The 57107-nt window shown below is 35.7% G+C and carries 67 protein-coding genes and 1 riboswitch (2 of these 68 running past the window's edge); of the genes, 26 read left to right on the forward strand and 41 right to left on the reverse strand.

What is annotated here, in order from left to right; translation table 11 throughout:
• Window positions 1-487: the 5' portion of a LysE family translocator gene (locus tag T323_RS0103350; protein ID WP_026672014.1), read on the reverse strand. Its footprint begins 143 nt before the window's first position; the window shows 487 of its 630 coding nt (coding positions 1-487); it begins with the start codon at window positions 485-487; the stop codon falls past the left edge of the window.
• 176 nt (window positions 488-663) lie between these two features.
• Window positions 664-1050 carry a VOC family protein gene (locus T323_RS0103355; protein WP_026672015.1) on the reverse strand — a complete coding sequence of 129 codons (387 nt, stop codon included), beginning with the start codon at window positions 1048-1050 and terminating at the stop codon, window positions 664-666.
• Between the two features lie 113 nt (window positions 1051-1163).
• Here T323_RS0103355 and T323_RS0103360 point away from each other — a divergent pair, with 113 nt between their 5' ends.
• Window positions 1164-1667 carry a hypothetical protein gene (locus T323_RS0103360; protein WP_026672016.1) on the forward strand — a complete coding sequence of 168 codons (504 nt, stop codon included), beginning with the start codon at window positions 1164-1166 and terminating at the stop codon, window positions 1665-1667.
• A 23-nt stretch (window positions 1668-1690) separates the two neighbouring features.
• Here T323_RS0103360 and T323_RS0103365 read toward each other — a convergent pair whose 3' ends face one another.
• The 4 genes from T323_RS0103365 to T323_RS0103380 all read right to left on the reverse strand — a co-directional run bounded on the left by T323_RS0103365 (window position 1691) and on the right by T323_RS0103380 (window position 5582).
• Window positions 1691-3730 (reverse strand): molybdopterin oxidoreductase family protein, encoded by a 2040-nt coding sequence (locus tag T323_RS0103365; RefSeq protein ID WP_026672017.1) that lies wholly within the window; start codon window positions 3728-3730, stop codon window positions 1691-1693.
• Between the two features lie 103 nt (window positions 3731-3833).
• Complete coding sequence (locus tag T323_RS0103370; protein ID WP_026672018.1) at window positions 3834-4130, reverse strand: hypothetical protein; 297 nt, start codon at window positions 4128-4130, stop codon at window positions 3834-3836.
• 56 nt (window positions 4131-4186) lie between these two features.
• Complete coding sequence (locus T323_RS0103375; protein ID WP_026672019.1) at window positions 4187-4435, reverse strand: HPr family phosphocarrier protein; 249 nt, start codon at window positions 4433-4435, stop codon at window positions 4187-4189.
• A 391-nt stretch (window positions 4436-4826) separates the two neighbouring features.
• Entirely contained in the window at window positions 4827-5582 is a 756-nt protein-coding gene (locus T323_RS0103380) for an exodeoxyribonuclease III (protein WP_026672020.1), read from the reverse strand.
• 150 nt (window positions 5583-5732) lie between these two features.
• On the opposite strand from T323_RS0103380, the gene T323_RS0103385 reads away from it, so the two are divergent.
• From T323_RS0103385 to T323_RS0103395, 3 genes are all read left to right on the forward strand, one after another.
• Window positions 5733-6662, forward strand: a complete 930-nt coding sequence (locus tag T323_RS0103385) for a 3'-5' exonuclease (RefSeq protein WP_026672021.1) — start codon at window positions 5733-5735, stop codon at window positions 6660-6662.
• A gap of 33 nt (window positions 6663-6695) precedes the next feature.
• Complete coding sequence (locus T323_RS0103390; protein ID WP_026672022.1) at window positions 6696-7640, forward strand: alpha/beta hydrolase; 945 nt, start codon at window positions 6696-6698, stop codon at window positions 7638-7640.
• Window positions 7641-7812: 172 nt separating this feature from the next.
• Entirely contained in the window at window positions 7813-8685 is an 873-nt protein-coding gene (locus tag T323_RS0103395; protein ID WP_026672023.1) for a dimethylarginine dimethylaminohydrolase family protein, read from the forward strand.
• A 54-nt stretch (window positions 8686-8739) separates the two neighbouring features.
• On the opposite strand, the gene T323_RS0103400 is transcribed toward T323_RS0103395, so the two are convergent.
• Window positions 8740-9240: a YfiT family bacillithiol transferase gene (locus T323_RS0103400; RefSeq protein ID WP_026672024.1), complete on the reverse strand. Its 501-nt coding sequence runs from the start codon at window positions 9238-9240 to the stop codon at window positions 8740-8742.
• Between the two features lie 124 nt (window positions 9241-9364).
• On the opposite strand from T323_RS0103400, the gene T323_RS0103405 reads away from it, so the two are divergent.
• Complete coding sequence (locus tag T323_RS0103405; RefSeq protein ID WP_026672025.1) at window positions 9365-10405, forward strand: Gfo/Idh/MocA family protein; 1041 nt, start codon at window positions 9365-9367, stop codon at window positions 10403-10405.
• A 218-nt stretch (window positions 10406-10623) separates the two neighbouring features.
• A complete protein-coding gene (gnd, locus tag T323_RS0103410; RefSeq protein ID WP_026672026.1) occupies window positions 10624-12033 on the forward strand; it encodes an NADP-dependent phosphogluconate dehydrogenase in 1410 nt (469 codons plus the stop codon).
• A gap of 343 nt (window positions 12034-12376) precedes the next feature.
• Here the strand turns inward: gnd and T323_RS0103415 are convergent, their stop codons facing one another.
• The 3 genes from T323_RS0103415 to T323_RS0103425 form a co-directional block, all read right to left on the reverse strand.
• Entirely contained in the window at window positions 12377-12997 is a 621-nt protein-coding gene (locus T323_RS0103415) for a cyclase family protein (RefSeq protein WP_026672027.1), read from the reverse strand.
• A complete protein-coding gene (zwf, locus tag T323_RS25850) occupies window positions 12978-14504 on the reverse strand; it encodes a glucose-6-phosphate dehydrogenase (protein ID WP_051556337.1) in 1527 nt (508 codons plus the stop codon). The genes T323_RS0103415 and zwf overlap by 20 nt, the downstream gene beginning before the upstream one ends.
• Before the next feature lie 299 nt (window positions 14505-14803).
• Window positions 14804-16555, reverse strand: a complete 1752-nt coding sequence (locus T323_RS0103425; protein WP_026672028.1) for a Rieske (2Fe-2S) protein — start codon at window positions 16553-16555, stop codon at window positions 14804-14806.
• Window positions 16556-16748: 193 nt separating this feature from the next.
• Between T323_RS0103425 and T323_RS25855 the strand changes: the two genes are divergently transcribed.
• Window positions 16749-17381 carry a DsbA family oxidoreductase gene (locus T323_RS25855; RefSeq protein WP_035177500.1) on the forward strand — a complete coding sequence of 211 codons (633 nt, stop codon included), beginning with the start codon at window positions 16749-16751 and terminating at the stop codon, window positions 17379-17381.
• Window positions 17382-17404: 23 nt separating this feature from the next.
• Window positions 17405-17881 carry a DUF456 domain-containing protein gene (locus T323_RS0103435; RefSeq protein ID WP_035177502.1) on the forward strand — a complete coding sequence of 159 codons (477 nt, stop codon included), beginning with the start codon at window positions 17405-17407 and terminating at the stop codon, window positions 17879-17881.
• A gap of 52 nt (window positions 17882-17933) precedes the next feature.
• Here T323_RS0103435 and T323_RS25860 read toward each other — a convergent pair whose 3' ends face one another.
• Window positions 17934-18512, reverse strand: a complete 579-nt coding sequence (locus tag T323_RS25860; RefSeq protein ID WP_245613679.1) for a CAP domain-containing protein — start codon at window positions 18510-18512, stop codon at window positions 17934-17936.
• Window positions 18513-18880: 368 nt separating this feature from the next.
• On the opposite strand from T323_RS25860, the gene T323_RS0103445 reads away from it, so the two are divergent.
• Window positions 18881-19543: an SDR family oxidoreductase gene (locus T323_RS0103445; RefSeq protein ID WP_026672030.1), complete on the forward strand. Its 663-nt coding sequence runs from the start codon at window positions 18881-18883 to the stop codon at window positions 19541-19543.
• 193 nt (window positions 19544-19736) lie between these two features.
• On the opposite strand, the gene T323_RS0103450 is transcribed toward T323_RS0103445, so the two are convergent.
• The 4 genes from T323_RS0103450 to T323_RS0103465 all read right to left on the reverse strand — a co-directional run bounded on the left by T323_RS0103450 (window position 19737) and on the right by T323_RS0103465 (window position 22522).
• Complete coding sequence (locus tag T323_RS0103450) at window positions 19737-20519, reverse strand: aldo/keto reductase (protein ID WP_051556351.1); 783 nt, start codon at window positions 20517-20519, stop codon at window positions 19737-19739.
• Between the two features lie 155 nt (window positions 20520-20674).
• Window positions 20675-20986: a hypothetical protein gene (locus T323_RS0103455; protein WP_051556338.1), complete on the reverse strand. Its 312-nt coding sequence runs from the start codon at window positions 20984-20986 to the stop codon at window positions 20675-20677.
• Window positions 20987-21066: 80 nt separating this feature from the next.
• Window positions 21067-21309 (reverse strand): hypothetical protein, encoded by a 243-nt coding sequence (locus tag T323_RS0103460; protein WP_026672033.1) that lies wholly within the window; start codon window positions 21307-21309, stop codon window positions 21067-21069.
• An 82-nt stretch (window positions 21310-21391) separates the two neighbouring features.
• A complete protein-coding gene (locus T323_RS0103465; protein ID WP_026672034.1) occupies window positions 21392-22522 on the reverse strand; it encodes a M20 family metallopeptidase in 1131 nt (376 codons plus the stop codon).
• 327 nt (window positions 22523-22849) lie between these two features.
• Window positions 22850-22931, forward strand: a riboswitch (cyclic di-GMP riboswitch).
• A gap of 16 nt (window positions 22932-22947) precedes the next feature.
• Between T323_RS0103465 and T323_RS28275 the strand changes: the two genes are divergently transcribed.
• The 3 genes from T323_RS28275 to cbiQ all read left to right on the forward strand — a co-directional run bounded on the left by T323_RS28275 (window position 22948) and on the right by cbiQ (window position 24747).
• Window positions 22948-23100, forward strand: coding sequence for an anti-repressor SinI family protein (locus tag T323_RS28275; protein ID WP_084309064.1), 153 nt, complete (start codon window positions 22948-22950; stop codon window positions 23098-23100).
• Window positions 23101-23374: 274 nt separating this feature from the next.
• Complete coding sequence (locus T323_RS0103475; RefSeq protein ID WP_026672035.1) at window positions 23375-23983, forward strand: CbiM family transporter; 609 nt, start codon at window positions 23375-23377, stop codon at window positions 23981-23983.
• Between the two features lie 29 nt (window positions 23984-24012).
• Window positions 24013-24747: a cobalt ECF transporter T component CbiQ gene (cbiQ, locus tag T323_RS0103480; protein WP_026672036.1), complete on the forward strand. Its 735-nt coding sequence runs from the start codon at window positions 24013-24015 to the stop codon at window positions 24745-24747.
• Between the two features lie 285 nt (window positions 24748-25032).
• Here the strand turns inward: cbiQ and T323_RS0103485 are convergent, their stop codons facing one another.
• Window positions 25033-25392, reverse strand: coding sequence for a LysM peptidoglycan-binding domain-containing protein (locus T323_RS0103485; protein WP_026672037.1), 360 nt, complete (start codon window positions 25390-25392; stop codon window positions 25033-25035).
• A gap of 179 nt (window positions 25393-25571) precedes the next feature.
• Between T323_RS0103485 and T323_RS0103490 the strand changes: the two genes are divergently transcribed.
• The 4 genes from T323_RS0103490 to gerPC all read left to right on the forward strand — a co-directional run bounded on the left by T323_RS0103490 (window position 25572) and on the right by gerPC (window position 26978).
• Entirely contained in the window at window positions 25572-25796 is a 225-nt protein-coding gene (locus T323_RS0103490; RefSeq protein WP_026672038.1) for a spore germination protein, read from the forward strand.
• Between the two features lie 144 nt (window positions 25797-25940).
• On the forward strand, window positions 25941-26162 hold the full coding sequence (locus T323_RS0103495) for a spore germination protein (RefSeq protein WP_026672039.1): 222 nt from the start codon (window positions 25941-25943) through the stop codon (window positions 26160-26162).
• 25 nt (window positions 26163-26187) lie between these two features.
• Entirely contained in the window at window positions 26188-26400 is a 213-nt protein-coding gene (locus T323_RS0103500) for a hypothetical protein (protein ID WP_026672040.1), read from the forward strand.
• Between the two features lie 38 nt (window positions 26401-26438).
• Window positions 26439-26978, forward strand: coding sequence for a spore germination protein GerPC (gene gerPC / locus T323_RS0103505; protein WP_026672041.1), 540 nt, complete (start codon window positions 26439-26441; stop codon window positions 26976-26978).
• On the opposite strand, the gene T323_RS0103510 is transcribed toward gerPC, so the two are convergent.
• From T323_RS0103510 to T323_RS0103520, 3 genes are all read right to left on the reverse strand, one after another.
• Window positions 26973-27803: an ATP-binding cassette domain-containing protein gene (locus T323_RS0103510; RefSeq protein WP_026672042.1), complete on the reverse strand. Its 831-nt coding sequence runs from the start codon at window positions 27801-27803 to the stop codon at window positions 26973-26975. The genes gerPC and T323_RS0103510 overlap by 6 nt on opposite strands.
• Window positions 27804-27855: 52 nt before the next feature.
• Window positions 27856-29010 carry an agmatinase family protein gene (locus T323_RS0103515; RefSeq protein ID WP_084309065.1) on the reverse strand — a complete coding sequence of 385 codons (1155 nt, stop codon included), beginning with the start codon at window positions 29008-29010 and terminating at the stop codon, window positions 27856-27858.
• Window positions 29011-29161: 151 nt separating this feature from the next.
• Window positions 29162-29614, reverse strand: a complete 453-nt coding sequence (locus tag T323_RS0103520; RefSeq protein WP_026672044.1) for an Hsp20/alpha crystallin family protein — start codon at window positions 29612-29614, stop codon at window positions 29162-29164.
• Window positions 29615-29767: 153 nt separating this feature from the next.
• Between T323_RS0103520 and T323_RS0103525 the strand changes: the two genes are divergently transcribed.
• A complete protein-coding gene (locus tag T323_RS0103525) occupies window positions 29768-30196 on the forward strand; it encodes a hypothetical protein (protein WP_026672045.1) in 429 nt (142 codons plus the stop codon).
• An 83-nt stretch (window positions 30197-30279) separates the two neighbouring features.
• Here T323_RS0103525 and T323_RS25865 read toward each other — a convergent pair whose 3' ends face one another.
• The 5 genes from T323_RS25865 to T323_RS0103550 form a co-directional block, all read right to left on the reverse strand.
• A complete protein-coding gene (locus T323_RS25865; protein WP_035177507.1) occupies window positions 30280-30486 on the reverse strand; it encodes a hypothetical protein in 207 nt (68 codons plus the stop codon).
• Window positions 30487-30583: 97 nt separating this feature from the next.
• Window positions 30584-31411 (reverse strand): S16 family serine protease, encoded by an 828-nt coding sequence (locus T323_RS0103535; RefSeq protein WP_169737868.1) that lies wholly within the window; start codon window positions 31409-31411, stop codon window positions 30584-30586.
• 98 nt (window positions 31412-31509) lie between these two features.
• Window positions 31510-32724 carry a PIN domain-containing protein gene (locus tag T323_RS0103540; protein ID WP_026672047.1) on the reverse strand — a complete coding sequence of 405 codons (1215 nt, stop codon included), beginning with the start codon at window positions 32722-32724 and terminating at the stop codon, window positions 31510-31512.
• A gap of 13 nt (window positions 32725-32737) precedes the next feature.
• Window positions 32738-33562: a PIN domain-containing protein gene (locus tag T323_RS0103545; protein WP_245613680.1), complete on the reverse strand. Its 825-nt coding sequence runs from the start codon at window positions 33560-33562 to the stop codon at window positions 32738-32740.
• A gap of 27 nt (window positions 33563-33589) precedes the next feature.
• A complete protein-coding gene (locus tag T323_RS0103550; RefSeq protein WP_026672049.1) occupies window positions 33590-33964 on the reverse strand; it encodes a hypothetical protein in 375 nt (124 codons plus the stop codon).
• Between the two features lie 263 nt (window positions 33965-34227).
• Here T323_RS0103550 and T323_RS25870 point away from each other — a divergent pair, with 263 nt between their 5' ends.
• Complete coding sequence (locus tag T323_RS25870; protein ID WP_051556339.1) at window positions 34228-35241, forward strand: BMP family ABC transporter substrate-binding protein; 1014 nt, start codon at window positions 34228-34230, stop codon at window positions 35239-35241.
• 23 nt (window positions 35242-35264) lie between these two features.
• Window positions 35265-37061 carry an ATP-binding protein gene (locus tag T323_RS0103560; RefSeq protein WP_026672050.1) on the forward strand — a complete coding sequence of 599 codons (1797 nt, stop codon included), beginning with the start codon at window positions 35265-35267 and terminating at the stop codon, window positions 37059-37061.
• Between the two features lie 26 nt (window positions 37062-37087).
• On the opposite strand, the gene T323_RS0103565 is transcribed toward T323_RS0103560, so the two are convergent.
• From T323_RS0103565 to yjjX, 5 genes are all read right to left on the reverse strand, one after another.
• Window positions 37088-37288, reverse strand: a complete 201-nt coding sequence (locus T323_RS0103565) for a DUF2187 family protein (RefSeq protein WP_035177509.1) — start codon at window positions 37286-37288, stop codon at window positions 37088-37090.
• 15 nt (window positions 37289-37303) lie between these two features.
• Window positions 37304-37435 carry a hypothetical protein gene (locus tag T323_RS29490; protein ID WP_281175705.1) on the reverse strand — a complete coding sequence of 44 codons (132 nt, stop codon included), beginning with the start codon at window positions 37433-37435 and terminating at the stop codon, window positions 37304-37306.
• A 103-nt stretch (window positions 37436-37538) separates the two neighbouring features.
• A complete protein-coding gene (locus T323_RS25875) occupies window positions 37539-38609 on the reverse strand; it encodes a Y-family DNA polymerase (protein ID WP_051556341.1) in 1071 nt (356 codons plus the stop codon).
• 25 nt (window positions 38610-38634) lie between these two features.
• Window positions 38635-38892, reverse strand: coding sequence for a YciI family protein (locus T323_RS0103580; protein WP_026672052.1), 258 nt, complete (start codon window positions 38890-38892; stop codon window positions 38635-38637).
• Window positions 38893-38991: 99 nt separating this feature from the next.
• Window positions 38992-39525: an inosine/xanthosine triphosphatase gene (yjjX, locus tag T323_RS0103585; RefSeq protein ID WP_245613675.1), complete on the reverse strand. Its 534-nt coding sequence runs from the start codon at window positions 39523-39525 to the stop codon at window positions 38992-38994.
• Window positions 39526-39596: 71 nt separating this feature from the next.
• On the opposite strand from yjjX, the gene T323_RS0103590 reads away from it, so the two are divergent.
• The 3 genes from T323_RS0103590 to T323_RS0103600 all read left to right on the forward strand — a co-directional run bounded on the left by T323_RS0103590 (window position 39597) and on the right by T323_RS0103600 (window position 43469).
• Window positions 39597-40403: a Cof-type HAD-IIB family hydrolase gene (locus T323_RS0103590; protein ID WP_026672054.1), complete on the forward strand. Its 807-nt coding sequence runs from the start codon at window positions 39597-39599 to the stop codon at window positions 40401-40403.
• Between the two features lie 209 nt (window positions 40404-40612).
• Window positions 40613-42136, forward strand: coding sequence for a gluconokinase (locus tag T323_RS25880; protein ID WP_035177511.1), 1524 nt, complete (start codon window positions 40613-40615; stop codon window positions 42134-42136).
• Complete coding sequence (locus tag T323_RS0103600) at window positions 42129-43469, forward strand: GH1 family beta-glucosidase (protein WP_026672055.1); 1341 nt, start codon at window positions 42129-42131, stop codon at window positions 43467-43469. The genes T323_RS25880 and T323_RS0103600 overlap by 8 nt, the downstream gene beginning before the upstream one ends.
• A gap of 87 nt (window positions 43470-43556) precedes the next feature.
• Here T323_RS0103600 and T323_RS29720 read toward each other — a convergent pair whose 3' ends face one another.
• Window positions 43557-43709: a PDC sensor domain-containing protein gene (locus tag T323_RS29720; RefSeq protein WP_373279320.1), complete on the reverse strand. Its 153-nt coding sequence runs from the start codon at window positions 43707-43709 to the stop codon at window positions 43557-43559.
• Window positions 43697-44959: a methyl-accepting chemotaxis protein gene (locus T323_RS0103605; protein WP_026672056.1), complete on the reverse strand. Its 1263-nt coding sequence runs from the start codon at window positions 44957-44959 to the stop codon at window positions 43697-43699. The genes T323_RS29720 and T323_RS0103605 overlap by 13 nt, the downstream gene beginning before the upstream one ends.
• 171 nt (window positions 44960-45130) lie before the next feature.
• Here T323_RS0103605 and T323_RS0103610 point away from each other — a divergent pair, with 171 nt between their 5' ends.
• Window positions 45131-45358, forward strand: a complete 228-nt coding sequence (locus T323_RS0103610) for a hypothetical protein (protein ID WP_026672057.1) — start codon at window positions 45131-45133, stop codon at window positions 45356-45358.
• A 300-nt stretch (window positions 45359-45658) separates the two neighbouring features.
• Window positions 45659-46219: a hypothetical protein gene (locus T323_RS0103615; RefSeq protein ID WP_026672058.1), complete on the forward strand. Its 561-nt coding sequence runs from the start codon at window positions 45659-45661 to the stop codon at window positions 46217-46219.
• Between the two features lie 126 nt (window positions 46220-46345).
• Here the strand turns inward: T323_RS0103615 and T323_RS0103620 are convergent, their stop codons facing one another.
• Window positions 46346-46783 carry a cupredoxin domain-containing protein gene (locus tag T323_RS0103620; protein WP_026672059.1) on the reverse strand — a complete coding sequence of 146 codons (438 nt, stop codon included), beginning with the start codon at window positions 46781-46783 and terminating at the stop codon, window positions 46346-46348.
• A gap of 173 nt (window positions 46784-46956) precedes the next feature.
• Here T323_RS0103620 and T323_RS0103625 point away from each other — a divergent pair, with 173 nt between their 5' ends.
• Window positions 46957-47214: a DUF2524 family protein gene (locus tag T323_RS0103625; protein WP_026672060.1), complete on the forward strand. Its 258-nt coding sequence runs from the start codon at window positions 46957-46959 to the stop codon at window positions 47212-47214.
• Window positions 47215-47331: 117 nt separating this feature from the next.
• Here T323_RS0103625 and T323_RS0103630 read toward each other — a convergent pair whose 3' ends face one another.
• From T323_RS0103630 to T323_RS0103645, 4 genes are all read right to left on the reverse strand, one after another.
• Window positions 47332-47634: a hypothetical protein gene (locus T323_RS0103630; RefSeq protein ID WP_026672061.1), complete on the reverse strand. Its 303-nt coding sequence runs from the start codon at window positions 47632-47634 to the stop codon at window positions 47332-47334.
• Complete coding sequence (locus T323_RS0103635; protein WP_218971030.1) at window positions 47627-48109, reverse strand: GNAT family N-acetyltransferase; 483 nt, start codon at window positions 48107-48109, stop codon at window positions 47627-47629. The genes T323_RS0103630 and T323_RS0103635 overlap by 8 nt, the downstream gene beginning before the upstream one ends.
• A 68-nt stretch (window positions 48110-48177) precedes the next feature.
• Window positions 48178-48321, reverse strand: coding sequence for a hypothetical protein (locus tag T323_RS28705; protein WP_156942384.1), 144 nt, complete (start codon window positions 48319-48321; stop codon window positions 48178-48180).
• Between the two features lie 132 nt (window positions 48322-48453).
• Window positions 48454-48975, reverse strand: a complete 522-nt coding sequence (locus T323_RS0103645) for a CBO0543 family protein (protein WP_026672063.1) — start codon at window positions 48973-48975, stop codon at window positions 48454-48456.
• Between the two features lie 207 nt (window positions 48976-49182).
• Here T323_RS0103645 and T323_RS0103650 point away from each other — a divergent pair, with 207 nt between their 5' ends.
• Window positions 49183-50019 carry a squalene/phytoene synthase family protein gene (locus T323_RS0103650; RefSeq protein WP_026672064.1) on the forward strand — a complete coding sequence of 279 codons (837 nt, stop codon included), beginning with the start codon at window positions 49183-49185 and terminating at the stop codon, window positions 50017-50019.
• A gap of 100 nt (window positions 50020-50119) precedes the next feature.
• Here T323_RS0103650 and T323_RS0103655 read toward each other — a convergent pair whose 3' ends face one another.
• The 5 genes from T323_RS0103655 to T323_RS0103675 form a co-directional block, all read right to left on the reverse strand.
• Window positions 50120-51637, reverse strand: a complete 1518-nt coding sequence (locus T323_RS0103655) for an FAD-dependent oxidoreductase (protein WP_026672065.1) — start codon at window positions 51635-51637, stop codon at window positions 50120-50122.
• A 388-nt stretch (window positions 51638-52025) separates the two neighbouring features.
• Window positions 52026-53066, reverse strand: a complete 1041-nt coding sequence (locus T323_RS0103660; RefSeq protein ID WP_026672066.1) for an AbrB family transcriptional regulator — start codon at window positions 53064-53066, stop codon at window positions 52026-52028.
• A gap of 82 nt (window positions 53067-53148) precedes the next feature.
• Window positions 53149-54111: a Gfo/Idh/MocA family protein gene (locus T323_RS0103665; RefSeq protein ID WP_026672067.1), complete on the reverse strand. Its 963-nt coding sequence runs from the start codon at window positions 54109-54111 to the stop codon at window positions 53149-53151.
• Between the two features lie 8 nt (window positions 54112-54119).
• Window positions 54120-56423, reverse strand: a complete 2304-nt coding sequence (gene helD, locus T323_RS0103670; RefSeq protein ID WP_026672068.1) for an RNA polymerase recycling motor HelD — start codon at window positions 56421-56423, stop codon at window positions 54120-54122.
• Window positions 56424-56669: 246 nt separating this feature from the next.
• Window positions 56670-57107, reverse strand: partial view of a DUF2179 domain-containing protein gene (locus tag T323_RS0103675; protein WP_026672069.1) — the 3' portion only. Its footprint extends 126 nt past the window's final position; only the last 438 of its 564 coding nucleotides appear in the window; its start codon lies off the right edge, out of view — the gene reads right to left on this strand; its stop codon occupies window positions 56670-56672.

Genomic DNA, 57107 nt, shown 5'->3' on the forward strand with positions numbered 1-57107 from the left:
TATCCCAAACGGTTATTCCAATAAAAATTGCACCAACATATAAAATAACTTGACCCGTTCCGTAAGATGTGACTGTTTTTGCTAAAATGGAACCGAAAATGCCAAGCCAAAACAGAATCGTTAAAGGATTAAATAATGACATAAAAAATCCTGACATAAATGATTTTATGTGTGATTCTTTTTGGCTTCTCATTTCGGAAAGATTAATTTTATTTGCCCCTAATAAACTTTCATAACCTGTGTACACAAGAACAAAAAATCCAAATAGCCATAAAAAGGTTTGCATAAACGGAATTTCAATAAAATGAACTAACCCTAAAAAAACAAGTAACATATAAATACCATCCGCTACTGTTGCGCCTAGCCCAACAAGCCAAGCATGAAAAAAACCATTCTTTATCCCCCTGTCCAATTGTGCTGCATTAACAGGACCAATTGGAGCAGCTAATGATAACCCTAAAAGAATATACCCTAAAAAAACACTCATCCGCTTTCCTCCAGACCGATAATTTACGGACAACCCGTAGAACTTGTACCATTCTATTCACGAATGATCAGTTTTACGACTAGAGATTTATGAAAACAAGTGTTTTTAGTGCGTTTTGAACAAAACTAAAAGAAGTTTCATGCAGTGACAATGAAACTCCTTCTTTCCCTCTATTTTTATTTTTTCGGTTGAAACAGTTCAATTCTTTCTTCGTCTGGTCCAACAAAGAAAATATATTGTGCTCCATTTGGTAGAGTTTGTGGCGTTTCTGTTAAAAAAGTAACTCCTTTTTCTTGTAGTGTTTGAATTTCACTAGCAAGGTCCGACACCGTAAAAGCTACATGGTGTACGCGTCCTTCCGTAGGAAAAGGTTGGTCAAGAGTTTCGACTATTTCAAGATAAATATGCCCGCTTTGTTTTGAACCTAAAAATGCGAGTTGTGGTCCCCCTTCTATTTTTAGTTCAGTAAGGACATCTAACCCCACCGTTTCGTTGTAAAACCGAACTGATTTATCATAATTGGATACCATAATTCCAACGTGCTCAATTTTTTGAATAGCCATTTTATCATTCCTTTTCGTTTACTTCCTCCTATTATACAAAAAGAAATTACGCTATACTACTAATGACTATTTGTATAAAAATATAATACAGTTTAACTCAAAAAGGAGTCACTATGTTTGATCCAACGATTTATGAAAATCTAAAAGTGGTATTAGAAGGCGATCTTTACGACCTAGACTTACAAGGGACAATTGAAATTGTAAACCGAAAAGACTTAATTGATATGGCTACTATGTCCAGGATATTCTCAATTGAGTTGAAGCGTACTGATGAACAAACTCTTTATCCAACCGCTGAAATAGTAATGACAGCGAATCTCGGAGATTTTGCACTAGAGAAAATCAATCGCGATGTTCATCGATCAGGGTGTAACATTAGAGTACATTTAATCCATAACATCGCCAATGAAGAACAATGTTATACCATTAAACAAAAGATAAACACCATTTGGAACAATCGCCCATTGATTACGCAAAAAGTCTATTATGACATTGGGGCAAAAGAGAAAAATCAGCTTTGTCAAACAACATTATCATTTAATCGCAAAATTAATGAAGAAAACATTAAAGATTTAAACGGAATCATATCTTTTACTGTCCACTCACTTGAACGTTAAAAATAAAAAAGTGAGGAAAGTCCTCACTTTTTTTCAATCAAAACACGCCCTGAGAAAAAAGTTGCTCCTTTACCCATATCAGATAATCGGTCTGGGGTGAGTGCATTTACAAAACGGTTTTCCCCCTCTTTGTCCGCCCACAACCCTTGTGTCACAACAACACCTGGTAATACATTTTCTCCAACAACGGCTTGTAGAACAACTTCACCACGATTATTCCATATTCGTACAAAGTCTCCATCGGCAATTTCATGTTTCAAAGCATCATCACGATGAATAATAACTTTTGGTGTTTTTTCAAGTGAGACATGCTTTTCATTATTAGAAAACGTCGAATTTAAAAAATTATGATTTGGTGCAGGAACGAATAAGTAAGGAAAATGATGTTCTTCATATATAGGTGTAAAGCTTGGCAAAGGTTCAAAACCATCCTCTTCCATCTTTTTAGAGAATAATTCAATTTTTCCACTCGGAGTAGGAAGAACCTCATTGGTTACTATCTTCCGCTTCGCCTTTATAAAATGCTGTTTTTCTAATTGTTCGTAAGAAATCTCTTCAATAGACGGATTATCAACATTTTCTATTGCTTGTTGGATCATATCTTTGTCACTATCTTGAAAACAAGGCTCTTCAAATTGAAATGCTTTGGCTAACAATCTGAATAGTTCTGTGTTTGACTTACTTTCACCAAACGGTTCAATGACCGGCTGTTGTAATTGAATATAATGATGCCAATATGAAGTATAAAAGTCTAAGTTTTCAAATGCAGATGTCGCTGGTAATACAATGTCTGCATATTTGGCCGTTTCCGTTAAAAATAAATCATGAACAACCGTAAATAAATCCTCACGTTCTAATCCATTCCGGACTTTATTTCCTTCTGGAGCGACAATGGCGGGATTACTACTATAAACAAACAAGGAACGAACGGGCTTTTCTTGTTGTAACAGGGCAGAACCTAATTGATTCATATTAATCGTTCTTGTTTGCTTATTTTCTAGTAAATCTGGTCGTTGTAGCGATTTTGCATTAAACCGGAGAAAATGGGAGTTTCCTTTTATTGCCCCCCCACCTTGATACTGCCATTGTCCTGTTAAAGCTGGTAAACAAGCAATGGTCCGTATGCTCATCCCACCATTATCGTGATGTTGGAGTCCATTTCCTATTCGAATGAAAGATGGTGTCGCTTCTCCGTATAGCTTGGCTAATTCTAATATATCTTCGACAGGAATACCTGTAATCTGCGCGGCCCATTCTGGTGTGTATTGTTGGACATGGTGCCTCAGCTCCTCATGCCCAACCGTATTATTTTGTAAAAACTCTTCATCGACGTAGTTTTTGTTAAACAAAAGGTGCATTAAAGCTAAGGCAAGAGCTCCATCTGTACCCGGACGGATAGGAATAAACCAGTCTGCTAAGCGACCTGTTTGGTTTTTATGAACATCAATGACAACAATTTTTGCGCCTTTCTTCCTTGCTTTTTGGGCTAACGTGATTTGATGCATGTTTGTACTTACTGCATTTATGCCCCAAAGTAGAATCAATTTACTATGAACGGTTTCTTCGGGGTCAGTTCCGAGACTGCCTCCCATCGTATAGCTATATCCGACCGTACCGGCAGACTGACATATAGTACGTTCTAGCTGACTAGCCCCTAATCGATAAAAAAAGCGACGGTCCATGCCTTCAGCTGTAAGATTTCCCATATTACCATAAAAACTATAAGGCAATATACTTTCTGGCCCGTCTTCATCCATTAATTTTGACCACTTCTCATGAATGATTTCAATTGCTTCATCCCAAGTAATTTTTGTGAATTCCCCTGATCCTTTTTTTCCTATTCGTTTCATAGGGTACTGTAACCGATTTTTGTCATAAAGTCGTTCTGTCATATGACGGACTTTGTTACAAATATTCCCTTGTGTAACAGGATGTTCAGGATCCCCTTCCACTTTAATAATTTTACCATCTTTTTTATGAACAAGAAGGCCACATTGGTCAGGACAGTCTAACGAACATACCGACTTAAATATTCCTTCCTTTTCCTTTATAACATCAACCATTACATCACATCCATATTCTTTGTTTCTTCATTATCAATTGTTGTGTTTGGCTAGTCAACTATTTTGCAAGAAAAAAACCAGCGTGATAGAACGCCGGTTTTTATCATTTAAACGTCTCATATTCTTTTTTCATTAATTGCAGCTGTTGAAGCCAGTGGAAATCTCTTACATCAAGTGCAATATCGATCATCGCATCAAGATCTTCTTGTTCAAGAGAAATAGAATTGCAGTCATGAATGGAAGAAGGTGGTTTGGAATAACATTTGCCGGTTTCTGGTATTATGATGTTGACCATTCCATTGGCTTCCTGTAACGAAAGAACAAATCCTTTTTTAAATGCATTCAACTCTTTGCAGTAAAATTTAACCCATTGTCCTATCGATACTTTACTCCAATCCATGTCCATGCCCTCCCTTGTATGACATCCTTCTCTTATACTGTATGCGCTTTCTGCTATTATTGTTCAAATAAAGTGGATGTTAATACATGTAATGCTTGATTGCTGTCATCCCCATGAACTTGTAATCGAATAGGTCCAGACACCCCATGTAAAGCACATGCACTTAATAAACTTTTTGCGTTTAATGTTTTTGTATCAAATTGAATTAATATATAACTATTAAATTGGTTGGCTTTAGTTACTAATTGAAGGATACGTTGATGATTTAATTTACTCCGCAAATGTCCGTCGACTGTTAAGTTCATCGCTTCATACCTCCTTATGATTAATAAGCTTTTGATGGACTTATCATACTAAAGAGTCAAACCCGGTTTCTATCATTTTAGGAAATAATCTCACAAACATTTCTATTTGAACGTCCGATCGATGTAAGATTTTTAATACGAAGCGAAAAATAAAGCGAATGATTTTATGAATACATCATTCGCTTTGATAATAACATTTCTTACGGACATATGTTCCGCTGTATTTAATATAAGTTACGTTTTTAAAAGGGTATCGGACATATGCTCCGTAGCTATTAAAAACAGTATGTTATAAACCATTTAGTCAGCAAATAACGGATTATATGTCCGATGCCTAAATAAAAATCGTAAGTTTTCATGAAACAAACGGAATAAATGTCCGAATGATATTTTAGAAGTCTAACTCTAGAACAATCGGACAATGATCGCTCCCTAATACATGACAATGGATATCCGAGTGTAATAGCTTGTCCTTTATTCGATTAGAAATGATAAAATAATCGATTCTCCAGCCAATATTTCTTTCTCTTACATTTCGCATATAAGACCACCACGAATATACATCTGTTTTATTAGGGTGTAAGTAGCGAAATGTATCGATAAACCCGGCTTGTAAAAGCTCTGTCATTTTCGCTCTTTCCTGTTCTGTAAATCCTGAATTCCCTTCATTTGACTTTGGGTTTTTCAAGTCTATTTCTTGATGAGCTACATTCAAATCACCACAATAAACGACAGGCTTTTTTAAATCTAATTCTTTTAAATATAGGGAAAGCTCTTTTTCCCATTCTAACCGAAAACCTAGTCTAGCTAAATCTCGTTGTGAATTAGGAGTATACACATTGACAACATAAAAATCGTTGAACTCAAGTGTAATAATTCTCCCTTCATCTTGGGTTTCATTGTCACCAACCCCATAAGAAACAGATAGTGGCTTTTGTTTTGTGAAAATCGCAGTTCCTGAATACCCTTTTTTCTCAGCATAATTCCAATATTGATAATACCCTGGTAGGTCTAATTCAATTTGCCCTTCTTGTAGTTTAGTTTCTTGCAAACAAAAAATGTCTACATCCATATCATGAAAATAGTCTAGAAACCCTTTTTTTACACAAGCTCGAATTCCATTTACATTCCAAGAAATTAATTTCATGTTGTTGTCTCCTTGTTTCCCATTTTATCTCTCATTCTATAACGCTAGCAAAAATTGAGCAACACAAACCCATTTCTTATGGAAGTCATTGGTCCTTTCTCTTTTTTGAAAATCAGATTATAATAAACTGTTAGGAAAGGAGGAAAACCATTGGTCAAACAATATGTCTTTTTTGATTTTGAAATGCTTTGTTCCAATCGAGGAATGTCATTTGAAGACATGGAAGCGATACGATTAGGTGCTGTGAAATATGATATTGAAACTGAAAATCTTTACTTTTTTGATCGATATATTCAACCTGAAAATAAAGCGCCACTCTCTTCATTTTGTAAAAAGTTAACAGGAATTGACGATTGTCATTTGCAAGAGGCCAATCGTTTTCCAGACGTACTCACTGAATTTTTAACTTGGGTTGGCGGCATAAAGAAATCTAGATTTTTTTCTTGGTCGAAAAGTGATGCGACGCGGTTAGTTTTAGATAGTGAACGCCACCGACTTTCACAAAAAATGATGAAGAAAATTGAAAAACGTTATGTTGATTTTCAAGCCATTTTTGCGCAACGAGTTTCACGACAAACGCCATCAGTTGAAGGTGCATTACAGTTATATAACATGGATTTTATAGGTACTCCCCATCATCCAATGTTTGATGCTTATAATACATTAAGAATTTATTTGCGATTTTTAAACGAACCAAAAAAATCAGATGTTATTATGTTACAGCATTATTTATTCGAAGAAGTTCCGAACGACAGTAAAGAACTAAACGAAAAAATAAAAATCTCCTTTCAAAAAGATGTCGCCAATACGTTTGGAACGTGGAGATCAATGTATCAAATGAAAGAAGCAAGTAAAATCGTAAAACAAACGAATCATCTCGTAAAAAAATATCGTAATATTGTAGTAAATCGTTCTGGCTTGTTTTCCAAAGACAACCGAAGTAACGTAGCTATGCTTATGGATTTTTCCAACGAATTGCAACATACATTTCAAGAGCATGTTCAATATTCAGCCAAAACAATGATCGTGGATGAATACACGTTTCAGCCGATACGTGAGTTAACTTTGAAGCAAGGATAACACTTGCTTCAATACATAAAAAGGGGATTATATATGAAGAAACGAATCGTTCAAGTTTTCATAGGATTATTAGCCTCAGCCTTCCTTGGCATAATTATCGCTAGTTTTTACTTTTATGATGTGGCTGTTGCCAGGTCTTCAAAAGATTATTTAGCAGATAATCCTGACCTCCAGTCTTCTGAAGTCATTACCATTGTTGATGACCCCGCAGAATGGGTAAAAGAACAACCATTTAAAGAGATTGAAAAAGTTTCAGAAGACGGATTGACGTTAAAAGCGTATTATTTAGATGCACCAACACCTACAGATAAAACAGTCATCATAGCACACGGCTACTCCGGGAAAGCAAAAGATATGGGCCGATATGCTCGGTTTTATCACGAATCACTTGGTTATAATGTGTTAATGCCTGATGCTAGAGGGCATGGTGAAAGTGAAGGACATTATATTGGTTTTGGTTGGCATGAAAGAAAAGATTATGTGATGTGGATTGACTATATACTTGAGACGAATGGTCAAACTTCAATCATTTCTTTACATGGGGTTTCAATGGGAGCATCTACCGTGATGATGACAAGTGGTGAAACCTTACCACCACAAGTAAAAGCAATTATTGCTGACTGTGGCTATACTTCAGCGGAAGATGTCTTAACGTATCAATTAGAAAGAATGTATAATTTACCGAGTTTTCCAATTGTACCCGCTACGAGCCTTCTTACTAAAATAAGGGCTGGGTATAGTTTTTCAGAAGCTTCTGCCCTTGAACAAGTAAAGAAAACATCTGTTCCTATTTTGTTCATTCATGGTGAAGAAGATACATTTGTACCAACAGAAATGGTTTATGAGCTTTATGAACAAACTAATTCAGAAAAAGACCTTCTCCTTGTTCCTCAAGCTACTCATGGTGAAGCTTATATTGTAAATATGGATCAATACGAGCAAAAAGTTAGTGACTTTTTATCATTATATATACAGTAAAAACAAAAGAACGTGATGAGATTAATTCCTTCATGTTCTTTTGTTTTTTATTATCTTACCCTGATTTCATTATCTTATCCGCAAGTATGGGATATATTACATCCTTTTCACTTCATAGTGATATTATTGGATGGACACACTATAAATAAATCTGCAAGAGGAGGATTTATAAATGTCGATATTAACTAAAGTTAAACCAAAAACTTATTGCCATAGCGAATACGATGTATTAAAGCAAGTGATTTTATGTGAGCCAAAATACATGACGATCCGCGAGCAAATTAATGATACACAAAAACATTTTTTTAATGAAGGGATTGATCTAGAATTAGCTGCAAAACAGCATAAGGACTTTGTAAAAGCATTAAAAAAAGAAAAAATTGACGTCGTTTTATTACCTCCCAATGAAAAATTTCCTGAACAAGTATTTACCAGAGATATTGGATTTACATTAGGTCATACGATATTTGTTGCTGAAATGGCTCATAAAATAAGACAAGGTGAAGAAGAATTTTTGAAAACATGGTTAAAAAATTCTGATATATCGTATTACAACTTAGTTGGAGATATGATCGAAGGTGGCGACGTCATGATCGACCATCGAACCATCTTTATCGGTTTAAGTAATCGTACAAATCAGAAAGCAATTGATCATATTCAAAACTTACTTGAAGACTTTGAAGTCATCACCGTTCCATTTACAGAGAAATATTTGCACTTGGACTGTGTTTTTAATATTATTTCTCGAAAAGAAGCGTTAGTTTATCCAGAAGCTCTTACGAAAAAGGAATATCAAATTTTAGAAAAACGTTATGACTTAATTGAAGTTTCAAAAGAAGAACAATTCACACTAGGTACAAACATATTATCGATTGGTAATAAAAAAATTATTAGTCTTCCTGTAAACAAAAACGTAAATGAACAGTTACGTAAAAGAGGGTTTGAAGTTATTGAAGTGGATATTACCGAAATTATTAAGTCTGGTGGCTCTTTCCGTTGTTGTACTCTCCCAACGAAGAGAGAGAATGAGGAAGCTACTCAGTAATACACAGAATGGTGTCCTGTTTCTTAGGACACCATTCTTTACTTTGTTTTACATTTATCGATGTAAAATATGTGCCAGATGATGATTTCCATGCCATGCATACATTCCAATTGTATAGTCTAAACGATTCACACTTTCTGATTCAGGGTGAATAAACGTTCGTGAAAAATCAAGATCAGACCGTAAGAGAAACACCCAACGAGTATGAAGGGCTTCGATGAGCGATAATGAAATTCCGATCGGTGTCGATGACACATCTGGTAAATTTGCCCACTCTGCTTCTTTGTATGGTTTAATCGTTGGACTTGTTTCAGTAAGGGCTAGTTTAAAACGAATAAAAGCATTCATGTGACTGTCCGCAATATGATGAACGACTTGCCGAATTGTCCAGCCTCCCTCCCGATAAGGCTGATTTAATTCATCATCACTTAAGTGTTCGACCGCATTTCTTAATTTTCCTGGCAATTGTGCAATGTCTTCAATCCATTGTTCCCTATCTTTTTTACTAATTTCTCCTTTATACTCAAACATGCCAATGGGGTACCGTTTATCCATTTTTATCTCTTCCTTTCTCCTAACAATATATCAATACAAGTTCTTGTTCCGCTTCTTCTCTTCCTTCTTTTTTTATAGAATCGTGATAAACTTAAAAGAAAAAATAAAAATGGAGAGTGTTTTGATGAAAAAACCATTAAGAGTCGGAATTATCGGTGCAGGCCTTATTGCAAAGGAAGCACATATTCCTAATTATCAAAAATGTGAAAACGTCGAGGTTGTTGCTGTCGTTAATCATCATATTGAAAAAGCAAAACTATGCGCAGAACAATTTAATATCCGTTATACGTTTAGAGATGTTCAAGAGATGTTGGAAAAAGTAGAGCTAGATGCTGTCAGTATTTGCACACCGAATAAGTTCCATGCTGAACAAACGATAGCTGCCTTACAAGCAAATTGCCATGTGTTGTGTGAAAAGCCCCCTGCCATGACCATTCAAGAAGCAAAAGCAATGGAGGAAGCAGCTGAAAAAGCAGGAAAAATATTAGCGTATGGCTTCCATTATCGGTATACCTCTGAAGTAGAAACTTTAAAACGATTTATTGAAAAAGATGAGCTTGGCCACATTTATGCGGCCAAAGCAACAGCAGTGAGACGAAGAGGTATTCCAGGCTGGGGTGTATTTACAAATAAAGAATTGCAAGGTGGCGGTCCTCTTATTGATATCGGTGTCCATATGTTAGATACAGCCCTTTATTTAATGGGTTACCCAGAACCGACAACTGTTTTGGGATCGACATACCAAGAAATCGGAAACCGACAAGGAGTTGGGTTACTTGGTGATTGGGATTGGAAAAACTTTTCTGTAGAAGACATGGCTCGTGGTATGGTTACGTTTCATAATGGTGCTTCTTTACTTATTGAATCTGCATTTGCTGCTAATGTAGAAAATCAAGATGAGATGAACGTTTCATTATATGGCAATAAAGGTGGTGCAGATGTATTTCCATTAAAAATGTATCAAGAAAAATATGATACGTTGTTAGATGTTACTCCTCGCTTCCTTCCGGTTACTTCTGCTCATGAAAAATTAATTATTGATTTTGTTCAAGCTTGTCAAACAGGGAAAAAAACAACAAGCACAGCGAAACAAGGGGTTATTTTACAACAAATCATTCATGGTCTTTATCAATCTGCCAAATACAATAAGCCGGTTTTATTTTAGCCACTCCCCTATTGAATAAGAATATTCATATAAGGGCAATCTGATCGCGTATGAAACGAGTTTTTTGCGATAGGAAACTAACAAGTTTGGCTTTTGCATTAAACATACAACAAACTTAGAAAACAGCGTGTTATTATGAAGATTTTTTTAAAAGAATAAAGTATACTATTACATGGACATGAAAAAGTATTTTTACATATGAAGGAGTGTAGCAACACATGGGTAAACAACAAATTGGTGTTTTAGGTGTTGGAGTCATGGGAAAAAGCTTAGCTTTAAATTTTGAAAGCAAAGGATATTCTGTTTCCATTTATGATATTTCAAAAGAAACCGTTGATACGATAATCGAACAAAACCCAACAAAGCAATTAACTGGTACATATAGCATTGAAGAATTTGTTAATTCACTAGAAACGCCACGCAAAATTCTGTTAATGGTACAAGCAGGAAATGTGACGGATGCTGCTATTGAGTCTCTGCTGCCTTATTTATCTGAAAAAGATATTTTAATTGATGGTGGAAATACATATTTTGAAGACACCATTCGAAGAAACAAATACTTAGAGGAAAAAGGAATCCACTTTATTGGTGCAGGTGTTTCTGGTGGTGAAGAAGGTGCATTAAAAGGCCCATCAATTATGCCAGGAGGACAAAAAGAAGCATATACTCTAGTAGAGCCTATGTTAGTAGACATTTCAGCTAAAGTAAACGGTGACCCATGTTGTACATACATTGGACCAAATGGTGCCGGTCACTATGTAAAAATGGTCCATAATGGGATCGAGTATGGGGATATGCAACTTATTTGTGAAGCCTATTCAATGTTAAAGCATGGCTTAAGCATTAGTAATGAAGAACTTCATACGATATTTGCAGATTGGAACAATGGTGAGTTAGATAGTTATTTAATTGAAATTACTGCGGATATTTTTACGAAAGTCGACAGTGAAACAGGACAATCTTTAGTCGATGTGATTTTAGATACGGCAGGACAAAAAGGTACTGGGAAATGGACAAGCCAAAGCTCACTAGATTTAGGAGTTCCTCTTTCCATTATTACTGAGTCCGTATTTGCTAGGTTTTTATCTGCGATGAAAGATGAGCGTGTCAAAGCAAGTTCGATTTTATCAGGGCCGACGAACACAACATTTGTGGGCGACAAATCACAATTAATCGAAACGATTCGAAAAGCATTATATTTTAGTAAAATTGTTTCTTATGCCCAAGGCTTTGCTCAGCTTCGAGCGGCTTCAACTGATTTTAATTGGGATTTACAATACGGTGAAATTGCTATGATCTTTAGAGGCGGTTGCATTATTCGAGCAGGGTTCCTGCAAAATATAAAAGAAGCGTATGATAAAAATCCACAATTGGATAATTTACTACTTGATCCTTATTTTAAAAACATTGCAGACGAATATCAACAATCACTTCGAGATGTTATTCAATTATCTGTTCAAGCTGGTATTCCAGTACCTTGCTTCTCAAGTGCATTATCATATTATGATAGCTATCGTTCAGAACGTCTTCCTGCCAATCTGCTTCAAGCACAAAGAGACTATTTTGGAGCACACACGTATAAGCGTATCGACAAAGAAGGATCCTTCCATACAGATTGGTTATCATAAGAACATATTAATTTCGCGGTCAAAGCAGCCGTTATTTGTGAACATGAAACGGGTTTCCATATTTTAGCGGTCACAGAAACACGTATTCACGTAAAAACAACTCTATTCCTAGCTATTTATTATGATTAAGTGCTCCTGTGTCCACCAACGTTCCAAAACGCTAGCAATGTTCACAGATAACGGTTTTCATGGCCGCTTTGAATTACAAAAAACAACAAAATCGCTTGCCTCATACTACCCAAAACCCCTAATCTACCCATAGGTCGACTATTTTTAGTTTCCTAAACAAATAAAAGAGGGAATAAACGACGGTTAATTTACCGTGTTTATTCCCTTTTCTTTCTTATATTGTTACATCGTCTAATAAAAGAACACGTGCAGGAGAAGCATCCGTACCGATAAGCTTTAATGGTGCGGCAACCATAAGGTATTCCCCACTTTCAATCTCTTTCAATTGTAGCCCTTCAATTACAATAATATCAGAACCAAATAATGTTTTATGTGTTGGGTGTCCCTCTTGCGCTCTCTCAACACCTAGAGCATCGATGCCAACTCCGTTAATTTGTTTTTCAGCTAAATATGAAGCGCCACATTCAGCTAAAAAGATAAAATCAAAATTAAACTCTTCATCGAATGAATTTTTCGTTTTAAATAAAACAAAATCATCGTTAGAAATATCAAACTGCTTTAAGTCTTCAGCCGTAATTTTTTCATCAACATGTGTTAGATCAAAAACTTTGCAAGGACAAACGAGCTTTTCAATTTCAATGGATTCAAATGTATCTCCGTCTGTTACCATATGTAACGGTGAATCAATATGTGTACCAGTATGAACATCCAAATCTAAACGAGATTCCGTAACATATCCATTTGTAGCTGTTTGTAACTTTGGTTGTTTTTCAGGTTTGTTTTTATAAACAGGCATGCCCTCATAAATCGGTGAACTAATATCGAAAACTTTCATTACTTCGACTCCTTTTCTCTTCTTCTTTACTTTCACTTGTGATTGGCCACCATTGATGACCGTCTTTTTCTAACAATTCCATCGAAGCGTCCGGACCCATTGAACCAGACTCATAGAAATGTAAGTCTTTATCACTTTTCTCCCAAGCTTTTGAAATGGAGTCAATAAAACTCCAAGATAATTCAACTTCATCCCAATGAGTAAAGTTTGTCGCATCCCCTAACATACAATCATAAATGAGCCTTTCATATGCTTCAGGTGTATTAGTTGTATCAACGCAGTTATTGCAATAGTCTAATTGAACTGGGGTTGTTCCACCAGCAGGACCAACTTTTTTTCCATTAAGAAATAATGTTAATCCTTCATCCGGTTGGACGTGTATAATTAATAAGTTTGATTGTGTTTGATTTTCACTATAATACAAATTCATTGGCATGCCTTTAAATTCAATTACAATTTCCGTCGATTTTAGTAGCATTCTTTTCCCTGTTCGAATATAAAAAGGAACACCTGCCCAGCGGTGACTATCAATCAATATCTTCCCTGCAACAAACGTCTCTGTTTTTGAATGAGGATTAACATTGTTTTCACTGCGATACCCAGGAACCTCACTTTCATTTAAAACTCCTGGTCCATATTGTCCTCTTACAAAATAACGACTAGTATCTTGTTCTGTAATTGGTCGTATGGCTCGTAATACTTTAATTTTTTCACTCCGAATTTCATCAGGAGTAAGTCGAATAGGTGGATCCATTGCTAATAATGAAACCATTTGTAACATATGATTTTGCACCATATCTCGCAATGCACCCGACGTGTCATAATAGCCGCCACGTTCTTCTACACCTAAAGTTTCACTTGACGTGATTTGAATATTCGATATGTATTTATTATTCCATAACGGCTCAAATATCGCATTTGCAAATCGGATTACTTCGATATTTTGCACCATTTCTTTTCCTAAATAATGGTCAATACGATAAATTTCTTCTTCCGAAAAGGCTTGTCTGATTTCTTGGTTTAGCGCACGAGCCGATTCTAAGTCATGACCAAAAGGTTTTTCAATGACAAGTCTTGTCCATCCGCCTGAGTCCGTTACACCTTCCGCTTTTAAGTTCTTGGCAATAGTCCCGAAAAACTCCGGTGCCATCGACATATAAAAAATACGATTGCCTGGAATTTTGTGAATCGTTTCGACTTCATCAAGTAAAGTTTTTAATTCATGATATGTACTTTTATTTGTAACTTCAAAAGATAAATAATAAAAGTGTTGGCAAAACTGCTCCACTACATCACGGTTTGGCTCATGTTCAAGTGACGCTTTTACTGTGTCTCGTAATGTTTCATTTGACCATGGTCTTCTTGCCACACCAACTACTGCAAAATTTTCCGCTAATTGTCCTTTTTTATATAAATTAAAAATAGACGGGTATAGCTTACGCTTTGCGAGGTCTCCAGTAGCACCGAAAATAACGATCGATGTTTTAGGTTGAATTTTGGTATTCATTTTAATACATAACCTCTCTTTACTATGAACTTAAAGGCTGAAATGTCACTAAACTATACAATCATTGTTCCCTTTCAACACCTTATTTACTCTGTTTGTGTATCATTGGACATGCAATAGTAAAGCAGGACAAAAAACGACATCATTTGCTCTGCCTTTCTTATCTTAACAACGTTTTAGCAAATTGCCAATAAAAATGATAGTTTTCCCCAAAAAACGTCGTTTTGGAGTAAGCTGTTCTCATTTTCTATCCAAAAAAAGGAGAGATCCCAACGAATCCCACCTCTTTTTTACTAGTTTTACTCTTCAAACAATTTTTCCCCTCGATGCAGACGGATGGCAATCGAAGCAGTGTGAGGGAGCTCTCTTGCTGTTGGGGCATGTGCTGCAATATATCTTGTCATAGCTAAAATCAACGTCTCTTGCGCTCTAGTCGCTATGCTGCTGTTTTCACCGTTCCAATTTTCATGTTCTCGTAATGCAGCTTCAAACATTTGAAAAGAATGAAATTCAGCGTCTTCACGTAATAGTGCATGCCCTAATGTTTCAAACAATGCTTTTTTATCTCCACCATTTTCTAAATATTGCATCACCCATTTCCCTGCTGCATCTGTTTGTTGATGTTTGTCAAGTAGTTGAAGTAAAGCCTCCACTTTTTCCGGTTTAGAATTTGGGACTGGTTTTGGTTTTTTTGCAGTAGGTACATTCAAAAAACGATCTAAATAAATGCTCATCGAACTATGAAAGACAGCGCGTGTAAGTTCAGGTGTTTCTGACCGTTGTAGGGATTCATGCACAGCATGAGCATGTGTAAACGTATGAAGAACGGTAATCCAATCAGGAAATTCATTTTGCACGTGAAAACGGGCAATCCGTTCCGCTGCTGCTACTGTCACTAGTTTTGCTAAACGCGTAGGAGAAAGACCGCTTTGTAAACATTCAACCATGACGTTTATTGATTCAATCGGATCATCACTAAGCAAAATATCGACCACTTCATTTTCATTTCTTGTCTCCTCTTTGTTTACCTTCTTTGAAAGAATATCAGGTAATTGTTCAAATGCTTTGTCTAAAGGAGTCACTAAATTGATTGGTGATTTCCAACTTTGTAATTCTTCACTTCTTGTCGCATATCGTAACTCAGGTAATAATGAAGCTAACACTTGTGGTTGTAGCGATTCATCAATATGGTGTAAAATTTCAAATGCTTTATTGTGAAAATCTAGTGTATGGCCAACATTCATATAATAATGGTCCGTAATCGCTGTCATCATCATGTCTGACAATTGTTCGGTTGAAGCGTTCCCATTTATTGCTGTTAACAACACACGTTCAGCACCGTCTGGATCACGTACTTCAATACTTTCGCGATACCATTTTGCTAGTTGTTTTACATCTAGTTGTTCATTTGCTTGGACAGGTAATTCCTTTAAAAGAAACTTTGTCCCAGCACCAGAACACTCTCTTGCAACATGAACAAGACCTTGGTATAAAGCAAGGATTTTCCCGTTTTTATCTAAAAATGGTAGTATGTTTGTCATCGCTGTCAGAATGGTTAATCCACTGCGCCAGCCAGCCTTTCGATGAGTCGTACCGAATTCGACCCCAATTTGGGCTATCGAAGAAAGTGTGGCACCTGCTTCCACTAAACCAACAACGGCTTTGGCAATGACAAGACTTAAATTTTGTTCTAATCCGGCCCGAAGACGCTCGTGGAGTGTTGCTAATGTTTGTTTTTGCTTTGGCGTCAAGCGAATAAAAACATTATTTCCTTTGACTTCAACCGGATAAGTCGTCGCATCGTCTGCCCATGGATCGAGTGTACCGCCACTTTTTAAATCAAATCGAGCATGGTGCCAGTGACACGTAAGGATTCCATCACACATACTTCCTACATGAAGAGGAAAACCTAGATGCGGACACCGATTATCGACAGCATAAAACTGGTCATCGTGAAACAAAACAGCAATTCCATGCTTGCCTCCTTTCACAATTTTTGCTTTTTGTGTTTTTATTTCTTCGACTGTTCCAACTAAAACTAAATGATTCATTATATCCATCTCCTCTTTTTCCTTTGTTATCCATATTAAACCAATTTATATGGAAAGACATAATGGCCTTTTGTTTGAACTCTTCTCATACTTTAGTTGTAGATTACTTATTTTCAGCAATGAAGACATTCGACTTGTGATCCGACACATAGTTAAGTACGATAGACAAAAGTAAAGTATGGAGGAATAGATTATGATTGTTGAAATTTGGTCTGATTTTGCATGTCCGTTTTGTTATATTGGTAAAAGAAGGTTCGAACAAGCTGTTGCTCTATTAGAAGATAGAGACGAAGTTGAAGTCATACACCGTAGTTTTGAACTTGACCCTAATGCACCGATTGATATTGACCTTGACATTTATGACATGTTATCTAATAAATATGGGATGAGCCGTGAAGAGGCAAAGAAAACCAACGCTTCACTTGCACAACAAGCAAATGTAGAAGGATTAGACCTTCATTTTGACTCAATGAAATTAACGAATACGTTTAATGCACATCGGCTTGTCCAATTAGCTAAACAACATAATAAAATGAATGAAATGGTGGAACGAATCTTCAAAGCTTATTTCACTGACTCGTTGCACATCGGCAAACAAGAAACATTACTTGACTTAGCCACGGATGTTGGATTAAATCGACAAGAAGTGAAATCATTATTAAACAGTAATCAATTCGAAAATATTGTTCGTGGTGATGAACAAGAAGCGAGTCAATTTGGGATTCGAGGTGTTCCTTATTTTGTTATTAATCGTAAATATGCTGTATCTGGAGCGCAAACTGTCGATGTCTTTTTAAATGCGTTAAAAAAGGCAGTAGCTGAATAAGGCTATTCATATGAGGTGATATATTGGATATTGTTTGGTGGATTCTTATTATTGCATGTTTCATCGTTAGTTTTATCGGTCTTGTTTACCCGATAGTCCCTTCTGTTGTCATGATATGGATTGGGGTTTTCCTTTACTATTTTTTCATCTCAAGTTTGTCTTGGTGGACTTGGGGAAGCTTACTTTTTTTAACGGGCATTTTATTTATAGCTGATTATATTGCGAATATGTATTTTGTTAAACGGTATGGAGGGTCTCCATGGGGATTACGTGCTGCATGGATAGGCTTAATTGTGGGCTGTTTTGTCCTGCCGCCATTTGGTATTATCCTTGTACCCTTTTTGCTTGTGTTTGTCACAGAGCTTATTCAAGGACAACTAGCCAAAGTGTCATTTAAAATTGCTCTCGGTACAGTTTTTGCCTTTTTAAGTAGTACGTTATCGAAAGCTTTTATCCAGCTTATTATGATTATTATTTTTATATTAGATGTTTGGTTATAACAAAAGAAAACACTTCTCTTCTAGCTAACTGAAGAGAAGTGTTTTTTTAGTTTTATCTAGCTTGAATAAACATTTGAACCCATGCACCGTGGTAAAACCCTACACCAATCGTATCAAAATTAGGGCTTAATATATTTTGACGGTGACCTGGTGAGTTCATCCATGCGTTCATAACTTCTTGCGGAGTTTTTTGACCTTTTGCAATATTTTCTCCTGCTGAGCGGTAGCTAATACCAAAAGTACGTAACATATCAAAAGGAGAACCATAGTTTGGACTATTATGAGCAAAATAGTTTGCATTAATTAAATCTTCTGCTTTTTTATGAGCAACATTTTTCACGTCTGCTCGATGAGTTAAAGGACGTAACCCTTGTTTCGCTCGTTCTTGATTTACAAGAGCAACAACTTGGTCTTCAAATGCGCTATGATGAGCAGCATCTGGCTTTAAGCGAATTACTTCGCCTACATGCATATTTGTCGGAACAACATCAGGGTTTAATCGCATTAGTTCTCGATAATCTAAACCATATCGTTGTGCGATAAACCAAAATGAATCTCCTGGTGAAACTTTATAATGTGAAAATGGCGGTTCCTTAAACATCCGAACTTGTTGCTCTGGTTCCGTTTGCATTTCTTCTGCATTTGCTGGTGTTTGGATTGAAAGAACGGCGATCATAAAGACGATAACAACAGCAAAAAGTGGAATTCTTTTCATGTATTTCCCTCCAACTAAAATTGATTTCGCCTTTATTTTGTCTTTGTTTCTAAAAACCATACATTGGAAATGAATTTTTTTGAAATTTTAACCTTACTGTATTTATTCGTTTCGCCAAATTATTTAAACGTTTGATTAAAATGCCGATTTTCTTCTAATTATAGGGAATTCTATCACGGTTTCATTGTACTTTGGGATGTGAAGTCTCTTTCATTGATCCTATTTCAATCTAATCGTACACTTTACATAGAAAAAAGAAGCAGACAAAGAAAGGAGTTTCAATGATGAACATTCTCGTTATTGGTGCAAACGGACAAATCGGAAAACATATTGTTCGTCAATTAAATCAAATGAATGAGTATAAGGTTACAGCTATGATTCGCAAGCCTGAACAAGCAGCATTTTTCACTGAACTAAAGGTAAATCATGTAATCGGTGACCTGGAAGGAACAGTAGAAGAGCTCTCGTCGATAATGAAAAACACCGATATTGTCATTTTCACTGCTGGCTCAGGAGGAAACACAGGAGCAGACAAAACAATGTTAATTGATTTAGATGGTGCTGTGAAATCGATTGAAGCAGCAGAACAAGCTAATGTTTCACGTTATATTATGATAAGTGCTATTCATGCAAACGATCGAACAAAATGGTTAGAACCTATTAAACATTATCATGCTGCGAAACATTATGCAGATAAACACCTGATGGAAAGTACCTTACAATATACTATTATTCGACCAGGCCGCTTAACAAATGAGGCGGGTACTGGACATATATCCGTTGGTAATAATTTAACTCGAGCAGACATCTCCCGAGAAGATGTTGCAAAAACCGTAGTCGCTTCAATACAAGAAAAAGCAACTTACAATCAATCTTTTGACCTTGTAGAAGGAACAACTGATATTAAAGACGCTCTTTTATCATTGGACTCAACCAATCATAATTAAAACAAAAAGAAGCTTCCTCAAACAAGGAAGCTTCTTTTTGTTTTGATGCTGTTAACAGACATCTGTTGCGCTTATATAGAGAATTTCAGATGTGTGTACGCTATTTTCAAATAACGGAATATGACCGTTTACTTTCAAAAATGCTGTCTTTTCGCTAAAATAACCTATGTCCGCAAAGGTACTACTGCCTTTACTAGAAATGAAAATTATCAGGGTCTGGGCCAATTCGTTCATTTTTATTTAATGATGAAATCTGTTCCATTTCCTCGTTTGTTAATGTAAAGTCAAAAATAGAGGCGTTTTCACGAAGGCGATTAAAGTTAACTGATTTTGGGATCGTCACGACCTCATTTTGTAAATCCCATCGAAGAATAACTTGAGCGGGAGACTTTCCATATCGGTTTCCGATAGTTGTAATTGTTTCATTTTTCAATAACTCCCCTTGTTTCAATGGTGACCATGCTTCTACCTGAATCTGTTCCTGTTTACAAAATTGATGAATTTCATTTTGAGTTAGATGTGGATGATATTCAATTTGATTGACCATTGGTTTAATCTCTGCATCACGTATTAAATCTTGTAAATGATGGACATGAAAATTACTAACGCCAATCGCCCTTACTCTTCCGTCCTTATATAATTTTTCAAGTGCTTTCCACGTTTCTTTAAATTTTCCTGCAACTGGCCAATGAATTAAATAAAGGTCTAAGTATTCGAGCTCTAGCTTTTGTAACGAAGTGTCAAACGCATCTAATGTTGTATCAAATCCTTGGTCTGAGTTCCATACTTTTGATGTAATAAATAGTTGATCGCGTTCAATGCCGGATTGTTTAATTCCTTCTCCAACACCTTCTTCATTCCGATAAATTGCTGCAGTATCGATACTTCGATATCCATAAGAAACCGCTTCTTTTACTGATAATACAGCTTCATTTCCATTGCTAACTTTGTACACACCTAATCCAAACCACGGCATTTTTACCCCATTATGTAATGTTGTCGTTGATTGCAAATGTAAAGTCACTTCAATCCCCTCCTTCTCCTCTATTGTGCAAGAAAATTTGTGAAAATAAAATAAATTTGCTTATGAGAACAAAACTCTCTCTTACAATAATGTAAGAGAGAGTCAAATTACCGATTATGCAAATACGTGCTTAGGGCATCTTTTAAATGATTAAGCTCATTCTCATCTTTCGTTTCAATAATGTAATGGTCCCCTTTTAAATGAGCAGTTACATCTGAAATTCCTTGTTTTTTAAGAAAATCAAGTGTATCATCAATGTTTTCGGTTTGTGTTAATAAAACTTTTTTCCCAACAAAGTCCCCATTTACATAAATATCATAAGCTTCATGTGCTTCTTTAACGATATCGGTTCCTTCCGTGCGTAGCACACCAAAGAGCGGAAGGAATATATTTCCGTTGAAATTATCTGTCGTATTCATTGTGATACCTCCAATTCTTTTAGTGTTATTATGCTTCATTTTTTACATTTTATTTGATGTTCCGCTGTTTACTTAACCTTTTAGTCAATTGTTTTCATTATAAACTTGCCGACTTCATTTTCATTTGTGAACATTTCCTTACTAAAAACAGTATTTGTATCGGGATCGAAAACTGTCGCTTGAAATTTTTGGTTTTCCTTATCGTACGTTAACTGTACACCATCTCCAAATTCCTCTGGTGGTCTCGGTTTTACAAAGGATTCCATGTCACTTTGCCCAGTGCGAACGTTTTTAATCTTTTCAAACAATTCTTCTCTTCTCATATAAACTAACCCCTTCCTCCTCATTAGTTAGCATTAATAACCTCTTCTTTATACAAAAAAAACAAAAAAACCCTTAAAGGGTTTAAAGTTTGGATAAACGTTCAATTAATTTCGCTAATAATAATGTTCTTTCAGTTAATGATGGAATTTCTAAATATTCCTTTTCACTATGAGTATTGCCACCAATGGGTCCTAACCCATCTATTGTCGGAATTCCTAGTGCTGCTGTAAAGGCAGCATCAGAGCCTCCACCCGTTTTCGTATCTTTTATTTTAATTCCTAGTTCATGACCAACCTCTTTAACAATAGAAAGGAGTTTTTCGATTTGCTTCGTTTTCAACATAGGTGGTCGGCTTATATCACCCGACAATGTTATTTTTGTTCCTTTTACGTCAGTTGTTGCACAAACCGCTTCGATTTTATGCTCCATCTCTTCAACTTGTTCAGGTGTTGATACTCGAACATCAATATGACCGACAGCACGAGAAGAAACCGTATTGACCGCATTTCCACCTTCAATGATTCCTACATTTACAGAAATCCCATGTTCATAGTCATTGAGTTCGTGTAATTTCACAATTTTATAGGCAAGCTCTTCAATCGCACTCCGCCCTTTTTCAGGTTCTATTCCTGAATGTGCGGCTTTGCCAAAAACTTGAATCGTATAACGACCGTTTCCGCGTCGTGCTGTTACTAGGGAGCCATCTTTTCTCGCAGGTTCCATAATTAATGCATAAGAAGTATTTTGAGCTTCTTTTTCAATCAATTTTCTTGAACTGCCAGACCCGATTTCTTCGTCACTGTTCAAAATTATTTTTACATGTTTGTAAGCATCACTGCCTGCTTTCTTTAATGCCTCTAGTGCAAATAAAAGTGAAACTAAACTTGCTTTCATATCGATTACTCCCGGACCATAAGCTCGATCCCCTATTATCGAAAATGGTCTTTTGGCAACAGTACCTTTTCCAAATACTGTATCCATATGACCTGCGATAAAAATAGATGGTTTTTCGACTTCAGGGTGAGAAATAATCAAGTGATTTCCAACTTCCTTTTGTTGGACGGTTTGAACATTGTATCCGAGTTCTTCATACTTTGTTTTTAAAACATTTCCAACTTTATCGACTCCGTTTTTATCATAAGAGCCACTATCGATATTTACTAATGATTTTAGAAGTAATAACATCTGCTTTTCTTTAGACTGAACGTCCATTATTTTCGCCTTCCCCTTTATCTACGAAGTGCTATTTTCATTTACTACTAGTCTATTCAAAACGTATAAAGTGTTTTACTTTATTTTAACGAAAACTTCATTTTTATCAAGAACATTCGACAAAATTTTAAGATTTTTCTTACTTTTAATCGATAACTTATAGTTATTATGGTCTAGTCCATTACTACAACTAAATCTTTTATAATAAAGTACCCCTTAAAAGTTCGACAATTTACCATGTAGACCGATGTAGAAATTTGATGTTTTTTTTGGAATTGTTCCGATAGCATCCTTTTGAATATATGGTAAAATAAGACTAAACATATAACTAAGAAAGGGCAAAGCTAACCGAAAGGTAGTGACGCAAAGCTCCGGGTCTACAGGAAACCATGACGGCCGAGTTCCCGAAATTATTGGAGGATTATATGAAACTGGAAAAAAAGTTTGGAAATAGAATGGAGATCGTATTGGATAAAGAATGGGTTTCGCTTGTTAAACAAGCAAAAGAATTAGGACTATCCATTCAGGACATCCGAAATTTTCTTTCTAAACACGAGCGAGAATCACAACATCAATGATCCTATACTAGTTCCTTTGCCCTTGTAAACTCATTGTGTTCTATAAGTAGAAAAAAAACATGCTTTTAGAATCATAAAAATATCCCGTAAGACTATATCACCCTCCGTGTTATAGTCTTTTTTTATGAATTACTTTTATTATACCACCTTTTCTCTAAAAATTTGATTGGTAATGTTTTTATATTCAAACAAATCAATAACGAAAATGGACATATTTTAAGCGATATAAAAATATAAATCTTTTGATAATGGTAAAAAGGAGTGTAATTACACAGTGCATATCGCTGATGGGGTATTAGATGTTTTTGTAGTTATTCCAACTACAATTGGAGCAATTGGTTTATTAGCTTATTCGTTAAAAGGGACAAAAGAAGAGGAAATTCCTAAAATTAGTTTATTAACGGGGGCTTTTTTCGTCTCTTCCCTTATCAATATCCCTATTGGGCCAACGTCCATTCATCCTGTTTTAGGTGGTTTTTTAGGATTAGTCTTAGGAAGACGAGCACCGATTGGTATTTTTATTGGCCTTATTTTGCAGGCTGTTTTATTTCAACATGGGGGTGTAACAACATTAGGAGCAAATATGTTACTAATGTCTATGCCGGCGTTACTTATTTACTGGGCCAATACGTGGACAAAAAAATGGTCCTATTTTGTTAAAGGTTTTACGGCTGGTTTTTTCGCTATATGTAGCGGTATGTTATTGTTAATCCTATTATTACTCCTTTCTGACGAGCGGTATAGCATGGGCACGTTTTCTGTTATACATTTTGTTTTTATAGCCTATTTCCCATTAGCCATTTTTGAAGGTGTATTAACAGGATTTGCAGTAAAACATTTACATTCAATGAGGCCAAGTTTATTTGAAGAAAAGGAATCGTAAATCATGATGATATAAAGGGGACATCTTTTATGACAAACGGATTAGAAAACTTACATCCATGGGTCGTTAATTGGGAATCAAGAACAAAGCTTGTGACGGGTCTAATTTTTATCTTTGGTGTCATAAGCTTACAACAACTTTCCATTGTTTGTCTCTCCTTCTTATTTTCATTTTTATTAACCGTATTTTTCAAAATTCCCTTTGTTACGTTATGTAAACGTTATTTAATAATTACTCCATTTTTACTGTTGATGACGATACCACTTCTTTTTACTTCAAGTAATATTTCATCAAACGACAATTTCATTTTTGCCTTCACTATTATCGCGAAGGCCTTTACTTCAATGACAATTATCACGTTAATTTTAGAAACTCAAACATTAGAACAGTTTATGAATAGTCTTTCCCACTTAAAAATACCAACTGTCTTAATTACAGTGCTTATTCTTTCATACCGTTATGTGTTCTTGTTCCTTGATGATATTCAAAAGATGCAGTTAGCAGCTAAATCCCGCTTTTTTTCTGGCGGTATTCGTCTAAAGAGCTTAAAGACGTACGGTCAGCTTACAGGTAGCTTGTTAACAAAATCAATAGACCGGTCTGAGCATGTGTATGAAGCTATGGCTTCTCGAAGTTTTAATGGAAAATTACATGTTGGACCGTGCAAAAGACCAACAAAAACAGATGTTATAAAAGGAGCTTTCATGATTTTATTTCTCATTGCTTTGTTTGTGTTAGAAAGACTTTCGCTTTTTTCAGTTTAATTTAGACTTAAACTACCACCAGTTACCACACTTACTGGTTGCTTGAAGTCGTTGACGAACTAGACAATCCTTCTGTGTTCCCACCGTGTAGATAAAAAAACAAATCTAACTTTTGCGGTCAGAGAAGCCGTTATTTGTGAATATTATACTTGTTTCCGTTTTTTAGCGGCCACAGAATCCCTTATTAATGCAAAAGCCACTCTATTCTTTCAAAATTTCACTTCTAGACCAAACTTTCTTATCTTTAAAGAAAGAAAGCTACACTACATGCAGCTTTCTTTCCACCTATTGAATATGTTGCCCAGAAGGTCCACCAAACTTTTCTGCTGCATGAGTGCCATTTTTAGGATGTGGATGTGTATAATCTTGAGATGGCCAATGCGTAATATTTGGTTGTTTATAATAAACCACTTCGTCATCAACATAAGCACAAACATTCCCTTTTGAATTCTGTACTTTCATCCCTCCTACAGACAACTTATCATCTAATCCAATAATTGCTGGTATAGTAATGTGTGTATCTGCAGGTATGTGTGAAACATTGAGAACATGTTTGTTCACTTTTTTTAATACCTCCACTTGAACATTATATTTTTTTGCAATCGCAAGTAACGATTCTCCTTCTTTCGTAACATACAGTCTCATTTTTATTCCTCCTATAAAGTGTCTTTTATACACTATAATCCTATTCAAAAAAGCAATTACTGCTATTAAAATCTTCTATTTATTTTCTTTTCTTGTACAGTCACCTATTACAATTTTAGACATACGATACTCATATGTTCGATATGGTTACAGTATTAGTATTGGAGGCTTGCAAAGGAATGTTTACGCATATGAACAATATTTTTGGAATTAGAGTGAACCAGGCATCGAATAATACGTCTATGAATATGGGGAATGCCCTTCATAAGGGTCATCAAGCCAATACAAAATCAAATGGTGGCTATAATCAAGCGGGTGATGCTAACTTTTCCCCATTACAATTTAATAATGCCAATTTAACCAATGACCCAGATGTAGCAGATCAAGCTCAAGCTCAAGTATAAAAACGAAACAAGTTATATTGGAGCAGGACTGTCTTTTTTACACACTCCTGTTTCTTTATTTTTATACATAGGTCTATAAGAGTGTCATCCCATTCTAAATCGCATAGGGTACAGTAAAGGGTAGAATGAGTAGGAGGTATTTTCGTGACACACGTTAATAATATATTTGGGATCCGCATTAACAACGCTTCTAACAATGCCTCGTTAAACTTTGGAAACGTATTGCATAAAGGACATCAAGCAAACGTTAAAATGAATGTTGGGTATGCACAAGCTGGGGATGCTAATTTTTCACCTTTGCAGTTCAATAATGCCAATTTAACAAACGACCCAGATGTTAAAGACCAAACGCAAACACAAGTATAGATGTAATGAAAGGTGGGAATATCGGGTGCAAATTAATATAAAAAATATACGTATCAACTCTATTAGTACGATAGGCTCTCTAAACATTGGAAAAACAGTGTTTGCTGATAACCGTGCCACAACAGCACAATTCCCAAAACCTTATTATGAAGAGAATGAACCAGAAGAAAATGAAGGGAATGAAACTGATATGGCATTCCCTTTCGACCCACCATTGGTTGAATTACCGTCTGAGTAAATACGGGTTTAATAAAAAAACATAAGGAGTGAGAACCGTTGTATTACAGTCACCCCTATTACCAACAGTCTTATCCAACAGACCCTTATTACAATTCAACCAATAACGCAAGCCCATATTATCAAAACGAATACCAATATTTTCAACCTACCAATCAAAATGAATCAGATGATGAGCAACAAGATATATACACTGATGAAGACATGAATTCCATAAATGCAACCGTTAATCCAGCTTTTAAGAAAACACAACCAGCCGGGCTTGAATTATTAGAACAACTGACAAAACAAATCGTTGCTTTAAACGAGAAAATAGAAAAAATTGAAAAAGAGAATGAGCAACTAAAAGAAAAAGTTGAAAATATAAATCCGATTACAATCGAAAATATAAATTATAAAATACAAGAACTAACTGTCGAAGAACTATCAGGGAACCTCATGATAGGTATGACCGCGTTAGGAGAAGTAGACGATTTAAAGAAATTAATCCATGATAAAGAAAATATAAAATTTAACGACATTGATACGGAAAATACAAATCAGGAAATGGAAAACATGGAGTTTGGGGATGAATTATAGTTCCGAAACTCCTTCTTTGTCTACCATCATTCGATAAAGGACACGAAGGGCTTCTTGTTCATTTAATGGCAGTGGAGTAATATTTAACATCCGAAATAGTCTTGCAATCGTTGGCAAGTGTAATTTTGCTTCCCTAATACACTCTTCCTTGATTAGTAAATCTGGACCTCCTGTAGCTAGAAGCTTCCCATCTTTCATTAAAATGATCATATCTGCCCATGAAGCAGCAAAATCGACGTCGTGGGTTGATAACAAAATCGTTTTGCCCATAAAATTTAACCCTTGTAACAAGGCTGCTATTTCATCTTTCCCTTGTGGATCTAAATAGGACATCGGTTCATCTAATATAACAATATCTGGTTTCATAGCGAGGATACCTGCAATGGCGACTCTTTTTTTTTGCCCATAACTTAAATGAAATGGTGGCTTTTCTTTAAATTCCAACATACCAACTGAGCCAAGTGATGCCCGACTTACATCTTCGATTTCCTCTTCAGACATACCTAAATTTCTAGGACCAAACTGGACATCCTCGATGACTGTACTCGAAAATACTTGATCGTCTGGATCTTGAAAAACGAGCCCTACCTTTTTTCGAATTTCCCTAAGATTTTTTTTTGTTAACGGTAAGCCCATAATATTCACTTCACCCGACTGAGGTAATTTCAAACCATTTAAATGGTGAAGAAAGGTTGACTTCCCTGCCCCGTTTGGTCCCAACAATGCTACTTTGGCTCCTACTGGAATGGTTATACTCAACTCATTCAGTGCTTTTGTACCATCTTGATATTGAAACGTAAGGTTTTGAATCTCAATTGCTTTCATGTAAACCTCCTTTAGAAAGAATGGCCGGACAAAACCGACCATTCTTACCTGTTTATGCGAACTTTTTGCCGATTTTGCCGGCATCAACCATTGTCGCTAATACATCCGCTATAATTCTTGTCGCTAATAAAGCTGTTTTGTCACTAATATCATAAGGCGGAGATACTTCTACAACCTCTAATCCACAAATTCCTTCACGTGCAATTAAATCTAAGAACTTTAGTCCTTCACGAGGTGTGAAACCACCAGGCTCAGGCCATCCTGTCCCAGGAACAAACCCTGCATCAAAACTATCGATATCGACACTTAAGTAAACAGCACTTGCACCTTTCCACGCTTTTTCTAATGCAATTTCAGCAACTTTTTCGATTCCGAGTCTTTCAATATCCATAATCGAAATTGCGGTTGTATTGAATTTTCTCACATTTTTAACCGCTTCTCTTGGAACTTGCCACCCACCAATACCAACTTGAACTAAATTTTCGGGCGGAGCATTCGGAATATTTGTTGCATGAAACCATGGGGTCGTATGCATTCGTTCATCCATATCTTTTTCTTGTAAGTCTAAATGGCGATCCATATGAATGATACCGACTTTCCCTTCGACATTTTCTGCAATCGCACGAAGGCAAGGATATCCGATTGCATGGTCGCCGCCCAACATTACTGGTAATGTTCCTTGTGAGAAAACATGAGAAACTGCTTTAAAAATTTGATCAAAGCTTTTTTCAATATTTGCGATTGTAAAAACATCACCAACGTCACACATGTTTAAAGACTCGACAAGGTCAACTCCTTTTTCATAACTGTAACTCGTGTAGAGCTTTGATATTCTCCGAATCGCTTCTGGTCCAAATCTTGCCCCGGCACGGTATGTTGTTCCAATATCAAACGGAACACCCATAAAGGCAACATCATATTCTCCGACTTTACGAACATCTTCTAGAAAAGGCGTTCTTAAAAATGTTGGGATTCCAGCATATGCTGGTCGTGGTTCTCTCGTAAATGTTGAAATTGTTCTGTCACCAATCGATGGAGCTGCCTCTAAACCATACTTTAATGACCTTTCCAATATCTTTTGGTTTTCAACCTCGGGGATTTTTGCTTCTTTTCTTGCTTGCTCTAACCCTAACAGATCATATTCTCTGTCACTTTCGAGAGCTTGCTTTTTTCTGAAACTTAACCCGTGGTCATCAAAAAAACCCAATCTATACCACCTCACTTCAACTTAGTTTAGAATGGAACGTTCTCATTTGTTTTACAGACCATCCCACCTTATCTATATTCGAAGATATCCCTCATATTACAGCCATATTTTAATAATGAATGTCCTATTTTTACCTAAAAAAAAGACCAGCTTAAGAATCAGAGCTGGTCTTATCTAAGTCTCTCACTTTAATTTTATTCTTTAGTTGCTCTGGTCGTATGAGTCGGTGTAAATGAATAAATAACTGACCACGTTTAAAAAATGCTTCTACTTTATCATCCCGGACAGGATATGGGAGTTCAACCGTTCTTTTTACAGGACCTTGATAAATTTCTTGATGTAATAATCGATATCCATTGTAATCAATGTGCATCGTCCCTCTAATTTCCAATGTTTTTTCGTATACATAAATATCAACATCTTCTAGTTTTAATCCGGGTAACGTAAAAATACATAAAAGTTCATGTCCTGATTCATAAATGTCCATATTCACATTTGTATTTGTACTGCTTTCAATATCCATATTTTCAAAGCTCGAAAAGAAATCTTCTCCAAGAAAATGTGGAAGTGATTTTTTCCAATTATTTGGCCAATATTTATTCATATATATCCCTCCATCACATGTTATCTACCGTATAGTATGACACTTCTTTTGTACCGGTGATTTACTAACTCAATTTCCATTGATAGGTATAAACCCTGTCAAAACGATAAAGGTTTTCATACAGTATGGTAGAATTATATTGGAGGAGATTTTATGTTTTCCCGCACAAACCAGCCAAACTTTACCCCAACTCAAATGATGGGATTCAATCCGTTTGAATATGGCTTGCAACAACTCCCTCTCCACAGTCCGTTTTTTTCTAACTTTTTTAAACCGAACGCAACACAACATCAATTTTCACATCAACAGCTACCCCACTCGTTTCAAATGAATAATCCATTTGCAGAAAATTTCATGAACGAAAGTACAATGCAACTAAAGAATCCCTTTGTTTCTTCTTTTTTTCAACCGACACAGCCTAATCCACAACAGAAACCGAGCTCTACCCAAACGAAACCACAATCATGGATGACAAATGGAACTTTTGATTTCACTAAAATGGGACCTGGTATGGAACAGGCACTCGGCATCTATCATCAAGTGAAACCGATGTGGAATGCAATAAACGACATTTTCAATTAAATTAGTTTGAATGATTTATTAGGTAAAACCAAAAAGCCAATCGATGACATACAAATCATCGATTGGCTCGCAAAACTGCGCGCTTACTCTTCCGTTCCGTTTTCTTCATTTTCCTCTTCATTTGGACATCCAAAAGTAAACTCATCGCCAATAACTATTTCTCCCGTATCAATTTTCTGATTGGCTTGGTGTCCCTTATGAATGGTTGGACCATAATTGATCGATGCACCATGGGAGATATTATTGATTGTAAGATTTCGAATCATAGTCGAATGTCCTTTTTTCTTCAATCTCATCCCTCCTAAACATTAACTACTAGTATAGTATGGGAGAAAGGACAACCTTGTATAGATTACTATCATTCTTTTCATGAAAATAGGTATGTTTTTAATGATGAGCTAAAAATTCTAACTCATACAACTCATCAATATGTGCAATCCCTACAATTTCAATTGATAAGTCATAGTGTTCTTTCACAAATAACGCAAACTCAAGATTTTCAGCAGGACATAAAAACACCTCAGCCCCGTAAAATGAAGCTTGTGGTATTTTTTGTATTAAACCACCGACAGGATGAACAACCCCGTTTTCATCCACTGCTCCAGTAACGGCAATTTTCTGAGAAACATCAATCAGATTTCTTTTTTCTAAAATCGCTACTGCTAAGGCTAAGCCACCACTATCACCATACACATTTCTATTCATAAAGTCTTGGTAAAATGGATAATTTTGAATGTCTTCACCAAAGTAAATAATGAGATTTTGACCGGATTTCGAAAATGGATCGAGTTTAAAGCTTGCTACAATATCTTGATAACTATAATAGCTTTTCGCATAGAGATAAGAACGTTTGCTCACAAGAGTTATTTGTGTTCCATCGTTTTCGATAACTTCTAAGTCACTTGCTAGCTCATACAAATCATCTATTTTTCCATATGTACTCAACGTACTTACAGATAATAGTCGTTCATCTTCATCAACATACTTGGCCATTTCATCGTCAAAAAAAGAAAGTTTTGCATGATTATTTTTGTACATTTGCTCTTCAGAACCAGCCCATAACATAACAATTAGTACAGGGAATAAAACTAAGTATTCCAAAAACCCTATTTGTAATCTTCTTGGTAAATAGTGTACATATAACGGGTAGCTTAATAAGATGATAGCAATAAAAACGATAAAGTAGTTTACATACCCAGTCGTCAAAAAAAACAAAAATGATCCACTTAAAATCAATAATATCTCGAAAACAATGAACAAAATAGCTAGAAAAATAATCAAGAGAATATTCACCAACTTCAACATGAGGACTATTATTCACTTACATTAAAAATCATTTCTCGCACTTCTCCAGAATCTGTATCTTGGACCCAGGTATGAATAGAGGTTAGCGTCTCTAATGGTTGCCTTCCTCCAATATACACTCTCTCAACTTGGTTTGGCTTCAAGATTTCCCTTCCAGAAGTATATTCAACAGTATCATTATTATATCTAAGTGTTATCACTTCGGAATGTAAAAACCTTTGTTTTTTGAATTCACTAAGAGGACTTGAAGATTCTTCTTCATTAAGCTTTTCTAGAGGATAACCAAATTCAATTTCAAACTCATTCCGATTTATCACCTCATAAAATAATTGAAAGCCATATTCATTTGAGTTGTACTCAGTAAGGCTGACTTCCACATTGTCAAACGGAATAGGAAGATTTTCAAGTCGTTGTTGTTGCTCATCTATTTTTGAATTTTCTTCTTCAGAACATTGGACAGCAGCCATAATAAAAAAACTGATAACAAACAGTAAAACAAGTCTCGAGAATAATAGTTTAACATTTTTCTTTTTTCTCTTTGTAAGCTTTGGTGGGCGTCTTGTTTTATCATTTGCCGCTAAACCTGTATTCCCATTCATTTTTAATTTCGGTCTATCTTTTGAACCAACTCCTGTTTTTCCTGAACTCTCTTTTCTGTAATGCTTTGGATAACTTGGAATTGTTTTTGTTTCATCTTCTTTTTTTTGAAAAATCGTAGACTGATAAGTTGAACTTTCCTTTTTTGCAAATCGAAAGCTTGCCTTTGGCTTCATGTCGTCATGTGTTAATTTAGGGCAAGTCATATTTACCCCTCTTGCGATTAAACTAGCTGCACGATCAAACGTTAAAAATATAACTAATTCGTTTATTTTCTCTTGGATATGTAATCCTGTAGCGATTATTTTATCATCATTGCTATCTTCCAATTGTAATTCTTCCAATTTAGCGATTCGAGGTGGATTTTCGACATGTAAATTGGAATCAGTAATGAAGTGGATTGCTTTTCTTACTTTATATGCTCGGTCTTTAATTTCTTGAGTTGAATTTTCATTTGATGATTTCAATCCATCTAGTTCTTTTACAACAATACTACTTACGATGATATCCTTAGGCTGTAATGTTTGTAGATACTCAAGACCATCAATAAAAAAATTCGTATCAGGTATTACTTTGATTTTTTGTTGTCGTATTTCATCAAGTTGAAGGTCCCTGTTATTGTCCATTGTTTTCCTCTTTCTATACAGATTGGAGTGGCATGCCAATATTACGAGCTATAATTCTAGCGCCTTTATCATTTGTTAAAAACAACATCGGAATTCGTTGTTCTTTTAGTGCATATAAATATGAACCAATGATTCTATCATCTGAATTAGAATTAGTTAAGTTGTTTCTCATTAGGTAAGTGGAAGATGGGATATCTAATAAATCTAACCTATTTTCTTGTTGATATAATTCGATAATATCAAAGGCAATTTGAGCATGATTTCGTACAGATGGTAATTTGTTTTTCTTAAGTCCTTCTAACTCTTTAAAAACTTGTTTGCTAATAAATAAATGGACATTACTGTCATAAAAAGCAGCAATTAATGTTAGAGCTTGGTGCATTAATATATTCGTATCTGGGGCAAAACCTATTCCTCTTTCAATATAGGGCACAAGTAATTTATACTTTCTAACAGCCACTTCTTGCATTGAGTTTCGGTGAAGACGTTCACGAACTCGATTACTTGTCAAATTCGAATAGACAGCAGAAATGACCGTAGGAGCTACAAATAACATCATGATCACACCATCTTCTAAAATTGTCCCGATAAACATTAAAGAGAAGTAGAATCCTAAATGAAAGATAAGAAATATAAGTCCAATCTTATACTGGCGAAGATAAAATTGACCTGACCCAACGACAAGAATATTTAACCAAATAGACGTTGATTTATTAACTGAATATGGTTTATTAACATAGAAATAATAACTTAACAACAATGCTGAAAGAACATAAATAATGGCAACGCTATGTGCACCCATACCAAGTTTGTCTAGTAAAAAATGCAGTAATATCATTAAAATCAATGTACATCCCCCTTCCTATTAAAAATTTTGATTATTTTGACTTTGATCATCGTGGTCTTGGTTGATTCCAAGCCCCCGATCCATTCCATGATAGCTTTCATCGATGACAACATCTGTGCCAGGATTTGTATATGGGTCAAAATAATCAACCTCATCGTAATCCGTTGATGTGCTTCTATGCTTTTCAACTTTATGTAAGTCTTTTAACATAACCGCATAAAAATCACCCATTCTGTCATCTGCTTGGTATATCGTTTCAGTCCAATAATCATTTTTCTCCGGAAAAATACTTTTCACATCTGTTTTAATTGCACTTTTTCTTTTCCCTGCAATAAAAGTCCCGATTAATGCACCAACCAATCCACCAATCAATATAAATGGCAAGTAATCCATTTCTTTAGTCCCTCCTTTTTATTTCGTAAATAAAAATATTATAGCCTTATTATCCTATTTTGTCATTATGTTAAAAGTATTTTATTGAAAAATTTACACTAAAGTATTTTATATTTTAAAGATGTATATAAGGCTATATTTTCACCTTGTATAAGCTTTTTTTCTAGTTATACAATTTTACCCAACACATTTTTCGACATTTTTCACCTTTTTTATAGTAAACTATAATAAAATGATAAATTTAAAGTAAAGAAGGGGAAACGATGTCTCAAGCGAATTTATCTATGAGGCTAATTTACATTAGCATTTTAATCACTTCCTTTGTTATGGTTTTTCTAGGTTTTCGGATTTACTCCGTTGTTACGATTTCGGAAGATGATATGTTTGCACATAACTATCATTCAATCGGAATAATTACTTCTGATAATATTCATGATCAAAGCTGGGGAAGTTTAGCCTTTGAAGGGAAATTACTAATTGAAGACAAGTTTCCAGTAAAAGTTGACTTAATTAGTGAGAGAGAAAATGAACAACAAAAGAAAGCTGCTACTCAACAACTTATTGATGAGGAAAAATCGTTGATTATTGGTCATGGTCGTGAGTTCTCACCTATATTTACAGAGTTTGCTCCAAATCATCCAGAGATTCATTTTGTTACCTTAAATGGGGAGTCTACGTATTCTAATCAATCGGTTATTTCTTCTCACCCACTATCTCATATGTACATGGTAGGGATGATTTCTTCCTATATGACAAAAACAAATAAAATTGGCATTATTCACCCAAACGAAACAACAGGAGAAATTGGGTTCAAGATGTCGATTGCTGAGCATAATCCTAATGCAATTATTTATAATCGTGTTGTTGAAGCTCGAGATGCCGAAAAAGAAGCTGCCATATTAGCTAAAGAAATGATCGAAGCGGGTGTTGATGTCATTTTCACATGTGGAAATGCATATAACCGAGCTGTTATTAGTGAAGCGAAAGCCGCTGATGTGTATGTAATCGGCTATATTGATGACCAATCTTACATGGCAAAAGACCATGTTATAACGAGTTTAATTATTGATATACCAAAGAAATATGAAAATATTGTCACACAATTTTTATCAGAAAATGGTATTCCTTCAGGAAATATTGTTTATGATTTTAAAGATGACATCTATCGTATTGCTCCATTTGGACAAATGGTCCCTGAAGAAGTAAAGAATAATGTTCTCGATAAAATTGCACAGTATAATCAAGGAAAGTATAAAATCGAATTTCCTGAAGAGTAAGTAATATGGAGGCCCTAACAGCTATGTTTCAACGATTTTTTACCTTATCTTTTCGAAACAAAATATTATTTAGCTTTCTACTGTTAGTGTGCTTATTAAGTGGTGTTTCTTTGCTGTTCGTCCATACGATTGATAATGTTGGTGGACTAAGTGATGGTATTGAGCAAGAAGCCATCCCAGAATTTGTCTGGATTAAAGAACTACAAGAAGAGGCGTTTATTCGCCGTTATGCTCTTGAGCAGTTTCTTTTGCGTGAAGAGAGGGATTTATTAGAGTATTATTTTCATAACGAGATAACAACTGCGCTTGAACAAACTGACCTCCCCTCATCGTTAAAAGAGATTGACACAGCATTTGCAGAATTAAATTTTATTTACTTAAATAAAGTCGAAGGACTATTAAAATACAACAACATTCCAGTTGCTAAACAAGTCATTGAAGACGAACTTCTTCCACGTTTACTTATCATTGAGCAAGAATTAAATACATTAGAAAATGATACCATTTATTCTATTACAACAAACTCAAATAATATTTCGATGATGATTAAGCAATCGCTAATTTTCTTATTGGTTTCCACGTGTATTGCCATCATTTTATCGATTATTCTTGCTTACCGAATTAGCCAAGATTTGACTAAACCAATGGAAAAACTACTTGACCAAGTAGAATCCATTTCAAAAGGACAATACGGTTTAGAAGTTGATGTGGTCGAACAATATGATCTCCATAAATTAACAACATCAATAAATAAAATGTCGATAAGCCTCGAAGAATCCTTTACTACTTTAATTAAAGAGAAACTCGTTCGAGAGCAGATATTGTCCTCATTACCAATTGGGATTATTTCCGTAGAAGGCAATGAAGAAGATATTCAAATCAATGATATGGCTACAGTTGTCATTGAAAGGCAAAAAGAAGAAATCAAACGTTTAATTAAATCAAAAGGGGCATTTCCAGATAATCTCGAATTTTGGAATTGGTTTTTTTCAAAAGAATACTTTCAAACTAGAAAAACAACTTTTACTACACGACATGCAAAAAAGAAACTACTTGTATCACAAACGGCACTAATCAATGAAACTGAAAATGTAATTGGACGAATATTTCATTTTATTGACATTTCAGAAATTGATAAATTAGAGGAGCGAATTCACCGCTCTGAGAAGTTAGCTTTGCTTGGAGAAGTTGCCGCAGGAGCCGCCCATGAAATACGCAATCCATTGGCCGTTATTCATGGATTTATTAATATGATGAATGACAGTATTTCTAATGAAAATCGAACCAAATATCATCTTCCACTTTTATTAAAGGAATTAGAGCGAATTAATCAAATCGTAGGAAATTTATTATTATTAGTTAAGCCAGGTAAACCGAATTTTCGACCGTTCGAACTTAAAGAAGTTTTAGATGACATTCTCCCTATTATTAAAGGAACATGTCCTAGTGGCATTACAATCGATTTGAAAATTGACTCGTATAAAATTTTTATTGATTATGACCAAATGAAACAAGTGTTTTATAATTTAATTCGAAATAGTATTCAAGCTATTGGATTACATGGTCAAATTTCCATTTATAGTGAAAAAGCTCCTCATAACATGATTTATATTTATATTAAAGACAGCGGTCCTGGCATCGACCCAGAAATTCACGAACAAATATTCGAACCTTTTATAAGCTCAAAAGAAGATGGCACAGGGCTTGGCCTAACGATTATTCAACGAATTATCACAAATCACTATGGTAAAATCGACCTAATCGAATCGACGAATAATGGGACAACATTTCGATTAACATTACCACTTCATGAAAAATAGCGCTGGTTTAAACAGCGCTATTTCTTTTACGGTTTTACAGAATATTTACTGTGATTTATGACTGTTCTCGCAGGTAGTCCGTTTTTCTCTCTTCGTTCTAATTCAACGACAACTGAATTCGTATACACCGCGATTACTTTTCCATCTTTTCCTTGTTCCGTTCCCTTAATAATAGAGACGATATCCCCGATTTGGACTTCAGACATCATTGGTTGTTCTTCTGACATAAGCTCCCCCTTTATTTACGGCTGCTTCATTTCTTTTGTACCTTCAGGTGTTACAACTTCTTGTTTCCGTTTGTCTTCTTTTGTTCCATAATCAATATTGGTTAGTTTGCCCGTATCCTTTGGTTGATATTGCTTTTCTTTCGCCATTTTTATTTCACTCCTTTTGCTCAATATTCCTACAAGGTTATACTGCCCAATATGAAATATCCTAATGTGAAAATGTGCAATGGCAAAAACTAGACATTCATTTTTAAAATAACTTTAATTGTTCGTATTTAAATTCCTCAAAATTACTTAGTCTTACTCCAAATAGAGTAACTGGTATTTCAAAAAGAAATTGTTCGTATAGCTGCTCCACCATTTTTATAATCGTATCTTGGTTACATGTAGATTCATTAATTGTAATATTTTTTGTATGACTTCGATCTGTTCGGTGCAATTTATATACAATAGAAATCGTTTTAGCACGAAGTTTTTTTTGCTCTAAAAGGGAAATCAAAGTTGAAACCATCGATTGTGCTACACTTATAATTTGCTCATAATCGGCTGTTGGTTCACTGAAAGTTTTCTCTTTCCCGATCGTTTTTTCTCCTTTTTCTCTTTTCGAATTCACTTTATTGGAAGAGATTCCATTTGCGGCACGCTGAATAAGTTCTCCACGACGACCTAAAAGCATTTTTAAATGAATTGGGTCAGCAAAAGCTAGATCACCGATTGTTTGGATCCCATGCTTTTGTAATTTTTCCTCCGTTTTTTTACCACATCCATGTAATACATGAATAGGCTGTGGGTGAAAATAACTACAAAACTGTATTTGTTCCATCATTGTAATACCAAAAGGCTTTTTTACATCAGCAGCCATTTTTGCAATAATGCGATTTTCGCCAATTCCGATGGATGACGGTATTTTTAACTTTTTCCATAACGTTTGTTGGATATACAGCGCTATTTGTAACGCGCTTTTCCGTTGTTGGATATGATGAGTAATATCAACATAAGCTTCATCGATCGATGCCACTTCAGTATCGCCAATTAGACGTAAAAATTCCATGATTTTTTGAGAGTATTCCTGGTATAGGGGATGGTCTCGTTGGACGATAATTGCATTAGGACATTTTTTTACAGCTTCAAAAACGGTCATTGTTGTATAAACACCTTTGTTTTTTGCTTCATAGCTAGCAGCAATAACCATTCCTTTTCTTTTGTTTGTTGGCGAACCCCCGACAATAACTGGTTTATTAAGAAGAGAAGGGTCTTTGCTTTGGTGACAGCTAGCAAAAAAAGAGTTCATATCTGCTAAAAGAATCGTTCTCTCGTTCACTTTCCCCTTCTCCTCTCTCAATTATTTATACGATACCCCACTGACGCAAATCAAGAGATCGTACTCCATAAATAATATACGGGTCTTGTTCTGCTAGTAGCTTCGCTTCATCATAATTATCAGCTATGTATATAACTAAACCTCCTGAACCATCTAAGAATGGTCCCTTTTTATACACTTTCCCTTCTTTTTCTAGTTGTTTTAAAAATTCTAAGTGTTGAGGGCGATACAAATCGTTTAATTCTTTTTGTTTCATTTCTAAAATAGCAGCAAAATAAGCCATATCATTTCTCCTTTTATCCTATCTCGTTTTCTCTCTATATTTTATCATACCAAATCTCGATCCAACTACTATTTGCTCCGACATGTTTACATAATATAATTATAAGAACTTGTTAAAAGCACATGTTACAACATCACGAAACATTGTCGTTCGACTTATCGTTCCCTTTGTTAATACTCCAATGGCTCCTTGTTTTTTTGAAATCTCTTTTCCACCCGTCCAATTATCCATAATTGTTCCTAACTCATAACCTTCTTTTATCAATATAGCGATTTTTTCAGGCAATAGAATTCGGACGCCTCCCCCAATATTTTGTTCCCCAGCTTTATTTACGACGGCACCCCAATTACAAAGAAACATCCCGTACGTTGTTTCTTGTACGCCACCTTCTAACCCAATAGCATAGTCAAATGGACCCGATTCCATCACTTTTTTCGCTCGATTTAATGCCCCTTCAATAGTTTCTTCATCTGTTAAAGGTTGAGGTGAAACACCTGAGGGAACTTCCATTCCTTTTACGGTGCAAGAGAATTGATATTGAGTAAATGCTTGTTCAACTGCATTACATTTAGTTGGGTTAGTAGAGCCAACACCAATAGTGAGCATAATAAATATCCCTCTTTTCAATATCATAAAATTATACTCATTATAAACGATTTAGAGTAAAATAAGGAAAGATTATAACGGAAGGACGAAACAAACAGATGAATTATAAAATGATAGTACTTGATATGGATGATACTCTATTACAAGATGATCATACGATTTCAGAACGCACGAAAAATGCTTTAATGCAAGTGCAAGATTCCGGGGTTAAAGTCGTTTTAGCTTCAGGACGTCCAACATACGGTATGAAAGAAATGGCCGAAGAGTTAATGCTAGCTCATCATAACAGCTTTATTTTATCATTTAATGGAGCTAAGATAATTGATTGGAATTCGAAAAAAGAATTGTATAGTAGTTCTCTTTCTGCAGACACCGTACATTCTTTATATCGCTTAAGTAAGCGTGAAAATGTTTGGATTCACACTTATATTGAAGATACAATTGTTACTGAACAACTCAATCCTTATAGTGAAATCGAAAGCAAACTAACAGGACTTCCATTACTTGAAGTACCAAGCTTTATTAATGCAGTTCAACAACCAGTTGTTAAAGTGTTAATGATTGAAAACCCAGAGAAACTAGTAAATGTTGAATCAACATTAAAAAAGGAATTGGCAGGACAGTTAACGGTTCTCCGTTCAAAGCCCTATTTCTTAGAATTTACTGAATCAGGTGTAACAAAAGGGGCTAGCCTAAAACAGTTAATTGAATCTTTAGGCATTAAGCAAGAAGAAGTAATGGCGTTCGGCGATAGCTATAATGACTTGACGATGATAGAATTTGCTGGCTTAGGCGTTGCGATGGGCAATGCAACACCTGAAGTGAAAGAAAAAGCCAATTACATAACGGATTCAAATATGAATGATGGCGTCGCCAAAGTTATCGAAAAATTTTTTAACGTATAAATGAATAAATTTAAAAATATGAGGTCACTTGTTTAGTATAAGCAGATGACCTCATGTTTTTTAGTGAAATAACTCACCCTCCTGCTCATCACCAACACTTCTCCTTTTCAGGATTTTTCTATGTCATGACATAAAGCCCTTTTAATTTACGCTAATTTTAGGATAAAATAAAAGGAACGAAACCGGTTTAGTAAAGTAGGAGGCTGTCGATGGACAAAGAATTTGTTTTAGGTTTAGATATTGGGACGACAAGTGCAAAAGCTGTATTGTTTCAACGAGATGGTCAAGTTGTTGCAGAACAAGAACAGTGCTATCCAACTTACCATGAAAAAATCGACTGGGCAGAACAAAATCCCGATGAAATCGAAAGAGCTTGTCGCTTTGTCATTCAAGCCTTAATTAAAAAAAGTAAAATTCCAGTTTCCCGATGGATATGTGGTGGTATTTCTGCCGCAATGCATTCTCTCATTTGTGTGAATGAGGAAATCGAGGCCCTCTCCCCGGCGATGATTTGGGCAGACCGGCGTAGCATGTCACAAGCGTATCAACTAACAATTTCTCACTCCCACCTTTATGATAAAACAGGGACTCCCCTGCATCCGATGTCTCCTTTAGCAAAATTAATGTGGTTAAAAGAAAACAAGCTTGAGACTTTTCAACAAACTGCTTATTTCATTTCTATCAAGGAATATATCATTTATAAATGGTTTGGTGAAAAAGTCATCGACTATTCCATTGCATCTGCTACTGGATTATTCAACATTCATACTTTTTGTTGGGAAGAGGAATCACTAAAGCTAGCAGGTATTTCATCACACCAATTATTTACTCTTGTTGATCCAACTTTTGTTTTACATAACTTTCGTCCAGAAGTTGCAAAAAACATAATGCTCCCCGCTGGTTTTCGCTTTGTGCTTGGAGCAAGTGATGGGCCACTAGCAAACCTTGGAATTGGAGCCATTCATACAAACGATGTTGCAATTACTATTGGAACGAGCGGGGCCATCCGTCGATTCACTTCTACCCCCGATATAGAATCTCAAAAACAAACATTTTGTTATGCGTTTACAAAAGATTTATGGATCGTTGGTGGGCCAACAAACAATGGAGGAAACGTATTGGAGTGGATGAAAGCTTTTTTCGACCACAAATATACTCATGAACAACTTTTGGTTGACGCTAGTAAATCTTCAATTGGAGCCAATGGGTTACTTTGCTTACCTTATCTTCACGGTGAGCGTGCTCCTTTATGGGATGCAAATGCAAAAGGCACATTTATAGGAATAAATCCAACACATACACGGCATGACTTTGTTCGCTCAGCTTTAGAAGGTGTTATTTTTTCCTTATATCATGTAGCAGACTCTATGTTACCTTCTGATGAACAAACCATAACTTCACTTTATGCAAGTGGTGGATTTGCAAGGTCACCATTATGGTTACAAATTGTTGCCGATGTATTTTCTAAGGAGGTAATCGTACCAAAATCGCATCAAAGCTCAGCATGGGGAGCTGCTTGGCTAGCATTATATGCTCTAGATGAAGTTTCATCTTTACAACATATAAAACCACATATCCCTATTGAGCAAACAATTTACCCGAATAAAAAAAATCATAAAGCATACGAACAGCTTTTCTCGATTTATCAATCTTTGGCTGTCACGTTACGTTACACGTTTGATGACATAACAAAATTTCAACAATTAAGAGAGGAAGTGGATGAAGATGACTGAATTACAATTCCCAAAGGATTTTTTATGGGGCGCAGCAACCGCAGCTTATCAAATTGAAGGGGCTTGGAATGAAGACGGAAGAGGATTATCAATCTGGGATACATTTTGTCATACACCTGGAAAATCGCTTAATGGTGATAATGGTGATGTAGCTTGTGATAGCTACCATCGTTATGAAGAAGATATTCAATTATTAAAAGACTTAAGAGTGAATTCATACCGTTTTTCAATCTCTTGGCCACGAATATATCCAAATGGCAAAGGCGAAGTGAATCAACTTGGGCTTGATCATTATAAAATGTTCGTTAAGAAATTACTTGATAATGGAATTGAACCTTTGTGTACGTTGTACCACTGGGATTTGCCTCAAGCGCTACAAGACGAAGGTGGCTGGGCAAATCGGAACACGACCGACGCGTTTGTTCAATATGCTGAAACGATGTTTACAGAGTTTAATGGTCTAATAAAAAAATGGATTACATTTAACGAGCCCTGGTGTATAGCAATCGTTGGAAACTATGTAGGACGCCATGCTCCTGGAAATACTGATTTACAGGAAGCATTACAGGTTGGACACCATGTTATGCTTGCCCACGGGAAAACTGTGAAAAAATTTAGAGAACTTGGAGTTGACGGAGAAATCGGATATGCTCCAGATTTATATTGGTATACTCCTTATAGTGCCAAACAAGAAGACGTAGATGCCGCAACACGAGCAACTTATGGATACGGTTGGTTTACGGACCCGATTTTTAAAGGGGCATACCCACAGATAATGACAGAATGGTATAAAAATAAAGGCGCTATTGTGGACATCCAACCGGGAGATATGGAAACAATAAGCCAACCCATTGATTTTTTAGGGATTAATTACTATAGCGGTGGTGTTGTAAAAGCTCGCTCAAACTTTGGATTATTAGATTACGAACCTGTTGACATTGGCTATGAAAAAACAGATCGAGACTGGTTTATTTACCCTGAGGGACTATATGAAATTTTAATGTGGGTAACAAAAGATTACGGACCGATCCCTATTTACATTACAGAAAATGGCGCAGCATATGATGACGTCGTTGAAAATGGACGTGTACACGATCAGCGGAGAATCAGATTTATGAAACATCACATCATCCAACTCCATAGAGCTATTGAGTCAGACATTCCATTAAAAGGCTATCTTCCATGGTCTCTTATGGATAACCTTGAGTGGGCGAATGGATTCTCTCTTCGCTTTGGACTAACCTACGTAAATTTCGAAACGTTAGAGCGAACAAAAAAAGATAGTTTCTTTTGGTATCGTGACGTAGTAAAACAAAATAAAATGTCTTTATAAAAAACAAGGACTACTAGATCGTCTCCACCTAGTAGTCCTAAACCATTTGATACGATAAGTTAATCGACACAGAATATCTCATATCCATCATTTATAACTTGTTGTAATATCCATCCCAATGACCCCAATTATTTTCCCGTTGTCATCTAGGAAAGCTTTGGCTAATGTAATACAAGGCTGCTTTGTAATGGCAGATATATAGCTTGGTGAAATAAAAACATCTCCTTTTATCGACTCGATAAACCACTCTCTCTTTTGGCGTTAAACAATCCTGCAGCAGGCTTAGAGTAGATAAAGGACCCATCCAATTTGTTAGACCAAATGGCCTCAATTACTTTATGTTCTTTATATATACGTTCTAATATTTCCTGATGGTGACTGAAGTCTATCACTTTCTCATCATTAATAACTAATTCTAATATTTGAATTATCGATTCCGTTATCGATGTTTCTATTTTATTTTCTTGCACCACACCCATGCGTTGAATCGACTTTCCAAGCGTATTCGATGTTTCTTGCAAAGCTTCACTAATCGAATGAATATGTTGAACTTGTGTATGTTGCAAATACATGTCGTTTACTATTTTTTCCACGAATGCCAATGTATCATGTACACTATCTACAACAATTTCAAGATTTGAACTTGCTTCTGAAGTCATAACGGATTGTTGCTTACTATCTTCTTCCGTCTGTAAAACCATTCCATGTAAAGCATTTATTTTCGAAAAAATGATTTCAATTTTATGATTGATTTCATCTACTTCTTTCATTCCTTGTAAAACGGCTCCTTTTTCCTGCTCAACAGAAGTTACAACTTCACTTGCTCCATGTTCGATCGCCAGTAAAATATCTGAAGACCTTTTCACCGCATTGTTACTTTCGTCTGCTAATTTTTTTATCTCCTTTGCTACGACGGAAAAACCTCTACCATGCTCCCCAGCTCTAGCCGCCTCAATCGAAGCATTTAAAGACAATAATGATGTTTGCGTAACGATTTCTTTAATAAACTGATTTACTTCCTCTACTTTTGTCGTTTGTTCTGCTAGTTCTTTAATCTTTTTCTCCATTGAGACATTATAATTTCTTAAACTAGTCATAACCTCAGTTGTATTTGTAACTAAGCTTCGAACATCGCTAATCAGTAGTTTTGATTCATTGCTTTGCTCACTCATGAGAATGGACAAACTCTTTATTTGGTCAGCACTTGCAGAAACTTGTTGCAATCCAGCAAATGCTTCTTGAATTTGTTCTAATGATTGTTCACTGGAATGTTTTAATGTATCTCCTTCTTCAGTAGAGTGAGTAGCAATATCTTCTAACCTTTTTACGGCGATATAAACTTCTTCCACCGCGCCAATTAACTGATCTGCAACAACTTGGCTTTCATTTATAAAAGTATGTAAATCTTTAAGATTACATGGTTGCTTCTCAATCGGCTGTTTTATATTTGACTGTAACCTTTTAAATATAACTTTACCTAAGTTTGTCATGACCCCGATACACTCCCAAAAAGTTTTTCTTTTAGCCTATCATTTATACCGGTAAATTCGACCTATATTGATAGGTAATCTTACATGGTAAATAACTGCCCTTGTATATTCTGCCTAATCTGTCATACTATAAATAGTAAGAATTAAATTCAGTTACAAAGGATGAGATGTATGGAGAAGAAATCAAAAGGTTACGCAGCCCAGTTGTTTATCATTGTAAAACAGGCAAAAAAGAAGGGAATTTCTTATGAGGATGCTACGAGTCAATTAATGGCTTCTAATCCAATCTTAGAAAAGTCAGCTAAAAATACGACTAGTATTAAAAATATTCTCGAAAAATTCGTTGAATTAGGGAAAATGAACAAAACTCGTTCAGGAAATTACCAGCTTTCTAAATAAACTTCATACTTCATCATACGGGAACGAAAAACAATTTCGTTCCTTTTTTTAAAGATAAGAAAGATAAAATTTTTGGTCTAGCAGCGAAGCTTTGAAAGCCTTTTAAGAAGAGCACTTATGGTTCACTATCAAAAGCGGTCATGGTTCCGCACTTCGCTTGAAAGAAAAGACCTCCGCATTTTTCTTACTTACCATACGACTTTCACTCTTTTAGATATTTGCCTATTTCCAATTGGGATAGGCTCCACAAAGCTAGGCTAATAATACGATATCTTATCTTAACAGAAAAGAGTGATAGTTATGTATAACAATAAATGTAAATGTGGAAATCAAACACAAGCTCCAGTAGGAATGGCTGGTACAAAGCAAGGCCCTCTAGGCAAACAACCGATGAAGCAACCATGTTCAACTGGTTCTCCTCAACATATGGGGCATCATCAAATGATGGACCATCATAATATGTTTGGTATGGAAATGAATCCGATGGGATATCCTATGGCCCAACCAATGCACCCTTTCATGGGCCACCAATATATGCCGCACGGTCACATGGGCCAAATGATGCCACAAGCTTCATTTGGCCAGCCACACATGCATATGCCTATGCACCAACAAATGGGGCCAACACAACAGCCGACGACTCCTTTTGCACAACATTCCCCAATGGCCCAACCGATGCACCAACAGTTAGCTGGTCACCAAACTCCTATGCATCATTCTCAAATGATGGGGAAACCTTTACCTCATTCACATTTAGGTACTCCGACACAACATACAATGTCACACGATGTCGGCACAGGGTTTTCATATCCTGAAGAACAATTTGGAACAGGGCAAGGATACTTTGGACCTAATTTTTAATTAAGAAAACCGAGAAAGCGTCTTTTCGCTTTTCTAGAATAAGCTTTCAAAGCAAAGAAGAACACTTACATAGATAAGTGTTCTTCTTCTACCTTCATTTTAAAACGCTTGAATTTACACTACCATTTAATTAACATGAATATAAGCGATCATTGGTCCATTGTCGTCAGTTGAGGCATGAGTGACACAGATTAAACGGTAAACACCAGCCTCGGTAAAGTGAAGGTCAATGATGGTTTCTTCCCCTTTTTTGACTGTGCCTTGGATGTCAGTACCTTCGATAATAAAAGGATGTTCTTTTCCATTTACACCGAAAATACTTAATTTCACTTTTTCATCTTTTGGAATAGTAATGGTTCCTGGATCCCAGCGATATGATTCAATTTCTCTACCATCTTCTGTTGTCGTTTTAAACTCTCCAGTTACCATGTTAATAACATATTCCTTTGTAGGATTGGCCACCGTTTGCATAGGCTCTGTTTTTAAAAAAAAGAGACTACTGAGAGCAGCTAACGTAACTAAACCTAATAATACCCAGTTTTTGTTAATCACCCATAATCTCACTCAAATTCCCCCTCTATCCTTTTCGTTACTTCATCATATGCGAGAAAGAGAAAGAACTTGTCTAAAACATAAGACAAGGGTCATGAAAATATTTGAATAAACTAGAATAAAATGTATAGAACTAGACATAGTAATAACGAGCTTTTAATTTAAACAGTGGAAGGAGCGTTTTCATGAATACAAACTCTGTAGCTCAGACGTTGAACCGAGTTCAAGAAACGATTGATTTTGCTTTAAATGAGCTAATGGAAGTAAAAATCGTAAGAGAAAATGACCCTACTGACTATGCCCTTGCTCAAAAACAGTTAGACGATTTATCGATTGAATTAGAAACATTAATTGAAGATTCGCCAATTGAAGAACGCGCATCATTAATCGAAGCACAAGAAAAAATTCGCGAAGTCCAAGAAACAATGGTCCGTGGAATTTAAAAATACATGTAAAAAATCAGCAATTTTATAAGCGTTGCTTAGTGGCTACTTTAAGAGGGAACTCTTTTTAAGTAGCTTCTTTTTATCTATTGGAATCCATATTTTTAATTATCGCTTTTAATCAAAACGTGTTCTTTCAATGCCTTCTATTATAAATTCTAATTCTGTTAAAAAGTTTAATTGTAGTGGACCAGGCAATTGTTCTTGGATTTCTATCACTTCAGCCATCTCTTCCGCTTCTAGAATGTCTTGGGGTTTGATTTGAAGAGAATAATACCAAGCTTGCACTTCGTCAATAAATTCATAAAAGTGTTTTTCAAATCTCTCTGCTACTTCTTCACTGTCTTCGTCATTTGTTTTTTGCATCATTTCCCAATCAAATAATGCGTTCTCAAGCGCGTTCAGTACTTTTTTATTCATAGTCTTTCTCCTTATTCTGACAATAGGTATACAGCATATCAAGATGAGGAATCAAATCATGAATATATACTTCTGAGACAGATAAAAAGCCAAACGACTGGTAAAAATTTTCTAAATAATGCTGTGCTTGAATTTTTATCTCGGTTTCATGTAAATCATGTAAAACAAAGTGAATCGCTTTCCTCATTAATTGTTTCCCTAGTCCTTGACCTCGGTAGTTTTCATTTACAATCACTCTACCAATCGAGGCTTGTTCATAATAAGAACCACTTTGGAAGATGCGAGCATAGGCCATAATGGCTCCATCTTCACTTTGAGCAACTAAATGATAGGCGTCTATGTCTTTACCGTCTAGTTCAGGATAAGGACATTCTTGTTCTACAACAAAAATATTAATTCTTTCAGTCATAATGTTATACAATTCTTGGGTAGATAGTTCTTCAAAGGTCTTTATACTCCAATGCACTTGCTCCAACTCCTTTTTGTAAGAATACCATAAGTTGGGCATAAGAATCGATTAGAACTACCTCCAATAAAAAAACGTTAAATGAATTGCGTGATAAGGTAATAAGCGACAGCGATAAGTAATATAAAGGCTATAAAACGAAAAACGACCTTTGTCACTTTAAAAACAATCCATAATAGAAGTATGAACGCAATAACAAACCATATTCCTTCTAATCCCATGACAAAAGAACCTCCTCTTTTTTTCTTTTGACATCTTATGCGATGATTTGAAGAGCTATTCTTCTACTCCCTCCTTTTATCCTATTTAGGACTAGATTAAACTTCACCGAATTTTGATTTCAACCCCTTTATTTATTCAAGCCTTAATTCCATTGGGGTATTTACAGGCACATCAAAAATCCACAATAATATAATTGTAATAGGAACTGATAAAATATAAGTTAACAGTGGTCTAGTATGATGTAATCGGAACATTGGGAACATAACTGCAACCAAAATGACAGACCACCAATATGTCCATCCATATTGATAATAAATACGGTCCGTCACAAGGTAAATGTATTCAATGCCAATATAAATAAAAATCCACACTCCATTATGCACCACTTGTTTCCTAAATGTTTGTGGATAATGCCCTAAAAACAATAAAATCGTCCCAGGGAAAACCACAAAAGTATAGACCATTTCTGTTATTGTATGATTTACCAAAAAATCAGGATTAAATTTCCATAATAAATAATTCGCACATAGGAAATTATAAGCAAGATTACCACAAGCATAATAGAGCATTGTTGTATGATACAGTTTCCAGTTTTTATATGTACGACTTTTCCATACAGCCAATATAACAATAATTGTAATAACTACATGCATAATGTTCTCATCCCTATATGTTTTTTATTACGTTTCCCTTAAAAAGAAATTTAATGTTCTGTATTATCACTTTAGAAAAATTGAAAAACAAAAGGTTATTTCACAAAACACATGAAGGAACGCAAATAAATGTGTATAATTATGAGTATGGACATGACCTGGCACACTTCAATACTCGTTACATAGCGAAAGGTGGTTTATTTTTACATGAAAGAAAAAGTAAAATTACAAAAAACAGCAAAAGAGATGTTAAAAGCAACAAGTCGGACGTTTTATATTCCTATCAGCGCATTACCTAATGAATTAAAAGAAGCAGTTACATCCGCTTATCTTTGCATGAGAGCGATTGATGAAATAGAAGACCACCCTCAATTTCCAGCTGAACAAAAAATTCAATTATTACGGAACGTTAGTGACTTGTTACAAAATCCTAAAGCAGAATTAGAGCAACAATTAACAACTCTGTTAAAACCTTTTACTCACATTCTTCCATCCGTTACATTACGTCTTTATGACTGGATTGTTGTTTGCCCACAAGAAGTACAACCAAATGTGTTGCATTATACAGCAGTTATGGCCAAGGGAATGGCAGATTGGGTAGAGAAAGGGTTTGAGGTAACAAACGAAGAAGACCTAGACGATTATACGTATTATGTTGCAGGTCTAGTTGGAGAATTATTATCCGAACTATGGGCATGGTATGATAATGTTGAAACAGACCAAGAATTAGCCGTCGCATTCGGTCGAGGGTTACAAGCTGTCAATATTATTCGTAATCGTGACGAGGATTTAGAACGAGATGGCGTTGACTTTTTCCCTGAAGGTTGGGAAAGGAAAGATATGTTTAGCTATGCTCGTAAAAACCTCGCTTTAGGTTTGCGTTATATGGAAAACTTAAAACCTGGACCGATTTATAATTTTTGTAAAATCCCGCACGCCCTTGCCCAAGGTACGTTAGAAGCGATTGAAAAAGGCAGAGAAAAGCTTAGTCGAACAGAAGTTGTAAAAATTGTCGGCCGAGTAGCAAAGGAACAAATCTTATAGAATAGCTTTCAAAGCTTCACAGCTATAGCATAATTTTAAATGTTTTTTATATGGTAAAAAGGTCTCCATTAGCGATAGCGTCTAATTGGAGACCTTTTTATTATAAGATTTTTGTTAAAGGTTTTTTGGCTGGTCCTTCGATAACTTCTCCTTCAATAGAAAATCTAGACCCATGGCACGGACAATCCCATGTTCTGTCACCGCTATTCCATTCAACCTCACAATACATATGAGTACAGGTAGTATCAACAAGCGTCACATTACCTTCTTTATCTTTATAACCACCACAGCGCTTGCCGTTAACATGGACTGGTGCACCTTCATCCAATCCTAAATCATCTGGTGTGCGTGTTACATTATCCAGTTTCCCTTTTATAAACTGAGCCGCTACGTCTGCATTTTCTTTGACGATTTTCCTGACACTCGGGTCAGCAACAAAACGGTTAGGACTAAATAAGTCAACAAATGGATTTTCTTTATTTATAATTAAATCCGTGAGTAGCAATGCAGCATTTGTACTGTTCGTCATTCCCCATTTACGGAAACCTGTTGCGACAAAAACATTTTCATGCCGATGAGAGGTTTGGCCGACATATGGCATCTTGTCTGCTGTTGTATAATCTTGAGCAGACCAACGATACGGAATGCTCTCTACGTCAAACACTTTTTTCGCATATGTTTCTAGCGCTTCATAATGCTTTAGCATTGATATCCCTTGCCCTGTTTTATGTTCTTCTCCACTTACTAACACAAGTCGATCATCCTTTCCAGCAGAGCGCAAAGAACGAGATGGTTTCTCGGCATTAATATACATCCCACCTGGATAATCTTCTTTAATTTTCACTCCTACAATATACGAGCGATAAGGATACAAACGCGAAAAGAATAAATTTCTCCCATCTTTAAACGGAAAGTGTGAGGCAGCAATAACATATTTACACGATACTTTATACCCATCCTCCGTCATCACGATAGGTCGTTCCCCTTCTTCGAGGTCTATCACCGTGGTCTGTTCATAAATATGTCCATTTGATTTTACGTCTTCAATGAGCTTAGATAAATATTGCAATGGATGAAACTGAGCTTGATTTTTCATCATAATTGCCGCTTTCATATCGACAGGTACGGGAATATTATGAACAAACTCTGAAGGAATCCCTAGTTTTTGATAGGCCTTCCATTCTTTTTCTAACTTGTCCATGTAATCATCAGCATTTGTATACACGTACGCCTCTTGTTTTTTTAATTGACAGTCAATGTTGTGTTTAGAAACGATGGATTCAATAAAATGTTTTGCCTGTTCATTTGCCTCATAGTACATTTTTGCTTTTTCTTCTCCAAAATGTTCAATAAACTCGTCATATATTAACCCATGTTGCGATGTAATTTTTGCCGTCGTATGTCCTGTCGTCCCATTTGCAAGCTTTCCCGCTTCAAGTATTGTTACACGTAGCCCTTGTTGAGAAAGTAAATAGGCGGTTGTAATCCCAACAATTCCTCCACCCACAATAGCGACATCCGTTTCAATATGATCATTCAGCTTCGGAAACGATTCAAGCGTAATCGACTCTCTCCAATACGGTTCCGGTTCAGATGGTAATTGATGAAAACCTGACATAATCTTTTCCTCCCTCTATTCGTTACACTTATATGTAAGTTTCCATAAAATAGAGAAAAACATACAAACGTGAAAGAACAAATTCAAGGTTTGTACACGCTAATAAATAGTTTGTACAAACAATAAGGTTCTATTGATTCCATCTCTCATTTTTGCGGTCATAGCAGCCGTTATTTGTGAACATTAAACGGGGTTCCGTTTTTTAGCGGCCACAGGAGCACTTATTCACACAAAAGCAACGCTACTCCTAGTGATATATTATGATTAACTGACCCTGTGTCCGCCAATGTTCCAAAACGATAGCAATGTTCACAGATAACGGTTGTCATGGCCGCTTAATCGCTTCTTTGGGCAATAAGCTGGCATTGCCTATTGTCCACCTCGATATTTATAAAGTCTTTTTATGAAAAGCCCATTTTAACAAAGGAGGTACAAAAATTAAGATGATGAGCAATCTAACGAATTGAAGAGAACTTACGATGGCAGGATCAGCCCCAACCGCTTTGGCCGTCAATACCATCTCAACTAACCCACCTGGTGCAACACTTAAAAGTCCAGTCGCCATTGAAATGTCTGTGATTTGACTAAATACGAATCCTAGTAGAAAAGATACAAAAATCGTGACCAAAGCTATTAAAAAAAAGACGATACTATACTTTCCAGCTACCTTTAAATCACTTGGTTTCATCATCGAACCAATGGAAATACCGATCGTCATTTGAGCAAATAAAATGACGATATCAGGCAAAGCTGGGAGAATGAATCCACCAACTTGCAAGAGTGCAACTATAAATAAAGGTACAATTACAAAAGCTGCGACAATTATTTTTCGTAATATCCAAGCAAAAAGAGCTACTACGACAAACCAAACATAATGAAGGGAAAAAGAATAAACATTCTGTTCTATTGAGTCAACCGGTAATGGATTTGGAGTTGAAAATAATAGAACAACAAAAAATGGAACAATAATTACAACTGCCAGTAATCGAATCGTTTGAAATATAGTAACCATACTTGTATTTGCTCGTAATGACTCACTTACAGCAGCCATTTCCGAAAGACCACCTGGAATAGTTGATAGTACACTTGTTTTCTTATCCATTTCAATCCAACGACTGACCAGCAATGCATTACAAATACAAACAAAAATCAGGACTAATGTTAAAAACAAAAAAGGGAGAAGATAAGGACCGATGAGAACAAATGTTTCTCTTGTAAAAGACAACCCAAAATAAGAACCTAATATAATAAAAGAAAGGTTTTTTAAAAATAATGGATAGTTTGTTTCTTGTTTTAAAAATATTCGAAAAGCTAACACGGCTGTTAACGGACCAAGCAGCCACGGTACTGGTAAATGAAAATAAAAAAACAAAAACCCACCGATTAAAGCAACACTATACGTTTTCATGATGATAACGAATGATTTCATGAAGGATTCTCCTTCCTAACTTACATACGAAAAATAGGTAGGGTCCTTCGAAAAGAACCGCTACCATTCCCTTTTTCATTCTTTATTTTTGAGTCGATAATATTTTTTCCAAGACAGACTGAACTTGTAATCCTTCTTCAAAATCAACAAGGAAGGCATCATGACCATCCATTTTGCGGCAAACCTCTTCTAGTAATGAAAAAACCTTCTTCGTTTGAAGTTCTGGTTCAATAGAAGAGAATTCCTCTCCACGGTTCGCAACCTTTACTTCTCGCCAATTTTCAAAAGAAAGAGATTGTTTTGTTCCATGAATCGTCAGAGCAATTCGCTCATTAGATGCTTGCCCAACTAAACCATCGATGATAACTTTTATACCATTGGCTAATCGAAATTTCGCAATGAGTCCAACTTCACTTAAATCGGGGTCAGTCGGATAGTCAATCTCAGCTTCTACTTCGGTTATGTCACCAAATATATGCATGATCATTTGGATATAATGTGGCATAATTTCCCGAATGAAACCACCTTGCTCTCTTGTTCCAATCCAAGGTGTCACTTGCCAAGGTCTTGGCCATTGGTCAAAGTGCATGAGTAAATTCACTCTCAAAATGTCACCAAGCAGTCCTTCTTCTACTTGCTCTTTCACATATGTAAAAGGAAGACTATACGGAAGCGGGAAATGCATTGCATGTACTAACCCTTTCTCTTTTGCTTTGTCTAGCATTTCGTTTGCTTCATTTAATGAATTCGCTAATGGTTTTTCACATAATACATGTTTATTATGCTCTAACGCACTCATAACAACATCATAATGATAAGCCGGTGGTACAGCAACATACACAAGGTCAATATCGCTTCGACTGACGAGTTCTTTATAATCTGTAACATAATGCGGGACATCAAATTCTGATGCCGCACTTTCGGCAACTTCTTCATGGGTATCGCAAACACATTGAATGTCTGTTAGTTCTTCAGCAGTAAAACTGTGAAGTAATCGTTTCCCAACTACACCTAACCCAACAATGCCGACTTTCTTCTTTTCCATACTTTCACCTACTTAGATATATACGTTTCTTTATCGATGCCGGTTAGAAAAGGGCTAACTTCCTTTACATAACAAATCGATAAGGCATGCATTGCCCGTGTACACGCCGTGTAAAATAATTTTCTTACACTTTCATCATGATAAAGGTCTTTGGAACCATTAAAGATAATAACCGCATCGAATTCTACTCCTTTGGCTAAATACGAAGGAATAATAAGAACTCCTTTATCATACTCGCTTGTGGATTTTGTAATCAAGCGAATTGCTTTTTCTTTTTGTTTTAAATACGAAAAAGCTTCTTCACATTCCTGTGCTGTTTTGCAAATCACAGCGATTGTCCCCATATGAAGGCGTTTATAATGCTGTAATTGTTCATAGACGAGTTCATTTCTTTCTTGTTCATTATTGGCTTGAATGACAACTGGCTTTTCACCATGACGGTTAAAAGGAATAACATCAACTTGTAAGATTTGTTTCGTAAATTCAACAATTTCCTTTGTTGAGCGATAGCTTTTCTTTAAATTATAAAATGCAATTTCGTCAGGCTCATATCCTTGTTGTAATAAAGAAAATCCGTCTTCACTTGAGTGAGAATAAATCGTCTGACTGCGGTCTCCTAACACAGTCATTTTGGCCCGCGGAAATAACCCTCGAATAAAAGAGAATTGGAAAGGGGTATAATCTTGCGCTTCATCTATAAATACATGGCGAATCGAGGTATTCACTTGAAATCCCTCTAATTTTTCTTTTAAGTATAAATAAGGTGTCGCATCTTCATATGGTAAAAAACCTTGATTTACATGTTGTTGGGTTGTTTCTGCTAATGTAGACAGGTCATTGTTTTTGAAGTTTTGATTAAACAATTGTTTATACATCCCAGTCACATCAAGAAACTTAAAATTTTGAACAAATTTTCGAAGTGGTTTAAACTGTTTTTTCACAACAAGGGCCGCTAAGATTTCGTGTTCGCGGTCATAATTATCGATAGGATTATTTTCATTGTTTTTTGACTTTTGCAATTTTTGATAGGCCTTTAAATACGTTTCTTTATCTAGCAACTCGATCGCTTCATCAACCCACCGTTTTTTGCGCTCCTCAATTTCTTGTTTGCGGATGGCTTTTTCAATCCATTCCGTTAATCGATGAAGTCGGTTTGGAATGGATAACTTACTTTCAAGAGAATAAAACTTTTCACTCAACTCTCTTTTCGTAAAAAGTGGTTCTCCTCGAAATAAAATATCAAAAAATAACATCCCATCATTAGATAGTGAATGAACATAGTCATCAATAATCGTCATAAAAGTATGAGAAGACTTTATTTTTATACTGTTTATTCGTTGCTTATATTCTTCTGTTTGATTATCTTCTTGTAAAATGTACTCCATTTGTGCAAAGGGATCTTCCACTGTAAATTGTTCACCTAATCGATGGTATAAATATTGTTGAAATGTCGTTTGCTCCATATTTTCCTCTCCAAGTTCAGGCAAAACCGTAGAGATATAGCTATTAAACATCGGATTTGGTGAAAATAATACAATTTGATTTGCATCAAGCGTATTGCGATAGCGATACAGTAAATAGGCGACTCGCTGTAAGGCGGCAGACGTTTTCCCGCTTCCTGCAACACCTTGGACTAGGACAAGATTGGAACTTTCATTGCGAATTATCTCATTTTGCTCTTTTTGAATCGTCGCAACAATACTTTTCATTTGAGCATTTGCATCTTCACCTAGTACTTGTTGCAGGACTTCATCCCCAATTGTAATTCCGGTATTAAACAAATGCTGAATGATCCCATCTTTAATAATAAATTGTCGTTTTAATTCAACCTGACCTTCTATCAGCCCACTTGGTGTTTCATAATTTGCAGGTCCTGGACCGTAATCATAATACAAGCTTGATATTGGTGCTCTCCAATCATACACATAAAAATCAAGTCCATTTTTATCTACAAAGGAAGCGGTACCAATATAAATCGATTCCGTTTCCTCGCCTTCCTCGGTAAAATCAATTCGACCAAAATAAGGTGAATGTTTTAATCTATATAAATGTTTCACTTCATTTATTGCAATTCGATGCGTCCGTTCTCGTTCTGACAGTAATTCTGCTTGTTGTTTAATACTCGCATGGGTTTCAGCAGCTTCTTCAGCATTGTCTAAATTCACGGTTATATCTTCCCAAAACCTTTTTCGAATATCGACCACATCTATATTAATTGTTCCTAACTTGTTTTCTAATTGCTCCATTCGTTCTTTGATTTGTTCAATGACAAAATCAACTCTTTTTTGTTCAGGCCATTTTTCTTCTTTCATAGACTCACTCCCTTTACGGTCAACAATAAAATTCTATGTTACCCTTTTTTTGGATCCATATTCAATATGGAAGGAAAAAAGAAGCTCAAATTTGAACTTCCTTGACAAACGAGAAACTCGTTATAGTAGGGTATTACAATCAAAACGGATATACGCCGATAAGATTAAAAAAACACAAGATTTAACCGAAAACATGTCGTATTCGAAGGGGAATTCCTTAAACATGTTTGAGCCATTGTTCGTGAATTACGCTGTCTCGTTTTGTTTTTTCGATTTCTTCTTTAAAAATAATTCTCGTCTTTTTTTCATCGCCTTTGTAATATAACCACCTTTGAAGTTTCGAGGTTCATAGGATGCTACAAATGCTGATGGCTCATAAGAACTAATTAGCGCGTAAAATTCTTTTTCACGGTCTCTTCTCGCTGTACAATCAAGGCGGTAGCGCATGGAGTTCATGCCTTCTACTTCGCTAGTAGACACACTAAACCCTTCTTCTCTTAATTTATAAATTAAACATTCATTTTTATATGGGATATTGGCCTCTATCGTAACATAACCAATCGCAAGCTTTTCTTCTAGGACGCCACCAATGTAAACACCTAAACCAAAACCGACAGCGTAGGCAATCATATTTAAATAATTGGAAAGGTCACTAAAAACAAGCCCCAATGCTCCAACATATAT

The sequence above is a fragment of the Alkalihalobacillus bogoriensis ATCC BAA-922 genome (genome assembly GCF_000621445.1).
GTDB classification, from domain to species: domain Bacteria; phylum Bacillota; class Bacilli; order Bacillales; family Bacillaceae_F; genus Bacillus_AO; species Bacillus_AO bogoriense.

What these genes read in the sequence shown, in the direction of transcription:
- T323_RS0103355 (WP_026672015.1), bottom strand. Translation starts at nt 1,050, where the DNA reads ATGGCTATTCAAAAAATTGAGCACGTTGGAATTATGGTATCCAATTAT.
- T323_RS0103360 (WP_026672016.1), top strand. Translation starts at nt 1,164, where the DNA reads ATGTTTGATCCAACGATTTATGAAAATCTAAAAGTGGTATTAGAAGGC.
- T323_RS0103365 (WP_026672017.1), bottom strand. Translation starts at nt 3,730, where the DNA reads ATGGTTGATGTTATAAAGGAAAAGGAAGGAATATTTAAGTCGGTATGT.
- T323_RS0103370 (WP_026672018.1), bottom strand. Translation starts at nt 4,130, where the DNA reads ATGGATTGGAGTAAAGTATCGATAGGACAATGGGTTAAATTTTACTGC.
- T323_RS0103375 (WP_026672019.1), bottom strand. Translation starts at nt 4,435, where the DNA reads ATGAACTTAACAGTCGACGGACATTTGCGGAGTAAATTAAATCATCAA.
- T323_RS0103380 (WP_026672020.1), bottom strand. Translation starts at nt 5,582, where the DNA reads ATGAAATTAATTTCTTGGAATGTAAATGGAATTCGAGCTTGTGTAAAA.
- T323_RS0103390 (WP_026672022.1), top strand. Translation starts at nt 6,696, where the DNA reads ATGAAGAAACGAATCGTTCAAGTTTTCATAGGATTATTAGCCTCAGCC.
- T323_RS0103395 (WP_026672023.1), top strand. Translation starts at nt 7,813, where the DNA reads ATGTCGATATTAACTAAAGTTAAACCAAAAACTTATTGCCATAGCGAA.
- T323_RS0103400 (WP_026672024.1), bottom strand. Translation starts at nt 9,240, where the DNA reads ATGGATAAACGGTACCCCATTGGCATGTTTGAGTATAAAGGAGAAATT.
- T323_RS0103405 (WP_026672025.1), top strand. Translation starts at nt 9,365, where the DNA reads ATGAAAAAACCATTAAGAGTCGGAATTATCGGTGCAGGCCTTATTGCA.
- gnd (WP_026672026.1), top strand. Translation starts at nt 10,624, where the DNA reads ATGGGTAAACAACAAATTGGTGTTTTAGGTGTTGGAGTCATGGGAAAA.
- T323_RS0103415 (WP_026672027.1), bottom strand. Translation starts at nt 12,997, where the DNA reads ATGAAAGTTTTCGATATTAGTTCACCGATTTATGAGGGCATGCCTGTT.
- zwf (WP_051556337.1), bottom strand. Translation starts at nt 14,504, where the DNA reads ATGAATACCAAAATTCAACCTAAAACATCGATCGTTATTTTCGGTGCT.
- T323_RS0103425 (WP_026672028.1), bottom strand. Translation starts at nt 16,555, where the DNA reads ATGAATCATTTAGTTTTAGTTGGAACAGTCGAAGAAATAAAAACACAA.
- T323_RS25855 (WP_035177500.1), top strand. Translation starts at nt 16,749, where the DNA reads ATGATTGTTGAAATTTGGTCTGATTTTGCATGTCCGTTTTGTTATATT.
- T323_RS25860 (WP_245613679.1), bottom strand. Translation starts at nt 18,512, where the DNA reads ATGCAAACGGAACCAGAGCAACAAGTTCGGATGTTTAAGGAACCGCCA.
- T323_RS0103445 (WP_026672030.1), top strand. Translation starts at nt 18,881, where the DNA reads ATGAACATTCTCGTTATTGGTGCAAACGGACAAATCGGAAAACATATT.
- T323_RS0103450 (WP_051556351.1), bottom strand. Translation starts at nt 20,519, where the DNA reads ATGCCGTGGTTTGGATTAGGTGTGTACAAAGTTAGCAATGGAAATGAA.
- T323_RS0103455 (WP_051556338.1), bottom strand. Translation starts at nt 20,986, where the DNA reads ATGAATACGACAGATAATTTCAACGGAAATATATTCCTTCCGCTCTTT.
- T323_RS0103460 (WP_026672033.1), bottom strand. Translation starts at nt 21,309, where the DNA reads ATGAGAAGAGAAGAATTGTTTGAAAAGATTAAAAACGTTCGCACTGGG.
- T323_RS0103465 (WP_026672034.1), bottom strand. Translation starts at nt 22,522, where the DNA reads ATGGACGTTCAGTCTAAAGAAAAGCAGATGTTATTACTTCTAAAATCA.
- T323_RS28275 (WP_084309064.1), top strand. Translation starts at nt 22,948, where the DNA reads ATGAAACTGGAAAAAAAGTTTGGAAATAGAATGGAGATCGTATTGGAT.
- cbiQ (WP_026672036.1), top strand. Translation starts at nt 24,013, where the DNA reads ATGACAAACGGATTAGAAAACTTACATCCATGGGTCGTTAATTGGGAA.
- T323_RS0103485 (WP_026672037.1), bottom strand. Translation starts at nt 25,392, where the DNA reads ATGAGACTGTATGTTACGAAAGAAGGAGAATCGTTACTTGCGATTGCA.
- T323_RS0103490 (WP_026672038.1), top strand. Translation starts at nt 25,572, where the DNA reads ATGTTTACGCATATGAACAATATTTTTGGAATTAGAGTGAACCAGGCA.
- T323_RS0103510 (WP_026672042.1), bottom strand. Translation starts at nt 27,803, where the DNA reads ATGAAAGCAATTGAGATTCAAAACCTTACGTTTCAATATCAAGATGGT.
- T323_RS0103520 (WP_026672044.1), bottom strand. Translation starts at nt 29,614, where the DNA reads ATGAATAAATATTGGCCAAATAATTGGAAAAAATCACTTCCACATTTT.
- T323_RS0103525 (WP_026672045.1), top strand. Translation starts at nt 29,768, where the DNA reads ATGTTTTCCCGCACAAACCAGCCAAACTTTACCCCAACTCAAATGATG.
- T323_RS0103540 (WP_026672047.1), bottom strand. Translation starts at nt 32,724, where the DNA reads ATGGACAATAACAGGGACCTTCAACTTGATGAAATACGACAACAAAAA.
- T323_RS0103545 (WP_245613680.1), bottom strand. Translation starts at nt 33,562, where the DNA reads ATGATATTACTGCATTTTTTACTAGACAAACTTGGTATGGGTGCACAT.
- T323_RS0103550 (WP_026672049.1), bottom strand. Translation starts at nt 33,964, where the DNA reads ATGGATTACTTGCCATTTATATTGATTGGTGGATTGGTTGGTGCATTA.
- T323_RS25870 (WP_051556339.1), top strand. Translation starts at nt 34,228, where the DNA reads ATGTCTCAAGCGAATTTATCTATGAGGCTAATTTACATTAGCATTTTA.
- T323_RS0103560 (WP_026672050.1), top strand. Translation starts at nt 35,265, where the DNA reads ATGTTTCAACGATTTTTTACCTTATCTTTTCGAAACAAAATATTATTT.
- T323_RS0103565 (WP_035177509.1), bottom strand. Translation starts at nt 37,288, where the DNA reads ATGTCAGAAGAACAACCAATGATGTCTGAAGTCCAAATCGGGGATATC.
- T323_RS29490 (WP_281175705.1), bottom strand. Translation starts at nt 37,435, where the DNA reads ATGGCGAAAGAAAAGCAATATCAACCAAAGGATACGGGCAAACTAACC.
- T323_RS0103580 (WP_026672052.1), bottom strand. Translation starts at nt 38,892, where the DNA reads ATGGCTTATTTTGCTGCTATTTTAGAAATGAAACAAAAAGAATTAAAC.
- yjjX (WP_245613675.1), bottom strand. Translation starts at nt 39,525, where the DNA reads ATGATATTGAAAAGAGGGATATTTATTATGCTCACTATTGGTGTTGGC.
- T323_RS0103590 (WP_026672054.1), top strand. Translation starts at nt 39,597, where the DNA reads ATGAATTATAAAATGATAGTACTTGATATGGATGATACTCTATTACAA.
- T323_RS25880 (WP_035177511.1), top strand. Translation starts at nt 40,613, where the DNA reads ATGGACAAAGAATTTGTTTTAGGTTTAGATATTGGGACGACAAGTGCA.
- T323_RS0103600 (WP_026672055.1), top strand. Translation starts at nt 42,129, where the DNA reads ATGACTGAATTACAATTCCCAAAGGATTTTTTATGGGGCGCAGCAACC.
- T323_RS0103605 (WP_026672056.1), bottom strand. Translation starts at nt 44,959, where the DNA reads ATGACAAACTTAGGTAAAGTTATATTTAAAAGGTTACAGTCAAATATA.
- T323_RS0103610 (WP_026672057.1), top strand. Translation starts at nt 45,131, where the DNA reads ATGGAGAAGAAATCAAAAGGTTACGCAGCCCAGTTGTTTATCATTGTA.
- T323_RS0103615 (WP_026672058.1), top strand. Translation starts at nt 45,659, where the DNA reads ATGTATAACAATAAATGTAAATGTGGAAATCAAACACAAGCTCCAGTA.
- T323_RS0103625 (WP_026672060.1), top strand. Translation starts at nt 46,957, where the DNA reads ATGAATACAAACTCTGTAGCTCAGACGTTGAACCGAGTTCAAGAAACG.
- T323_RS0103630 (WP_026672061.1), bottom strand. Translation starts at nt 47,634, where the DNA reads ATGAATAAAAAAGTACTGAACGCGCTTGAGAACGCATTATTTGATTGG.
- T323_RS28705 (WP_156942384.1), bottom strand. Translation starts at nt 48,321, where the DNA reads ATGGGATTAGAAGGAATATGGTTTGTTATTGCGTTCATACTTCTATTA.
- T323_RS0103645 (WP_026672063.1), bottom strand. Translation starts at nt 48,975, where the DNA reads ATGCATGTAGTTATTACAATTATTGTTATATTGGCTGTATGGAAAAGT.
- T323_RS0103650 (WP_026672064.1), top strand. Translation starts at nt 49,183, where the DNA reads ATGAAAGAAAAAGTAAAATTACAAAAAACAGCAAAAGAGATGTTAAAA.
- T323_RS0103655 (WP_026672065.1), bottom strand. Translation starts at nt 51,637, where the DNA reads ATGTCAGGTTTTCATCAATTACCATCTGAACCGGAACCGTATTGGAGA.
- T323_RS0103660 (WP_026672066.1), bottom strand. Translation starts at nt 53,066, where the DNA reads ATGAAATCATTCGTTATCATCATGAAAACGTATAGTGTTGCTTTAATC.
- T323_RS0103665 (WP_026672067.1), bottom strand. Translation starts at nt 54,111, where the DNA reads ATGGAAAAGAAGAAAGTCGGCATTGTTGGGTTAGGTGTAGTTGGGAAA.
- helD (WP_026672068.1), bottom strand. Translation starts at nt 56,423, where the DNA reads ATGAAAGAAGAAAAATGGCCTGAACAAAAAAGAGTTGATTTTGTCATT.